This is a genomic window from Caulobacter vibrioides, assembly GCF_002858865.1.
Lineage (GTDB): Bacteria > Pseudomonadota > Alphaproteobacteria > Caulobacterales > Caulobacteraceae > Caulobacter > Caulobacter vibrioides.
This window is the reverse complement of the sequence record NZ_PJRR01000012.1, coordinates 279,481-335,421: the sequence shown is the minus strand read 5'-3', so window position 1 is coordinate 335,421 and position 55,941 is coordinate 279,481. Positions and strand designations below refer to the sequence as shown.

Genomic DNA, 55,941 nt, shown 5'->3' with positions numbered 1-55,941 from the left:
GCTGCTTCTCAAAGCTCAAGCAGTTCCGGCGCGTTGCAACCCGCTTCGAAAAGACCGCTCGCAACTATCTCGCCGTCGTCACCCTCGCCGCTATTGCCTTGTGGCTGCGATAAGTGTCCACACCGCCTAGTGCTCGGGCCGCTCCGGGGCGTTGATGATGGCCTGGATCTCCTGGATCAGCCGCACGGCGCCCGCCGTGTCGCCGCGCTCTTCCAGCGCCGCCAGACGTGGGATCAACAGGCTGAGCACCCGACGGTAGTCCATGTTCACTCCCGCGAGGGCCTGAACGAACATGGCGATATCTTCCTCGTCGCCGAGCGCATCAGCTTCTGCGTCCGGACCCGCTTTCAAGGCCGAATCTCCCGCCGAGAGCCCTGATGGGCGCGAGTCCGTTCTCGCCGTGGCGCGTCCCGCCTGACACAGATCCGCTCGCCCAAAGCAGCACGCTTACGCTCAACCATTTCCGCAGGATGATCGGAGAATTTCTTCCCGTCCAGCGTGTATCGGTCGAACGCCGGTCGATCAGGCCTCGGATCGCACGAAGGGCAGGCGCGACGTGGCGGCTTTGTTCAGGGCGAACAAGGCGTTAGCCACGGCGGGTGCGATGACCGGCGTGCCGGGCTCGCCGACGCCGCTGGGCGGATTGCCGGACGGGACGATATGGGTCTCGACCGACGGCGCCTCGTTGATCCGCAGCACGCGGTAGCCGTCGAAGTTCGTCTGATCCACCTGACCGTCGGTCAGCGTCACCTCGCCGAACAGGGCGGCCGACAGGCCATAGCAGGTGCCGCCTTCCATCTGGGCGGCGATCTGATCGGGCGAGATGGCCACACCGCAATCGATCGCTGTCACGACACGGCCGACGCGCGGCGCGCCGTTCTCAAGCTTGACCTCGGCGATCTGCGCGACGACCGAGCCGAAGCTCTCATGGACGGCGACACCGCGTGTCCAGCCCGCGGTCGCCTTCGGACCCGCCTTCTCCAGCGCGAGGTTGAGGACCGCCAGGTGACGCTCCGCGCCGGCCTTGGTGTAGATCGCACGACGATACGCCACCGGATCCTTGCCGGCCTTGGCGGCCAGCTGGTCGATGGTGTGCTCCATGACGAAGGCGGTATGGGTCGCGCCCACCGAGCGCCACCAGAGCACCGGCACGCCGATGTCCGGGAACGCGACCTGGGCGTCGACCACGGGCGTCGCCTTCAGATAGGGCGAGTCATTGATGCCCTCGAACGCCGAGGAGTCGGGACCCTTGCCCATCGGCATGGGCGCGCCCTTCATGATCGACTGGGTGACGATGCGATGGCGCCAGGCCGCCGGCAGGCCGTCCTTGTCCAGCTTCACCTTCAGCGCATGCAGGACGATAGGCCGGAAGTAACCGGACCGCATGTCGTCCTCGCGCGTCCAGACCAGCTTCACCGGACGGCCCTTGCCGACCTTCTTGGCGATGTGGACGCACTCGACGGCGTAGTCCGACTGGAAGGTGGCGCGGCGACCGAACGAGCCGCCGGCGAACAGGGTTTCGATCTCCACCGAACCTGGCAGGCACCCGACGACCTTGGCCACATTCAGCTGGTCCAGGGTCTGGCCCTGGGATCCGAAGGTCAGCTTGACCTTGTTGCCGTCGACCGCGGCGACGCAGTTCATCGGCTCCATCGTGGCGTGGGCCAGATAGGGGAACTCGTAGTTCAGCTCGACCACGTCGGCGCCCTTGGCCGTTTCCAACGCAGCGGCGTCGCCGCGCTGGTCGAAGGGCTCCCACTTCACCGAGGCGTCCTTGCCCGACAGCACGTCGCGATAGACCTGGATGATCGCCGGGCTGCCGCGCTTCTCGGCCTTCTCCTCGTCCCACTCGATTTTCAGGGCCTCGCGGCCCATGCGGGCGGCATAGGTGTTCTGGGCGACGACGGCGATGCCGGTGGGGATCTCGAACACGTCCACGACGCCGGCCACCTTCTTGGCCTCGGCCGCGTCGAAGCTCTTCACCTTGCCGCCGAACCGGGGCGGGTGGGCGACCATGGCCGTCAGCATGTCGGGCAGACGGACATCCTGGGTATAGAGGGCCGAGCCGTCGCTCTTGGCCTGCGAGTCCTTGCGGCGCACGCGATCGGAACCGATCAGCGTGAAGGCCTTGGGATCTTTCAGCTTGGGATCAGTCGGCGGATTGACCTTGGCCGCGTCGTTGAGCAGTTCGCCGAAGGTGGCGGTCTTGCCCGAGGTATGGGCCAGCACGCTGTCCTTCACCGTGATCTCGCCGACCGGGACGTTCCAGCGGTTGGCGGCCGCCTGGACGAACATCGCCCGGGCGCCGGCGCCGGCCTTGCGCAGCTGGTCCCACGAGTTCGAGATCGCCGACGAGCCGCCGGTCAATTGCGCGCCCATGTTTCCGTTGGCGTAGAGCTTGGCGTTGGCCGGGGCCTGCTCGACCTTCACCTTGCTCCAGTCGGCGTCCAGTTCCTCGGCGACGATGGCCGCCAGGCCTGCGTGATTGCCTTGGCCGAACTCGATGTGCTTGGAGATCACCGTCACCACGCCGTCCGGCGCGATCTTGATGAACGGGCCAAAGGCGCCGACCTCGACCTTGGAGCCGGCGCTCATCAGGTCGGCGGGAGAACACCCGACCAGGAGCGCGCCGCCCACCATCGTAGAGGCGACCACGACATCGCGGCGGCTGGGTTGGATGGCCTTCAGGCCCTTGGGATCGACAGGGGCGTTCATCGGCCGGCTCCCCGGTGCGTCGCGCCCGAGGCGGCGACGATGGCTTCATCGATATCGGCGTGAGCCTCGCCCGTGGGCGGACCGAAGTCGGCCGCATCCTTGATCGCCGCGCGGATACGTTGGTAGGCGCCGCAACGACAGATGTTGCCCGCCATGGCCTCGTCGATGTCCTGATCGCTGGGCTTGGGCTTCTGGGCCAGCAAAGCGCAGGCCGACATAATCTGGCCGGACTGGCAGTAGCCGCACTGGGGCACATCGTGCCGCACCCAGGCCTGTTGAACGGGGTGTTGGCCGCCCAGGCCCTCGATCGTCGTCACCTTGGCCGCGCCGACCGCCTCGATCGGGGTGACGCACGACCGGATCGGCTGCCCGTCCATATGCACCGTGCAGGCGCCGCACTGGGCCAGGCCGCAGCCGAACTTGGTTCCGGTCATGCCCAGTTCGTCGCGCAACACCCAGAGCAAGGGCGTTTCCGGCGCGGCCTGCACGGAGACCGGCTTGCCGTTGATATCGAGGGTCATGGCCATGCGTCTTCGCCTCCCAACGAAAGACGGGACGCACCGCGCCCCAGATGAAACCTAACACTGTTCACACATGGCTTGGCCAGCGGGATTTTCAACGGCGGCGCCGGAACCTCAAGGCGCCGAAAAACGCCATCCGCGATCAGCAGGGCGCGACCCGTGACGAAACGGGCTATGCTTGCGACGCGTTGCAGGGAGTTCGCGTCATGCGTCGTATCGTCATTGTCGTCGCCATCGTATCGGCGGCGCTCGCGGGCTGCGCCACGGTCGCGCCGATGGATGCGACCGACGCGCCCATTCGCTACAGCTGCAAGGGCGGCAAGCGCTTCACCGCCGCCTACGCCTTGCACGGCAAGCGCGTCGTCGTCTCCGCCGGCGGCGTCACCAATACCCTCAAGCTGGCCAGGTCCGCCTCCGGGGCGCGCTATACGGCGGGTCAGGCCGAGATCTGGAGCAAGGGTGACGACGCCGCGCTGACAGGTTTCCCCGGTGGCCCCTATGACGCCTGCCGTTCGCAATAGGTCTTGAGGTTTCGTCTTGGACTCGTTCCCCGCCTTTTTCCCCCTGGCCGGCCGCAAGGTGGTGATCGCCGGGTCCGGCGAAGCCGCCGAGGCCAAGGCCCGGCTGTTCGACGGCTCGCCCGCGACGCTGGTTCGCCTGGATGGTCACGCCGCCTATCTGCCAGGGTCCTATAGTGGCGCCGCCTTCGCCTTCATCGCCAGCTCCGACGAGGTCTTCGTGCAGGCGGCCGCCGGCGCGGCGCGCGCGGCCCGGGTCTTGGTCAATGTCGTGGATCGTCCCGAGCTCTGCGACTTCAATACGCCTGCGGTGATCGACCGGGGCCAGGTGGTCGCGGCGGTGGGCACGGGCGGTGGAGCGCCGGTCCTGGCCACCATGCTGCGCAACGACATCGAGGCCCAGGTGCCGGAGGGCACGGGCCGGGTGGCGGCCTTGCTCGCCAAGTTCCAGACCGAGGTCCGCAAGACCCTGCCGGCTTTGCACGAGCGCCGCGCCTTCCTGCGCGATGCGGTGATGGGCGAGGCCGCCGCCGCCGCCCGCGAGGGCGACATGGATCGTGCGGGCCAGCTCTTCCGCGAGGCCTTGGCCAAGGGCGGCGCGCGCAAGGGCGTCGTGCGCTTCATCGCCGGCAAGGGGCCGGCCGACCTGCTCACCCTGCGCGCGCTCCGCGCCCTCGGCTCCGCCGATGTCCTGGTGCTGGACGGCGACGTCGAGCCCGAGGTGCTGAAGATGGCGCGCCGCGACGCCGAGCGGCTGGATGCGGATGGGGCCGACGCCCCACACCTGATCCAGCTGGCCCGCGAGGGTCGCCAGATCGTCCGGCTGATCACGCATCCGGTGGATCCGGCCCTGGTGCACGCCCTGACCCAGGCCGAGGTCGCGGTCGAGGTTCTCCCCGTCGCGACCTGACCGGGCGCGTTAGTTGAGCGGCCGCTCCTTCGTCTCGGGCAGCAGAAAGAGGGTGGTCAGCACGCTGAGCAGCGTGAAGGCGAACGGGTACCAGAGGCCCGCATAGATGTTGCCGACCGCCGCCACGATGGCGAAGGCGAAGAACGGCACGAAGCCGCCCACCCAGCCGGTGCCGATGTGGTAGGGCAGGGACAGGGCCGTATAGCGCACCCGGGTCGGGAACAGTTCGACCAGGCAAGCGGCCAGCGGCCCGAACAGGGCGGTGGCGGCGATCACGAAGACGAAGAGCACGCCCAGGATCATCGGCATGTTCATCCGCGCGGGATCGGCCTTGGTGGGATAGCCGGCCCCGGCGAGCGCCGCCTTGATCCGCCCCTCGACCTCGGCCTTCGTCGCCTTGACCTCGTCCTTGCCAAGGCCTGCGGCGCTCTTGGAGAGCACTTCGGCGCCGCCGATGCGCATGACCGCGACAGCGCCGGCCGGCGCGGCCTCGTTGGCGTAGGAGACGCCGGCGTTGGCCAGGGTGCTCTTGACGATGTCGCATGAGGTGACGAACGCCGTCTTGCCGACGGGATCGAACTGCAGCGAACAGTCCTTGGGATCGGCGAACACCACGACGGGGGCCTTGGCGCTGGCTTCGGCGAGGGCCGGATTGGCCGCCTTCTCCAGCAGGTGGAAGCCCGGGAAGTAGAACAGCAGCGCCAGGGTCATGCCGCCCAGCATCACCGGCTTGCGGCCCACCTTGTCCGAGAGCCAGCCGAAGACGACGTAGAAGATGGCGCTGACCGCGGTGGCGATCATCATAAGTTCGTTGATCGTCACCGGGTCGACCTTCAGGAACTTCTCCATGAAGGTCTGGACGTAGAAGAAGCTCGTGTACCAGACCGCGCCCTGGGCGCACATCATCGACACGAAGGCCAGGATCACCAGCTTGAGGTTGCTCCACTGACCAAAGGCCTCGGCGTAAGGCGCCTTGGAGGCCTGGCCCTCAGCTTTCATGGCTTCAAAGGTCGGGCTTTCGGTCAGCTTCAGGCGCATCCAGACCGAGATGCCCAGGAGACCGATCGAGACGGCGAACGGAATCCGCCAGCCCCATTCGTCGAAAGCATCCGGTCCGACATACTTGCCCAGCACCCATCGGGTGGCGAGGATGACCAGCAGCGCGCCGAACAGGCCGAAGGCCGCCGAAGTCTGCACCCATGAGGTCGCCCAGCCGCGCTTGTTGGCCGGCGAGTGCTCGGCGACATAGATCGCCGCCCCGCCATACTCGCCGCCCAGGGCGAAGCCTTGCAGACAGCGCAAGATGATCAGCAGGATCGGCGCGATGATCCCGGCCTGCTCGTAGGTGGGCAGGAAGGCGATGGCGAAGGTGGCGCCGCCCATCAGCAGGACCGTGGCCAGGAACGCGCCCTTGCGACCGTCCTGGTCGCCGATCTTGCCGAACACCAGGGCGCCCAGCGGTCGGAACGCGAAACCGACGCCAAACAGAGCCAGGGCGGCGATATAGCCGGCGGTCTCGTTCAACCCTGCGAAGAAGGTCTTCGAGATCACCTGGGTGAGGCTCCCGAAGATGAAGAAGTCGTACCACTCGAACGCGGTGCCGGCCGAAGACGCCGAGACCACGGTGCGCATCGACGCGCGTTTCTGACCTTCTTCAGCCATCTGGATCCCCCTGATTTTGACCCTGCTTAGCGCGGTTCAGGGTTTGGGGGAACGGGGTTAGGCGACGGCGCAGCGGGGGTCCGGCTCGATCCTGGAGAGTCGCAGGATTTCGGCCACCAACGCGGCGGGTGAGATCGGCTTGGCGGTGACCCCGTCCATGCCTGCGGCGCGATAGGCGGCCCGCTGATGGGCCATGACATTGGCGGTCAGGGCGATGATCGGCGCGCGGCCCGCCGGGCCGGGAAGGGCGCGAATCCGTCGTGCGGCTTCAAGCCCATCCATGCCGGGCATCTGCACATCCATCAGGATCAGGTCGAAGCGGCCGCGCTCCGCGGCTTCGACGCCCGCAGCGCCGTCGTCGGCCACACTGACTTCCGCGCCCAGCTGCTCAAGGATGCGACGCGCCACCAGTTGGTTTGTGGGATTGTCCTCCACGACAAGGACTTTCAGGCTGGTCAGCAGCTCCGAGGTCTCGCTGGCCTGGGCGCGTGGCGGGCCGACGGGCGGCGCAGCGATGGTCAGTGAGAATGTCGAGCCTTCGCCGGGAACCGAGCGGAAGGACACCTCACCCCCAAGCATGCGCGCCAGCTTACGCGTGATCGCCAGCCCCAGACCCGAGCCGCCGAAGCGGCGCGTCGTTCCCGCATCGGCTTGTTGGAAACGTTCGAAAAGCCGCTTCTGGGCCTCCAGCGGCACCCCGACCCCGGTATCGATGATGTCGAACACCAGATACGGCCCGGCGTCGGTGATGCGGCGTTGCGCGCGGACGGTCACCGAACCCTTCAAGGTGAACTTCACGGCGTTGCCGATCAGATTGAACAACGCCTGGCGCACGCGCGTGGGATCGGTCTCGATCCAGCCGAGGTCGTCCGGGAGATCCAGTTCTAGACGCAGGCCCTTGTGCGCCGCCTGCGTGGCCAGCAGCCGGGCGACGCCCCGCACGAGGTCACGCGGGTCTACGGGCTCATGGTTCAGGTCCAGGCGCCCCGCCTCGATGCGGGAGATATCGATGACGTCGTCCAGCAGGGTCGACAACATCTGACCGGCGGCGAGCGCCTCGTTCAGAAGGCTCGCGCTGTCTCCCGGCGGCAACTCGCGCTTCAGGACATGCATGACGCCCAGCACCCCGTTCATGGGGGTGCGGATTTCGTGACTCATATTGGCCAGGAACTGGGCCTTGGCCTCGTTGGCGGCCTGGGCCGCGCGCTCGGCTTCGATCAAGGCCAGTTCGGCCTTCTTCTTCTCGTCTATGTCGAGGATCAGGCCCACGGCCTTGAGCGCCTTGCCCTGGCCGTCGCGGCGGACCTCGTGAAAGACCCGCGCCCACCGCGCCTCGCCGCCTGGCGAGAGCAGTCGCACCTCATGCTCTTGGGGCGTACGGCGACCCTCGCGTCGCCAGGTGGCCGCAGTTTCGTAGAGCTGGGTCAGGTCCTCCGGATGCACCATCGGCCAGATCCCCTCACGGACGTCCTGGTACTCGATCCGACGACCCATCATGCGATGGAACTCCGGTGATCCCCAGAAGGCCTGCTTCTCGTGGTCGATCTCGTAGACGCCGGCCCGCGCCGCGCCCAGGGCGACCTTCAGCCGCCGCGCGTTGTTGCGCGCCTCGCGCCGCGCCTCGGTCAGGGCGGTGATCTCGTCCATATAGGTGATGACGCCGACAATCTCGCCGGCGACATCACGCCAGGGCCGCGCCTCCCAGCGAAACGCCCGCTCGACCCCCTCCGCGTCGTACAGGCGGTCTTCTCGACGCGTCACCACCTCGCCCGAAAGCGCGCGGGCGACGCGGTTCACGAAGCGGCGGCGCGTCCCGTTGGTCAGTTCGGTCAGGGTCTTGCCGATGACCTGGGCTTCGGTCGAGCGGAAGATCTCCAGGAAGCGCGGACTGACCATCCGTAGCCGCATGTCGACGTCATAGACCGCCACCGCGAACGGCGCGTCCTCGATCAGGCGGCGCGCGCGGCGCTCGCTCCAGATCGCCTTGTCACGGCTGCGGGCCACGTCGGTGATGTTCTGCGACACCCCCTTCAGCGCGAACCCGGACCCGGGTCTGGCCTCAGTGCGATAGGTCGCGCGCAGCGTGAACCAGCGGCCGTCGTTGGCGCGCAGCCGGTATTCCAGCGCGCCCCCTTCGCCGGTTCGCGCCGCGTGGACGAAGGCCGCTTGGACCTCGGCGCGGTTGTTTTCGGGCAGGCGCGCGAGGAACAGTTCCGGCGTGGCGATGTCCTCGGGCGAAACACCCATGAGGGCGAGGGCGTCGGGGGCCCAATCGATGCGTTGCGTCTCAGGCTCGTAGCTCCAGACGCCGATACCAGCCTTCTCGGCCAGCAAGGCCTGGGTGCGTCGCGCCGCCTCCAGCTCGAGGCGCGCCTCCACCTCGGCGGAGATATCGTGCATCACGCCGACCATCTCGCCGTGCGGACCCAGGCGCGAGCGGCCCTGCAGCCAGATCCAGCGGCCGTCCTTGCAGCGGATCTTGAGTTCATTGATCGCCGAGCCGGTCTGGCGCAATCGTCGACCTGTATCGACCAGCTCGGCCTGGCTGTCAGGGTGGACGAACTTGATCGTCGGCTGGCCAACCAGTTCGTCCCGGGCCCAGCCGGTCAGGTGCGACCAGGCGTCGTTGACGCTGATGAACCGGCCCTCGGCGGAAATGACCGTGAACAGGTCGCTGGCGTTGTCGAAGAACCAGCGCGCAGCCTCCCCCTCGCCGAACGACGAGGCGGGCGCGGGCACGGGGGTCGACGCCTGGGACATCCGATCTCCAAAAAGTTGGGCGGATGTTGGCGTGCAACCGTAAACTTATGGTTCGCGCAACGTAGCAATGTTCGGCGAACGCGATAGGCCGTCTTCGCCTAGACCTCGGCCCATTGCCGCAGGAGGTTGTGATAGACCCCGGTCAACGACAGGATCGCTTCGTCGTCTCGCTCCACCTTGCGCGACAGCTGCTGAATGGCGACGTCCATGTCCAGCAGCAGGGAGCGCTGCGCGTCGTCGCGGATCAGGCTCTGGATCCAGAAGAAGCTGGCGGTGCGCCGGCCACGCGTGACGGTCGTGACGTGATGCAGGCTGGTGCTGGGGTAGAGAATGGCGTCTCCCGCCGCCAGCTTGACGACGTGATCGCCATAGAGGTCGTTCACCACCAGCTCACCGCCGTCATAGTCCTCGGGTTCGGCCAGGAAGAGGGTGCAGGACAGATCGGTGCGCAGGCGCTGGCCCGTGACCGGATCGCGCCGGATGGCGTTGTCGACATGGTCGCGGAACCCCATGCCCTCGCCGTATCGGTTGAACATCGGCGACAGGATGGTGCGCGGCAGGGCGGCCGAGACGAACAGCGGGTTGGCCTCCAGCGCCTGAACAATGATGGCCCCGACTTGGCGGGCTTCGGCGCTGTCTTGGGGAAGCTGCTCGTTGTTCTTGGCCATGGCGGCCTGGAATCCGGAGGTGACATTGCCGTCAACCCAGGGGCCCGCGTCGAGGATTGCGCGGCACTCGGCGACCTGGGCCTTGGTCAGCACCTCGGGAATCTGCAGCATCATGGGCAATGTCCTAGTTGCGAGCCGTTCCTATCTGGATCGGCCGCGTCTTCCTTTGATCCGGATCAGATCATCGTCTGACCAAAAAGGAAAAACGCCCCGACCGACACAGGTCGGACGGGGCGCTGGGTGTGAAGCACCGTAAGGGGGAGGATCAGTACTTCACATTGAGGGTTAGGATCGCTTGGCGACCCGGCGCCGGATCGGCGTGGTGCACGCCGTTGGTGCGGGCGATATAGCGCTCGTCCGTCAGGTTCTGGATGTTGAGCTGAAGATCAACGCCCGTGCTGACCGCCCACGAGGCGAAGGCGTCATAGCGCCAGTACGCCGGGGCGTAGATGCGGCTGGCTCCGCCGCCGGCCCCGCCCTGGTTGCCGCCGAAGCTCTTCGACACATGGTAGGCGCCGCCGCCGAGCGCGATCTTGCGGGTCACCTTGTAGGTCGTGAAGCTGGAGATGCTGTGCTTGGGCGTGTTGGCCAGCGGGTCGCCCTGGTTGACGCCGGTATAGGCGCCGCGAACCAGTTCGCTGTCCATGTAGGTGTAGCCGCCGAACACCTGCCACTTCGGGGTGATGTTGCCCGAGACGCCGAATTCGAAACCCTTGACCTCGACTTCGCCGACCTGGGCGTAGGTGGTGGCGTCGATCTGGATCTGGGCGTTCTTGCGGCTGGTCTGGAACAGCGCCGCCGACAGGGCCAGCGTGTCGTGGAAGACATTGGCCTTGGCGCCGGCCTCGAAGCTCTCGCTGTCTTCCGGTTCCAGCTGCACGGTGGCGAGGTTGCCCGTGCCGGTCGCGGTGTTGCTGTTCTGGTCACCGGCCGCGATGCCGGGCGGCGTCGAGGCGGTGCTGTACGACACATAGAGGCTGGACCCGGGGGTCGGCTTGTAGACGAGGCCGACCTGATAGTTGGTGAACGCCCAGGATCCGCTGCGCGGGGTGTAGGTCACCGAGGTGAAGACCCCGTTGGCTTGCGTGGTCGCGACGTCGACGCCCTTGCTCTCGTAGCGATCGTGACGCAGGCCCAGGTTCAGCAGCACCTTCTCGCCGAACTTCACGGTGTCGAAGCCATAGAGCGCGGTGGTCTTGGCGACGTTGCGTGCGGCCGGAGCCCGATTGATGACGCCGGTCCAGGCGTCCTTGTCGTTGGGCTTGTAGACCAGGGTGCAGTCGCCTGCCCCGAGGCTGGCCAGGGTGGTCGCGGCGATGGTGAAGCCGGTGGGGCAGGCCGCGCCCGAGGTGGTGAAGGTCGAGTAGGTGGCGTTGAGATTTTCCTCGCGGCTCAGTTCCAGGCCGACGTCGAAGCTGTGCTCGAGGCCAAGGAAGGTCTTCTTGCCGTGCAGATCGGTGACGGCGGCCACGGTCTCGGTGGGGTTCCAGCGGGTCTTGGTCCCGCGCTTCATCCACCACTGACCCTGGACGAACTGCGCTGCGCCGCCGTCGCCGGGGTTGGTGACGATGTAGTCGTTCAGCGACTTGGAATAGCGCACGACCTGCCGCAGGTTCAGCGTCTCATCGATGCGGTGATCGATGGCGAAGGTGGCGATGTCCGACTTGGTCTTCTGGTAGTCACGCGAGGCGACGCCGTAGAAGCTGCGACGATCGACATCGAGGATGCCCGAGGCGGTGCGTGGCTGGGTGGTCTTGGTCAGCAGCGGGACGCCATAGTCCGGCGTCTGATCGCCTTCCAGGTGGTAGTAGCTGGCGGTCAGCTGGGTGTCGCCGTCGAGACCGATCGCCAAAGAGGGGGCGACCCCCCAGCGGTCGAAGCTCACGGACTTGCGGCCGGGCGTGTCGCCCTGCGTGGCCAGCAGGTTGAGACGAACCGCGACGCTGTCGTTCAGGGCGTGGTTCAGGTCGGCCGTGGCGCGGACATAGGCGTCGGTACCAACGCCGACCGAGCCGCGGGCGAAGCTGTCGGCCTTGGGGCTCTTGGACGACAGATTGATGCTGCCGCCGCCTGAACCACGACCGCCATAGGCGCTGTCGGGACCCTTTACGACCTCGACCTGCTCGAGGTTGAAGATCTCGCGGACCTGGCCGCCGGAGTCGCGCACGCCGTCTACAAAGACGTTGTTGGCTGAGGCCTGCCCACGGATGAAGGGCCGGTCGGCCAGCGGCTGGCCGCCTTCACCCGCGCCGAAGGTGATGCCTGGCGAGGTCCGCAGGATGTCGGCCAGCGAGGTGGCGGCGGTCTGCTCGATGATCTTGGCCGGGATCACGGTCACGGACTTTGGCGTATCGACCAGCGGCGCGGTGAACTTGCTCGACGAGGGGTCGGCGACCCGCTTGGCGTCGATGGTCACGGACGAGACTGACCGATCGTCGGCGTTGGCCGTGGTGACGGCGGCGTCGGCGCTGTCGGGGCCGGCGACGGCGGCCTGGGCGAGGCCGAGCCCCGCGACGCCGGCGACGGCGGCGATACTCAAGGCGCGACGAGGCCGGCTGACGACGCCGGTGAAGTTCGGGTTACGCATAATGGTCCTATCCCCAGGGGGCGCTGCAAGTCGCCCCCTCCTGAAATTGCGAGGCGTTCTTATCTGTGTTGCGGCGCTGTCGCAATGATAATTATTCGCAATAACAACGATCGCGCTTCCCGATGAGCCCCGCGCCGGATAAGCTACCCGCGTTCGCGCGACTGGCGTTCGGAGGGAAATGACCCTCGGGAAGCGTGGACTTTCAGAGCCGTTCGCCTGGGCGCCTAACTCCAATCTGCCAAAGGAGTCGCGCCTGTGCCCGAGGCCAAGACCTGGATCGCCTTCACCCTTGTCTGTCTGAGCATGGCCCTGACGCCTGGGCCGAACATGCTCTATCTGGTCAGCCGCTCGATCTGTCAGGGCCGGTGGGCCGGGATCGTGTCGCTGATCGGCACGGCGGCGGGTTTCGTCGTCTACCTGCTGTGCGCGGCGCTGGGCATCACCGCCCTCCTGATGGCCGCGCCGATCGCCTACGACCTGCTCCGTTTCGGCGGCGCGTTGTATCTCGCCTGGCTGGCGTGGCAGGCGATCAGACCCGGCGGCGCCTCGCCGTTCCAGGTGCGCGAGCTGCCCAAGGACAGCCCCGCCAAGCTGATCACGATGGGCTTCGTGACCAACATGCTGAACCCAAAGGCGGCGATGTTGTACCTGTCGCTGCTGCCGCAGTTCATCAAGCCCGAGCATGGGGGCGTCTTCACCCAGTCCCTGGCGCTGGGCCTGACCCAGATCTGCGTCAGCCTGACCGTGAACGGCGTCATCTGCCTGGCGGCCGGAACCATCGCCGGCTTCCTGGCCGCCCGCCCCGGTTTCGCGCTTGTCCAGCGCTGGCTGATGGCCACGGTGCTCGGCGGACTGGCGGTGCGGATGGCCACCGAGGCGCGGCGCTGATCGCGGGCTTGACGCCCTGGCGAGCGCGCGGGCCTATCGGTCGGGTTCTTGGAGTCGCCGATGAAGACCGTCCCCGCCGCCATCCTGGCCGCCGCCCTGGCCCTTACGGCCGCCGCCGCGGAGGCCTCCAGCCTGCAGGCCTGCGCCGTGCCCAAGGCGGTCACGCCCGCGCCGACCGAGATCCCGCCGCCCGACGAGGTCCATCCCAACGTGCCGATCGCGGCCTATCTGCTGGCGCTCTACTGGTCGCCCGAGGCCTGCCGCGCCGGCATCCCGGAGTCCGACAAGGCGATCCAGTGCGAGGCCAACCGCTTCGGCTTCACGGTGCACGGCCTGTGGCCCAACGGGCCCGATCGGGTCCACCCGCGCTATTGCCGCTCAAGCCCGCCGATGCGGGTGAAGACGGTGAAGGCCAATCTGTGCATGACCCCGTCGCCCTGGCTGCTGCAGCACGAGTGGCAGGCGCACGGGACCTGCAACTGGAAAACGCCTGAGGCCTATTTCAAGAAGACCCGCCAGATCCGCGAGCGGCTGGACGTTCCCGATCTCGATCCCGGCGCTGACGGGACCATGACCGCCGGCGAGATCCGTCAGGCCTTCATCGCCCGCAATCCGGGCGTGCCCGCCCAGGGCCTGAACGTCCGGATCAAGCAGGGCCGCTTGACCGAGGTCTGGGTGTGCATGGACCTGAAGTTCAAGTGGGCGGCCTGCCGGGGCGGCAATGGACCGGCGGATGCTGTGGTGGCGGCGGTGACGCCGAGGCGATAGGGCTGAGCGGAAGGGGCGCATGCCTAAGCGGGATGGAGTCGTACTCTCCCCCGCTAACGCAACGCCTGACTTGTCCGCCCCTCGCGGGCGGAGCTGTCCTTACATCTCACGGCGAGACGATCGCCGAGGCGTACAGGTCTCTCAAGGACCGGTCTTCGACCGGCCGCGCCGCGGCGGCCCGGAGGGCCGTCCTTGACAGGCCTGTACGCCTCGGCACGCTGCAGCCTCCAAGAGATGCAAGGATCGCACCGACCCTGGAGGTCGGCGGGCGACGCTGGCAGGTGTTGCAAGATTGGTTAGAAGGAAGCTGTGAGCACCGAAAATCGGCAACGCATCGCAGACCTTATCCAGAAGAAGCGCCGAACCGAACGCCTTCCTTCTCTAGTCGCGGCTTGGGCGGCCCTCGGGGCGTCCATATCGCCGCTATCTGATGAGCGACAAAGGGCGCTATCGGGTCGTTTGCGGGCAACTAGGCGCTGGGAGCTTAAACCGGCACCCTCGCTGGAGGGCGCACTTCGAGCTTATTCCGAACCGTTTGAAATGCTGATTGTCGTTGAGTGGGACGTAAACGAACATCCCGCAGTCTTGATCTCAGCGGAAGCGCTACTCCGCTCCTTGCCGAAGCTTCGGGCAACATATCCGAACGGCTTTTGTCTCGCCGATCCGCAGCTCAGCGAAGCTCTCATCGTGAGCTTCGACGATGAACGGGTAGAGGTCGAGATCGACCTATTGGAGCTAGCGCCAGCGCATTGACGTCTCAAGGCTCGCTCTTCAGCGCCGCCTCTGCCCCCAACGACCCTGCGTCCTTCGAGGCGCGCTCAGGAGCGCGCACCTCAGGATGAGGTATTCAGAGCAAAAGAGTTCCTCATCCTGAGGCGCCCGCGCAGCGGGCCTCGAAGGACGCACGGCGCTTCACCCCCCCAAACGCAAAACGGGCGGCCCCTTTCGGAGCCGCCCGCCTGATTGCGTCCGGAATGGAAGCGGAAGTGGCTTACGCCTCTTCGGCCGCCGCTTCCTTCTTGGACAGGTCTTCGCCGGTTTCCTGGTCGACGACCTTCATCGACAGCTTGGTCTTGCCGCGGTCGTCGAAGCCCAGGAGCTTGACCTTGACCATCTGGCCTTCCTTCAGCACGTCCGACGGCTTGGCGACGCGTTCGTTGCTGATCTGGCTGACGTGGACGAGGCCGTCCTTGGCGCCGAAGAAGTTCACGAAGGCGCCGAAATCGACGACCTTCACGACCTTGCCGTCATAGATCTTGCCGACTTCGGCTTCGTCGGTGATCGACTTGATCCAGTCGATCGCGGCCTTGATCTTGGCGCCGTCCGAGGCCGAGACCTTGACCACGCCGTCGTCGTTGATGTCGACCTTGGCGCCGGTGGTGGCGACGATCTCGCGGATCACCTTGCCGCCCGAACCGATCACTTCACGGATCTTGTCGGTCGGGATGTTGATGGTCTCGATCTTCGGCGCGAAGTCGCCCACGTCGGCGCGCGGCGCGTCCATGGCCTTGTTCATTTCGCCCAGGATGTGCGCGCGGCCTTCCTTGGCCTGGGCCAGAGCCTGCTCCATGATCGCGGGCGTGATGCCGGCGATCTTGATGTCCATCTGCAGCGAAGTCAGGCCCTCGCTGGTGCCGGCGACCTTGAAGTCCATGTCGCCGAGGTGATCTTCGTCACCCAGGATGTCCGACAGAACCGCAAAGCCGTCCTGTTCCAGGATCAGGCCCATGGCGATGCCCGAGACCGGACGGACCAGCGGCACGCCGGCGTCCATCATGGCCAGCGACGAACCGCAGACCGTGGCCATCGAGGACGAACCGTTGCTCTCGGTGATCTCCGAGACCAGACGGATCGTGTAGGGGAAGTCTTCCTTGCTCGGCAGCATCGGGCGCAGGGCGCGCCAGGCCAGCTTGCCGTGACCGATTTCGCGACGGCCCGGCGAGCCCATGCGGCCCGTCTCACCGACCGAGTAGGGCGGGAAGTTGTAGTGCAGCAGGAAGGATTCCTTGTAGGTGCCTTCCAGGGCGTCGATGAACTGCTCGTCGTCGCCGGTGCCTAGGGTGGCGACCACGATCGCCTGGGTCTCGCCGCGGGTGAACAGGGCCGAGCCGTGGGTGCGCGGCAGGATGCCGACTTCGCCCAGGATCGGACGGACGGTCTTCACGTCACGGCCGTCGATGCGCAGGCCGGTGTCCAGGATGCCGCGACGCACGACGTCGGCTTCCAGTTCCTTGAAGATCGCGCCCAGCTTCAGCGGGTCATAGCCGGTCGGGTTTTCGTCCGACAGGCCAAGGGCCGCGACGGCCTTCTTCTTGGCGGCGCCGACAGCTTCGTAGCGGTCTTGCTTCTTCTGGATTTTGTAGGCGGCGGCGATGTCAGCGCCCACCAGGTCCTTCATCTTGGCCTTGATCGCGTCGGTGTCTTCCGGCTCGAACGCGAAGGGCTCCTTGGCGGCGTGCTCGGCCAGGTCGATGATCGCGTCGATCACGGCCTGCATCTGCTGGTGGGCGAAGTTGACGCCGCCCAGCACGATCTCTTCCGAGAGCTCCTGGATTTCCGATTCAACCATCATCACGGCGTCGGCGGTGCCGGCCACGACGAGGTCCATCTTGCTTTCCTTCATCTCGTCGAGAGTCGGGTTCAGCACGTAGGCGCCGTCGACCCAGCCCACGCGGGCCGCGCCGATGGGGCCCATGAACGGGGCGCCCGACAGGCACAGGGCGGCCGAGGCGGCGACCATGCCCAGGATGTCGGGATCGTTCTCGAGGTCGTGCTGCAGCACGGTGACGACGACCTGGACTTCGTTCTTGAAGCCCTTGACGAACAGCGGACGGATCGGACGGTCGATCAGGCGGGAGACCAGGGTCTCCTTTTCCGACGGACGGCCTTCACGCTTGAAGAAGCCGCCGGGGATCTTGCCGGCCGCGAAGGTCTTTTCCTGATAGTTGACCGTCAGCGGGAAGAAGTCTTGGCCCGGCTTTTGGCTCTTGGCGAAAACAGCGGTGGCCAGGACAACGGTTTCGCCCATGGTGGCCAGAACGGCGCCGTCGGCCTGACGGGCGATGCGACCGGTTTCGAGGACCAGCGTCTTGCCGCCCCACTCGATCGTCTTGCGTTTGATATCGAACATTTTTCTTCTTTCGGTTCCCGCGGGCGGATTCCCGTCGGGGCGGACAGGGGCGGACGGCTAACGGAAGCCGGCCCGATGATCCTCATCCAGTGTGACAGGCGGGTTTGAGGACGTGAACCCTCGGACAGTCGGATGACCCGGTTGAACGAGCTATCCGCAGGAGGCCTGACGTCCGGCCTGTCTCGGCCGCCGGGCCCCAAATACGCGATCCGCCGCCCTGCCTGAGCGGGGCGGCGGATCTTGATGCCTTAGCGACGCAGGCCCAGCTTTTCGATCAGGGACTGGTAGCGAGCGGCGTCGGACTTCTTCAGGTGGTCGAGAAGCCGGCGACGCTGGGAAACCAGCTTCAGCAGGCCACGACGGCTGTGGTTGTCCTTCTTGTGCGTCTTGAAGTGCTCGGTCAGGTTGGCGATACGCTCGGAGAGGATCGCGACCTGGACTTCGGCGCTGCCGGTGTCACCCGTGCTACGGGCGTGTTCGGCGATAAGAGCGGCCTTGCGCTCGAGAGTGATCGACATCGGGTTGTCTCCGCTCAGGTGAGTTGGAAGACCCGCACGGGATTGAGCTTCCCAGCGCGCATCTCGCACAGGGCCACCAACCTGTCGCCGGACATGGCTGAAACGGTGCGATCGCCGGGCGGAAGCTCGGCTTTCAACGTTTCCACCTGACGCGGAAGCAGGACGATGGCGCGTCCCTGTGCAAGCCGGAAGGCGTCTTCATCGGTCACGGCCAACGCCGGGATGTCGTCCAGCGCGGTCTCGACCGGAAGCAATGCCTCCGACAGCCGGGCCTCATAGCTCAAATTCTCCAGAGTTTCCAGCGCTATCGCCGAGGCCTCGGAGAAGCCGCCCACCCGGGTGCGGCGCAGGTCGGCCACGTGACCGCAGGTTCCCAGCGCCTTGGCCAGGTCCCGGACCACGGCGCGGACATAGGTGCCCTTGCCGCATTCCATCGTGAGCGTCACATGGTCGGCGTCCGGCTGGTCGACCACCTTGAGGTCGAAAATGCTGACCTTGCGGGTCGGCAGCTCGAACTCCACGCCGTCGCGCGCCAGGTCATAGGCCCGCTCGCCGTCGACCTTGATGGCCGAGAAGTTCGGCGGAATCTGATCGACCTCGCCGATGAAGGCGGGCAGCGCCGCCTCGACTTGCTCTCGGGTGGGGCGCACGTCAGAGGTCCCCGTGGTCTCGCCCTCGCGGTCCAGCGTCGTTGTGTCGCGGCCCCAGGCGATGGTGAAGCGATAGGCCTTGTCGGCGTCCATCAGGAACGGAACGGTCTTGGTCGCTTCGCCCAGCGCGATCGGCAGGATGCCGGTGGCCAGCGGGTCCAGCGTGCCGGCGTGGCCGCCCTTCTGGGCGTTGAACGCGCGGCGCACGCGGGAGACGGCCGTGGTCGAGGTCAGGTCATAGGGCTTGTCCAGGCACAGCCAGCCCGAGACGGCGTCGCCCTTCTTGCGGCGGGCCATGCTCAGGCCTCGTCTTCGTCGTCGACCACGTCGGACAGGCGGCGCGTGTCCTGCTGGACGCGCGGATCCAGGAACAGCTTGTCCATATAGGCGGCCGTGCCGAAGCTCTCGTCGTGGATGAACTTCAGGTCCGGCGTGAACTTCATGTCGATGCTGCGGCCCAGCCGCCCGCGCAGGAACTTGGAGACCCGGTTCAGGCCCTTGATGATGTCCGTCGTATCCTGGCCGGTCAGGCCCGCGCCCAGCGGCTCGACAAAGCAGATGGCGTGCTTCAGGTCCGGGCTCATCCGGACCTCGGAGACGGTGACCGAGATGTTGTGCAGCGCCTCGTCCTGCAGCTCCTCCTCGCGGAGGATCTCGACCAGGGCGTGGCGGATCAGTTCGCCGGCGCGGAGCTGGCGTTGCGAGGGGCCCGTCAGGGCGCCCTTCTTGGGGTCAGATTGGCGCTTCATGGCGCGGAGATCCTTGCGGCCCGGCCGGCGGATCGAACGCCGGTGCGCGGGGAAAATCGGAAGGCGCGGTGTCTAGGCGCGTAGCGCCCGAAAGTCCAGCCTAACCCCCCGTCCTCTCCTTGAAGAACGCGATCACCTTGTCGCGCGCCCTCATGCTGCCGCTGGTCGGGACCGAGCGATGCAGGTGCAGAGTCAGCACAGAGTGGGGGGCCATCGGCTGGCCCGGCGCGGCGTCCGCGTCGGCCAGTTCCACCACCTCGACCTTGTCGCCGAACTCGGCCTTCAGGCGGGCGATGCGGGCGTCGGGCACCAGCTTGTCAGAGGTGAAGCGCATGGCGATCAGCGACAGGTTCTCGTCCTGGAACCGCTTCTTGGCGCAGGCGATCTCCGACGCTGAACAGTCCAGGCCGCCCCGGTCCTTGAACGGCAGCGAGGGCTGGGACAGCACCGGCGCCACGACCGAGGGCTCGGTCATCATCGCGAGCGCAAAGCCGCCCGTGAAGCACATGCCGACCGCGCCGACGCCCCTGCCGCCGCATTCGGCGTGGACCTGGCGGGCCAGGGCGCGCAGCCAGTCGACGATCGGGCTTGAGCGGCCGTCCTTCCAGACACTGAATTCGCGGCGCACGCAGATGTTCTTGAGGATCTCGCCGATCGCATAGCCGCGAGAGACCTTCTTGCCCGGCTTGCCGAACAGGCTCGGGCAATAGGCGGTCAGGCCCGCCTGCGCCAGGTCGCGGGCGAAGGCCAGGACACCGGGATGCAGGCCGGGAACTTCGTGGATGACAATGACCGCAGGGCCTGAGCCGATCTTGTAGACCTCGCGGGACCAGCGGCCGTCGTCGAAGTCGAAGCGCTCAAAGCCCACCAGCACCTTGTCATCAGCCATCTCGTCCCCCTCCGCTTTTCCGCCGAGGCTAGACCCTGCCCGCGCGGCTGGCGAGAGATCTAGTTCGAGACGTCCGGACGCTGAGGATTATCGGTCCAGTCCGACATCGGATCGGGGGTGCGGTTGTCCGGCAGCCGCCATTCGCCGCGATAGGAGAAGTCGAGCGTTCCGCACAGGCGCGCCTGACCCGACGCTTTGGGATCATCGCCGAAGGCCTGGATCCGCAGGTCGCGGCGTACGGCGATGGGGCTGAACGACAGCCACAGCCGCGTCGAGCCCGGGCAGAAGGCGCGCAGATAGATCTTGCCCTGCGCCGCCGAGGTGTCGACCGCGTAGAGGGCGGCGTTGGCGTCGACGCCGGTGATCGCCGAGAGGCCCCCGGGGCCAATGTCTTTTGATCGCGCGGGTTTCAGCATCGCCTGGGCTGGCACGCCGGTGGCCAGCACCTTGAGCGGCCGGCTGGCGCCCAGCAGGCCATCCTTGAACAGGATGGTGACGCCCGCGCCGGTCAGCCGCTTGGCGTCGGCCGAGATCGGATCGTACGAGAACATCCGCGTCTCGGCGTGGGCGGTGGAGGACGTGGCGCCGATCATCGCCACCGCGAGGACCGCGCTGCGGACGATCGATCGACGCATCACTTGCCGCGGAGATTGGCCGCCGAGGCGTCGAAGCCCGACAGCCGCCAGCGATCACCCTCGCGGGTGAAAGTCATCAGGCAGGGACCATCCTTGCGCGCGGCGCAGACGCGGCCATCGCCGGTCGGCCGCAAAGCTGCAGCGATCGCCACGCGACCCGGGATCGGGCGATCGGGCGTGTAACCATAGTAGTTGGCCGCCGCGCGGAACGTTTCGGGACGGATCAGCGCCTCGCCGGCCGCGTTGGCCAGCGGACCGGCGGCGATGGCGGCAAGGGCGATGACGCCGTCGTTCTGGCCTGCGCGCTGACGAGCTTCCGCCATCAGTCGCGCCTCGATCTGACCCTTCAGAGCGCGACGATCGACGTGCGCGTCGAACGCGGCACGGTCATTGTCGCGGATGGCGACTAGGAGGTCGTGCACATCGCCGCCGGCGTCGATGCGGTTGACGGTCGCACAGGCGCTCAAGGACGCAGCGACAGCGGTCAGGGCGAGAAGGGCTTTCAGGCGCATCCTCAAGGCGTAGCCAGAGATTGGGGCGATTTCCAGTCTCGGTTTTCAGCAACGAAAAAGGGCGCAGGCCTTTCGACCCGCGCCCTGATTTTCAGATCCTGCGTCGCTCTTAGTCGAGCTGGCGCTTGATCTCTTCGACGGTGAAGCACTCGATCGTGTCGCCGACCTTGATGTCCTGGAAGCCCGCGAACATCATGCCGCACTCCTGACCGACGGGGACTTCGTTGACCTCGTCCTTGAAGCGCTTGAGCGTCTGCAGGGTGCCCAGTTCCAGAACGACGATGTCCTGACGGATGATCCGGACCTTGGCGCCCTTGCGGACCACGCCTTCGGTGACCTTACAGCCGGCGACCTTGCCGATCTTCGAGATGTCGAAGGCCTGCAGGACCTCGGCGTTGCCGAGGAAGGTTTCGCGCTGGATCGGGGCCAGCATGCCCGAGAGCACGCCTTTGATGTCGTCCAGCAGGTCGTAGATGATCGCGTAGTAGCGGATCTCGACCCCTTCGCGTTCGGCCAGGGCCCGCGCCTGCGCCGAGGCGCGGACGTTGAAGCCGATGACCGGCGCGCCGGCGCCCTTGGCCAGCATGACATCGCTTTCGCTGATCGCGCCGGCGCCCGACAGGATGATCCGCGCGCGGACCTCGTCGGTGGCCATCTTGTCCAGCGAACCGATGATCGCTTCGGCCGAACCCTGCACGTCGGCCTTGATGACCAGCGGCAGCTCTTTCAGCTTCTTGTCCTGCAGCTTGGCCATCATGTCGGCCATCGAAGCGCCGGCGCCCACCGGGGCCATCGACTTCTCACGCTTCAGGCGGATGCGGTACTCGGTCAGCTCGCGGGCGCGGGCTTCGTTCTCGACGACGGCGAACGCGTCGCCCGGCGAGGGCACGCCGTCCAGGCCGAGGATCTCGACCGGGGTGGCCGGGCCCGCTTCTTGCAGTTGCTCGTTGCGCTCGTTCAGGAGCGCGCGGACCTTGCCCCACTGGCTGCCGGCCACGACGATGTCGCCGCGCTTCAGCGTGCCGCGGTTGACCAGCACCGTCGAGACGGCGCCGCGACCCTTGTCGAGCTTGGCCTCGATCACCACGCCGTCGGCGCTGCGGTCGGGGTTGGCCTTCAGGTCCAGCACTTCGGCTTGCAGCAGGATGGCTTCCAGCAGGTTGTCCAGGCCCGTGCGGGCCTTGGCCGAAACCTCGATCAGCTGGGTGTCGCCACCCAGGCTTTCGACGACGATCTCGTGCTGCAGCAGCTCGTTGACCACGCGGGTCGGATCCGAGCCGGGCTTATCCATCTTGTTGACGGCGACGATGATCGGCACCTCGGCGGCCTTGGCGTGTTTGATCGCCTCGATCGTCTGGGGCATCACGCCGTCGTCGCCGGCCACGACCAGCACCACGATATCGGTGATGTTGGCGCCGCGGGCGCGCATCGACGAGAACGCGGCGTGGCCGGGCGTGTCGAGGAACGTCACGCGCTGGCCGTCCTTCAGGCGAACCTGATAGGCGCCGATGTGCTGGGTGATGCCGCCGGCTTCGCCCGCCGCCACGTCGGTGGAGCGCAGGGCGTCGAGCAGGCTGGTCTTGCCGTGGTCGACGTGACCCATGATCGTGACGACCGGGGGCCGCAGATCCATGTGCTCGTCGTGATCGTCGGCGCCGATGAAGCCTTCTTCAACGTCGGCTTCCGACACGCGCTTGACGGTGTGACCAAATTCGGTGGCCACCAGTTCGGCGGTGTCGTTGTCGATGACGTCGTTGATCTTCAGCATCACGCCCTGACGCATCAGGAACTTGATGATGTCGACGCCGCGCACGGCCATCCGGTTGGACAGCTCTTGAACAGTGATGACGTCGGGGATGACGACTTCACGGGCCACGCGGGCCTGTTCGACCGCGCCACCGCGACGCTTTTCCTTTTCGCGTTCACGGGCCCGGCGAACCGAGGCGAGCGAGCGCATCCGGTCAGCGGAATCCCCGTCACCGGCCACGGCCTGGATGGTCAGGCGGCCTTCGCGGCGCTGCGGCGCGCCCTTGACACGGGAGACGGCCTTGTTCGGCGCGGCGTTCTTGCGACGATCATCATCCTCGTCCGGACGGCGATCCATGGCGCCGCCGCCGGGGCGGGGCGCGGAACGGGTGGCGCGCTGGATTTCCGGGGTGGCCGGAGCCGCGGCGGGAACGCCGGGACGCGGACCGCGCGGCGGGCCGCCAGGACCACGGGCGCCGGGCGCCGGGCGCGGAGCCAGGGCCGAGTAACGCACGGTCTGTTGCGGGCGGTCGCCTTGCGGACGGTCACCCTGCGGGCGATCGCCACGATAGCCGCCGCGATCGCCTTGCGGACGGTCGCCGTCGGGACGCGGACCGCGCGGACGATCGCCTTCCGGACGGGGAGCCCGTTGACCGAAGTTGGCGTTGGCGTCGGGACGCGGGGCGCGTTGATTGAACGGACGGTCGCCTTGCGGGGCCGGGCGATAGGTCGTCGTGCTCGGACGATCGTCGCGGCGGTCGCGGCTCGGCTCGTAGGTGCGAGTCTGGCCGGGGGCCGCGGCGCGCGTGTCCTGACGGGGGGCGTCCTGGCGCGGCGCAGACGGCGCGACCGGGGCCTGAGCGACGGGACGCGGCGCCTGCGGAGCGGCCGGCGGCGGCGTCACGGGCGCTGCCGGAGCCGGCGCTGCCGGCGCTTGCGCGACGGGTGGCGGCGGCGCGGCGGCGGCGCGTTCGGCTGCGGCCTTGGCCGCGGCTTCACGCTGAGCAGCTTCCTGAGCGGCGCGAGCACGGGCCTCGGCGGCGGCCTGTTCGGCCACCTGGCGGGCTTGAGCTTCACGCGCGGCGTCGACGACGCGCTGACGGGCGCGCAGTTCTTCCTGCGACAGACCGCCGGCCGAACCGCCACCGCCGCCTTGCGGCGGCGCCGGACGCGGCGCAGGGGCTTCGCCATGGCGACGCTCGGCCGAGGACGGCGCGGCAAGATTGCCGGACGCGGGCGCGTGGGTCCGCGTCCGCTTGGTTTCCACCACCACCGTCTTGGTCCGGCCGTGGCTGAAGCTCTGCTTCACGACCCCAGCGCTCACTGAGCCCTGGCGGGGCTTCAGGGTCATCGGGGTGCGTCCGCCGGGTCGGCCGTTTTCGTTCTCGTCGCTCATGCGCTCGCTTGTACTTCCGCCGGGCGGTACCCGGCTAAAAAACCGTTCGTTCCATGTGAGAAAGGGGCCCGGACGTACCTCCATAAGGAAGCCGTTTCCCCGACCCTTCGCTCACGAGCCCGGCCGAACACCTGGGCTCACTCAAAGATTCTAGAGCTTTCCCATCCCACCGGACGGTCCGGTGAGAGGGAAAAGCTCTAGCGCCTGCCAAGGCCGGCGAACCGACCGGGCGGACAGGCCCGCCGTCTGTGCCCAGGAACCGCCAAAGGCGAAAATCCCTAGTCGTCCTCGCGTCCGTTCGCCGACCATTCGGGAGGCAGAAGCGGGCGGAAACCGGACAGACGCTCGACATCCAGTGCCCAGCGATCGATCCCGCGCCCTGCGAGAAGCGCTGTGTGTATCACATTCTCCCCGCCCAAGGCCAAACCCAATTCGTCGGAATTGAAGGCGCCCAGCAGGCGGGGCGTGTTGGCGGCCCTGCGCGCAGCGGAAAGAACCTTTCGGCGACCGTCTTCGGCGCCGTCCGAGGCCTCGATCAGCCAGGCCACCTTGCCCGTCCCCAGGGCGGCGACCACCTTCTCGAAGCCCGAAATAATGCTCCCGGCCTTGCGCGCAAGACCCAGGCCCTCAAGGACCCGGCGGGCCAGCAGCGCCTCGACCTGGTCGGCGAGGTCCGCCGGTGCGGTCAGCTTGGTCTTGGCGGCCCGTGAGAAGAGGCCCTTCTTGGCGGCGGTCGTGATCGAGTCCCGATCCGCTCCCACCCAGATCCCGCGTCCCGGCAGCTTTCGCGCCAGATCCGGAACCACCGTCCCGTCCGGACCCGCCACGAAGCGGATCAGGCGCGCCTCGTCGGTCGCTTCGCCCAGGACGATGTCCTTGCGCAGGCGATTGGCTTCGGCGTGGGTCTTGGGCGCAGCGGTTTCGGTCATGATCCTGTGGGACCTTCTGGGAGCGCGAACGGCCCCGCGGAGGTTTCCGCGAGGCCGTCAAACACCGCTCAGAAGGGCTTAGGCCTCTTCTTCAGCTTCAGCGACGACGTCGCCTTCGGCCGAGGACTCTTCCTCGAACTCCGGCTCCGGCTCGGGCTCCGGCGGCGCCTCGACCCAGCCCATGGCGATACGGGCGCGCATGATCAGCGCCTCGGCGTCCTCGGGCGACAGGTTGAAGCTTTCCAGGATGCCCGGCTCGCGCACGCGCTCACCGCCCTTGTTCTCGAACCAGCCGCGCATGTCGTCAGGCACCAGACCGGCGAGGTCTTCGATCGACTTCACGTCGCCTTCGCCCAGGGCCACGGCCATGGCCAGGGTCACGCCCTCGATGGTCAGCAGCTCGTCTTCGACGCCCAGGGCCTTGCGCTTGGCGTCCAGCTCGGCGGCTTCCTTTTCGAGGAACTCGCGAGCGCGGGTTTGCAGCTCCTCGGCGGTTTCTTCGTCGAAGCCCTCGATCGAGGCGATTTCATGCGGCTCGACATAGGCGACGTCTTCCACCGCGGCGAAGCCTTCGGTGACCAGCAGCTGGGCGATGACCTCGTCGACGTCCAGGGCTTCCTGGAACAGGGCCGTGCGCTCAGCGAACTCGCGCTGACGGCGCTCGCTCTCCTGGCTTTCGGTCATGATGTCGATCTGCCAGCCGGTCAGCTGCGAGGCCAGACGGACGTTCTGGCCGCGGCGGCCGATGGCCAGCGAAAGCTGTTCGTCCGGCACCACCACTTCGACGCGCTCGTCTTCCTCGTCCATGACGACCTTGGAGACTTCAGCCGGGGCCAGGGCGTTGACGATGAAGGTGGCTTCGTCTTCCGACCACTGGATGATGTCGATCTTCTCGCCTTGCAGCTCGGCGACGACCGCCTGCACGCGCGAACCACGCATACCGACGCAGGCGCCGACCGGGTCGATCGAGCCGTCGTTCGAGATGACGGCCATCTTGGCGCGCGAACCGGGGTCACGCGCGACGGCGCGGATCTCGATGACGCCGTCATAGACTTCCGGCACTTCCTGGGCGAACAGCTTGGCCATGAAGCCGCCGTGCGCGCGGCTCAGCATGATCTGCGGGCCCTTGGTCTCGCGACGGACGTCGTAGATGTAGGCGCGGATGCGATCGCCGACATTGAAGTTCTCGCGCGGGATCGACTGGTCGCGGCGCATGATGCCTTCGCCACGGCCCAGATCCACGATCACGTTGCCGTACTCGACGCGCTTGACGCTGCCGTTGACGATCTCGCCGACGCGATCCTTGTACTCGTCGTACTGACGCTCGCGCTCGGCCTCGCGGACCTTATGCATGACGACCTGACGGGCCATCTGGGTCTGGACGCGACCGATCTCGAACGGCGGCAGGACTTCTTCGTAGACCTTGCCGATCTCGGCGTCGCGCCAGGTGCGCTTGGCGATCGAGAAGGGCATCTTGCCGATCTCGCCTTCCAGTTCAGCGTCGTCGGACACGACCTCGATCACGCGCTTCTGGGTCGTCTCGCCCGTCTTGGGGTCGATCTTGACGCGGATGTCGTGCTCGGCGCCGTAGCGGGCGCGGGCGGCTTTCTGCAGGGCGTCCTCGATGGCCTCGATGACGACTTCCTTCTCGATGCCCTTTTCACGGGCGACCGCGTCGGCGATCTGCAGGAGTTCAAGCCGGTTGGCGGCGATGCCGATGGCCATGGTCAGTCCTCTTCACTTTCGGACAGGTCTTCGTTGTCGGATTCGAGGCGGGCGGCCCGTTGCTTGGCCCCCCGCTCCATCAGGGCGTCGGTCATGACGAGCTTGGCGTCGATGACCCACGCGAAGGGGAAGTAGACGGTGACGTCGTCCTCGCCCTCGATGTTCAGGCCCACCTGGTCGTCCTCGACGCCGGCGAGCTCGCCCTTGAAGCGCTTGCGGCCCTCGGCCACGCGATCGAGTTCAATGCGGGCCTCCAGGCCGGCATAGTCGTCGAAATCCTTCAGGCGGGTCAGCGGACGGTCGATGCCGGGGCTGGACACTTCCAGGGTGTACTCGCCGGCGATCGGATCGGCCGCGTCGAGCACTTCGGAAACAGCGCGAGACAGCTTGGCGCAGTCCTCGACATTCATGTCGCCGCCCGAGCCGTCTTCCAGCAGCGGGTGTTCGGCCATGATCTGCAGGCGGCGCTGCTCGGTCCCGCCCATCAGGCGCAGGCGAACAATCTCGTAGCCGAGGCTCTCGGCCACGGGATCGAGCATCTCGATCAGGTCACGGTCTTCCTGCGTCTTCCCGCGCACGGTCTCTCAACTCAACTTCTGGGCCGGCGGCGCTGAGACCGTTCGGCCAAACAAAAAGCGGCAGCCTTTCGGGCCGCCGCTCGAAAGCGCCATCTAGCGCTAACGGACGATGTGGAACGCTTTGTAGGCGAATTGGCGGTCGTTGTCGACTCATGGCGGGGAAATCTCCGGAGTCGTCTTCCGCGCCGCAGCATTTTGGGCCTATAAGCCCAGCCGCGCAGGCCGCTCCCCAAGGGCCGCATCTGATAAAGAGTCAAAATGGACCTGTCCAAGATCGCCGTCGGCGTAAACCCGCCGTACGACCTGAACGCCATCATCGAGATCCCGCAGGGCGGCGAGCCGGTGAAGTACGAGATCGACAAGGAAAGCGGCGCCCTGATGGTCGACCGTTTCCTGCACACGGCGATGTTCTATCCGGCCAACTACGGTTTCATCCCGCACACCCTGGCCGACGACGGCGACCCCGCCGACATCATGGTGGTGGGTCCGACCCCGGTGGTGCCCGGCGCGATCATCCGCTGCCGCCCGATCGGCACCCTGATGATGGTCGACGAAGCCGGCTCGGACGAGAAGATCCTGGCCGTGCCGGTCGACAAGCTACACCCGTTCTATACGGGCGTGACCAGCTGGCGCGACCTGCCCACCATCCTGACCGAGCAGATCGCCCACTTCTTCCAGCACTACAAGGATCTGGAAAAGGGCAAGTCGACGAAGATCAGCGGCTGGGCCGATCCCGACGAAACCGCCGAGATCATCCGCACGGCGATTAAGCGTTACAACGAGAGCTACTGAGTTCGATCAGCTCTGGTGGCCGGCCCAGAGGCCGGTCACCAGCAGCGCGATGACGACCGCGTCGATCAAGATGGCGATGCGTGCGAAGCCCTTCAGGTAGCGACGCCCCTGGGCGATCAGCGATCCGATGAAGAAGGCCTTGCTGATGACGGCGAAGGCGACCGCCAGTGTCCGGGTTTCCGGATGGAAGGCCGCCCAGATGAGACCTCCCCCGATCAGGGCGATCAGCAGCCCCCAGCCGCGAACAATGACGTTCGTCAGCGGACCCTCCAGCGCTTCGCCGAAGGTCGAATGCTGAGACCGGCTGGGCGCCAGCGCAAACTGAAGCATGGTCAGGGTCAGAAGACCGCTGACTACGAGTATGCCGGCGTAATGCTCTCCGACCCAGATCATGGTCGTCCCCCTGAAATCGCGCGTGAAGTCGAGCGCTCGGCGCGGAGCCTAGGGCCACCTGGCCTCCCGGAGAAGGGATCTTAGGGTCGGGGGTAGCGGGATCAGCCCCTGGTGAAGTCCAGAAACACCGGCGCGCAGTCGCCCAGCTTCTTTTCCTCGTAGCGCGTAGTCACGTGGTCGGCCGGGATCGCGTTGCGGTCCGCCGCCTCATCGGCGAAGCGGAAGCTCGGATCGGCCAGAACCCGCTCGGTCGTCCACTCCGCGTAATCCGCCCAATCCGTGGCGAAGCGCAGGGCCGCGCCCGGCTTCATGACGCGAGCCAGCTTGGCCACGAACTCCGGCTGGATCAGGCGGCGCTTGTTGTGCCGCGCCTTGTGCCAGGGGTCGGGGAACATGATGAACACGCGATCCAGGCAGGCGTCCGGCAGCCAGTCGACCACGTCGCGGGCGTCGCCCTCGTGGATGCGGACGTTCTTGAGCGCCTGCTCCTCGACATGACGCACGGCGGAGGCCACCCCGTTCACGAAGGGCTCGGCGCCGATCACCAGGGTCTCGGGATTGCGGCCGGCCTGGCTCGCCATGTGCTCGCCGCCGCCAAAGCCGATCTCCAGCCACACGGCCTTGGCCTCGGGCATCAGGTCCAGTGGCTGAAACGGACCGGTCGGAACGGCGATTTCCGGCAGCAGCGTATCGAGCAGGGCCTGCTGGCGCGGCTTCACCGGGCGCGATTTCAGCCGGCCGAACGAGCGCAGTGGTCCGTGAGGTTGTTGCGGGGTGGTCATGGCGCGCGTCTTAGAGGGTTGAAGCCGAAATGAAAACGGGCTCCGACCCGCTAGGATCGGAGCCCGTCTCGAAGATGGAGGCGGATAGCTTACGCCAGGCCCTTCAGGTCGCCCACCAGATCGGTCTTCTCCCACGAGAAGCCGCCTTCGTTGTCCGGCGTGCGGCCAAAGTGACCGTAGGCGGCGGTGCGGGCGTAGATCGGACGGTTCAGTTGCAGGTGCTCGCGGATCGCGCGCGGGGTGGCGCCGCCGATCAGCTGCGGCAGGGTCTTTTCCAGCACCGCCGGATCCACCTTGCCGGTGCCGTGCAGGTCAACGTGGAATGAGACCGGCTGGGCGACGCCAATGGCGTAGGCGATCTGGATCGTGCAGCGGTCGGCCAGACCCGCCGCAACGACGTTCTTGGCCAGATAGCGGCAGGCATAGGCGGCCGAACGGTCGACCTTGGTCGGGTCCTTGCCCGAGAAGGCGCCGCCGCCGTGCGGGGCCGCGCCGCCGTAGGTGTCGACGATGATCTTGCGGCCGGTCAGGCCGGCGTCGCCGTCCGGACCGCCGATCTCGAAGCGGCCGGTCGGATTGACCAGCCACTGGGTCTTCTTGGTGATCAGGCCGTCGGGGAAGATCGGCAGGATGTGCGGCTTGATCAGCTCCAGCACGCGCTTGGAGGTCGCGGCCTTGCCGTCGATCTTCTTCTTGTGCTGGTGCGACACGACGATCGAGACCACGCGCAGCGGGCGGCCATTGCCATCGTATTCCAACGTCACCTGGCTCTTGGCGTCCGGCTCCAGCTCGGAGAGCGCGCCACTGTGACGCAGCTCGGCCAGGCGCTTCAGGATGTTGTGGCTGTACTGCAGCGTCGCCGGCATCAGCTCCGGGGTCTCGGTGCTGGCGTAGCCGAACATGATGCCCTGGTCGCCGGCGCCCTCTTCCTTCTTGTCGGTGGCGTCCACGCCCTGGGCGATGTGGGCGGACTGGCCGTGCAGGAAGTTGGAGTACTTCGCCTTGTTCCAGTGGAAGCCCTTCTGCTCGTAGCCGATATCCTTGATCGCGGCGCGGACCTTCGGCTCCAGGGAGCCGAGGATGTCCTTGGTCAGCTGCTTGTTGGCCTTCTTGTCGCCGTCCGGCTTGCCGGCGCGAACCTCACCGGCCAGCACGACGCGATTGGTGGTCACCAAGGTCTCGCAGGCGACGCGCGCCTCGGGATCGACCGAGAGGAAGGCGTCGACGACGGTGTCGCTGATGCGATCGGCGACCTTGTCGGGGTGACCTTCGGAAACGCTCTCGCTGGTGAAGATGTAGGACGAACGGCTCAAGAGACAGCTCCGGTCATGAAGACACGCACGGGCGCGCGGCGCCCAGTCGGCGTTCAGTTAGACCAGAATCATATAAAGATATGTTTATGCGAGCAAGGTGAGCTTATCTAACAGCCGCGTCAGTCGTCTAAGCCGCTGGCCGCGTCTTCGGCGGCCATGGATCGCACCAGCTCCAGGATTCGGCGCCGAACCTTCTGTCGACTGACCTTTGGGAACAGCGTCGCCAGTTCCAGGCCCTCGGGGGTCATCAGAAAGTCATGCACGAAGGGCTCGCCCCGTTCGGCCATTCCGCCGCCCGTGGTGTCTTCCAGGCCTTCAAAGAAATAGTCGACCGGCGACTGCAGGCTTCTGGCGATTTCGTAGAGCTTGCTGGCGCTGACGCGATTGGCGCCGCGCTCGTATTTCTGAACCTGCTGGAAGGTCAGACCCAGATCCTCGGCCAGCCGTTCCTGGCTGACACCCAGGATTCGGCGGCGCATGCGAATGCGGGCGCCAACATGCAGGTCGACGGGATTGGGGTGGCGTTCAGTGTCCGACGACTCGCGCATGCCCACGCCAGAAGCTAAAATCCAGGTTTTAGTTCAGCTCAGCTTTCGCTTAGGCGCAATAGAGGAAGAGATTTTTCCTATCCGGACACGCGCCGATACAACCCCCGATATGAGTATAAGCGCCAGAAAGGCCACGTCACCGAAGTTGTCGTAGGGCGTAACCTGACCCATTCCTGGTATTTGCGCGTCAATGACGCCGCTTTCTCCTAGGCCGAGCGACGCTCCTGGCACGATACGACCGCGCGCGTCGACCACCGCGCTGATGCCGGTCGGGGTCGCGCGCAGGATGGGCTTGGCGCTTTCGATCGCGCGGTAGCTCGCCAGGTTCAGATGCTGCGGGGGCCCGGAGGTCACGCCGAACCAGGCGTCGTTCGAGACATTGATCAGGGCGCGGACATTCGGATCGGGCTTGGCCAAGCCCGGAAACAGGCTTTCGTAGCAGATCAGCGGCTGGACCAGCAGCTCCGGAGAAATCCGCAGCGGGGCGGGCGTAGGGCCGGTCGTGAAGTTGTCTGACAGTCGCGCCAGGCTCTTGAAGCCGATCACTGTGAGAAAGCGGTCAGCGGGCAGGTATTCGCCGAACGGCACCAGGCGGTGCTTGTCATAGATCCCGACGAGCTCGAGATCCGTTTCGGTCCTGCGAAGGGCCACCAGGCTGTTGTAGTAGGTCGGATGGGGCCCGGCTCCTTCATAGCGATAGCCGCCGATCAGCAGCAGCTGGCCGGGCGCCAGGCTGTCGACAATGGCTTGTCGCACCCAGGTTCCGGGCGCGAGATAGTCATTGACCGCCGCCGGCAGGGCGCCTTCAGGCCAGATCACGATGTCGACGGGCTTTGCGGCATAGGGCGTCGCGGTCAGCGACACATAGGCTTGAACGATCTGGGCGAAGCGCTCGGCGTCCCATTTGAGGTCCTGCTTGATGTCCGCCTGGACGATGCGCACCGTGGTGGGACCGCTCGGGGACAGAGGGCGAGACAGAGCGATTACGCCATAGCCATAGAGGCCGATCAGGCTGGCGACGGCCAAGCCGGTCGCGGCGCGTCCGCCACGGCCCTGCCGCCACAGGGCTGGCGCGCCGGCGATGGCCAGGGTGATCCAGGTCAGGCCATAGGCGCCCACCAGCGCAGCCAGTTGCGACGGCGCCGATCCGGCCTTCCAGGTTTCGCCGGGAAGATTCCAGGGAAAGCCCGTCAGGATATGGCCGCGCATCCATTCCAGGGCGGCGAAGGCCCCGGCGAAGGTCAGGACGCGCCAGGCGCTCGCGGGCCGTAGCGCCCGATAGAGCAGGGCGGCCAGGCCCCAGAACAGGGCGAGTCCGGCCGCCATGCCGGTCACGGCGAAGGGCGCCATCCAGCCGTGGGTCGCAGCGTCGACCAGAAAGGCCTCGCCAACCCACCAGGTGCCGAGCCCGAAATAGCCAACGCCCGCCAGCCATCCCCGCCAGAACGCCGATCGGAGCGGACGCTGGACGTCGGCGTTGTCCAGCAGATGCAGCAGGCCCGCATAGCCCAGCAGGCCGGGCAGCACGCCGAAGGGCGGGTGGGCCAGCGCCGCCGCCAGACCGGCGATCAGCGCCAGGGCCGGACCGCTCCAGGGCCGTTCACGGAACCGCGTCCAGGCGATCACGAGCGCTCTATGTCCGGCTGGGCGCCGTCCAGCGCGGGCTCCGCCGGTTGGGAAGGACCGCCGCGAACCCGAACGCGTCGAACCCGACGGGGGTCGGCCTCGACGACTTCGAACTCGAAACCGTCGGGATGGGCGATCACCTCGCCCCGCTGGGGCACACGGCCGGCCAGGGCGACGACCAGGCCCGCGACGGTGTCGATATCCTCGTCCATGTCCGGCGGCGCCAGGTCGTGGCTCAGCGCAGCCTCCAGCTCCTCTAGCGGCGCCCGGGCGTCGGCGTCGAAGATCCCGCCCGGACGCGCTACGACCGCAACGGCGGTGGCGTCGTCATGCTCGTCGTCGATCTCGCCGACGACCGCTTCGATCAGGTCTTCCATCGACACCAGACCGTCTGTGCCGCCGAACTCGTCGATGACCAGCGCCATGTGGATGCGGCTGGTGCGCATGCGGAGCAGAAGGTCGGCGGCCTTCATGGAGGCCGGCACGTACAAGGCGTCGCGGCGCAGCTTGTTCAGGATCAGGTCGCTCGGCGCAGGGCGCTTGGCCTCGTCGGCGAGAAGGCGGAACACGTCCTTGACGTGGATGACGCCGACGGGGTCGTCGAGGGTCTCGCGATAGATCGGCATCCGAGAGTGCTCGGCTTCGGCGAACTGGGCGGCCACCGCTTCGAACGGGGTCGAGAGCTCGACGGCGACGATGTCTGCGCGGGGTGTCATAACATCGGCGACCCGCAGGCTCTGAAAAGCTTCGGCCTGATCCACCAGGTCGACCGCAGCGGCGGATGCAGCGGCGGACGCGGCGGTTTCGGGCGGGCGAGGAGGCTCGCCGCCGCCCATCAGTCGCCTGCGCATACGTCGGAAAAACGCCCGCACGCCCCGGCTTCGTCGGGCGGCGGGCTGTTGACTAGGCTCGTCGCTGGGCATGGCCCTGGTCAGCGTCCCTCTTCATCGCTGGCGTAGGGGTCCGGAACGTCCAGACCCGCCAGGATTTCGCGTTCGAGCGCCTCCATGGCTTCCGCCTCGTCGTCGCGCTCGTGATCATATCCTAGGAGATGAAGCACGCCGTGCGCCACCAGATGTTGCAGATGGTGGGCCAGCGGCTTGCCCTGTTCGGCCGCTTCGCGCGCGCAGACCCCATAGGCCAGCGCGATGTCGCCGATCTGACCCTCCGGATTGGGCGGGGAGGGGAAGGACAGCACGTTGGTCGCATAGTCCTTCTGGCGAAACTCGCGGTTCAGGGCCTGGACGCTGTCATCGTCGGTCAGCAGGATCACGATCCCCTGACCTTCGATGTCCTCATGGGCGTCCAGCACGGCCTGGGCGGCGCGCCAGACCAGGGCCTCGGCGTCCTCGGCCGCCTTGGTCCAGGCCTCGTCCTCGATCTCGATATCTACGGTGATGGTCATCTAGCGGGGAGTACTCTGCGCCGCGTCCGCGTCATAGGCCTTGACGATGCGTTCGACGAGCGGGTGGCGCACGACGTCGGAGGCGGTGAAGCGCGACACCGCCACGCCCTCGACGCCTTCCAGGATCGACACGGCGTGGGCCAGGCCGGAGTCACGCGGATTGAGCAGATCCACCTGGGTCGGGTCGCCGGTGACGACCATGCGCGCGCCCTCGCCGATGCGGGTCAGCACCATCTTCATCTGCAGGCGCGAGCAGTTCTGGGCCTCGTCGACGATGACGAAGGCGTGGGCGAGGGTGCGGCCGCGCATGAAGGCGATCGGGGCGACCTCGATCTCCAGCTTCTCGCGGCGACGGCGCAGCTGATCCGCGCCCATGATGTCGGTCAGGGCCTCCCAGACCGGCGCCATATAGGGATCGACCTTCTCGTTCAGGTCGCCCGGCAGAAATCCGAGTTTTTCGCCGGCCTCGACGGCGGGGCGGGTGACGATCAGGCGGTCGACCTCGCCGCGCATCAGCATGCCCGCGCCATGGGCCACGGCCAGGAAGGTCTTGCCGGTGCCGGCGGGACCCAGGCCAAAGACCAGCGGATGGGTCGCCATTCGTTCCAGATACTGGGCCTGGCTCTTGGTCTTGGGCGAGACATTGCCCTTGCGCACGGCGCGGGGCGAGGCCTGGCCGCTGCTCTCGTGCGCGCCGCCGATGGCGATCCGCACATCGGCCTCGACCACCTCGTCGCCGGCGTCGGCGCGGGCCGCCAGGGTCTGCAAGGCGCGCTTGGCGCTGGTGCGGCCGCGCGCGTCGCCGGTGAGAGTGACACCACCGCCCGGCGTCTCGATCAGCACCTTGAAGGCGTCCTCGATCAGGGCCGCGTGGCGGCCGCTGGGGCCAGAGACGGCGTGGACCGCGTCGTCGGACAGCGGCAGGAACTCAGGGGTGCGGCTCAAGCGGTCTCCAGCACGGCTTCGAGCCGGCCTGCCAGGCTCATCTTGGCGGCGCTCTCGATATAGACGGGAACGATCGTCCCGATCAGCTGCTCGCCGCCCTCGGCGTGGACGGCCTGCAGATAGGGGCTGCGGCCGACGACCTGGCCCGGGTGGCGGCCCGCCTTCTCGAACAGCACCGGCAGCACCTTGCCCACCTGGGCGGCGTTGAAGGCGCGCTGCTGTTCGTCGAGAAGCTGGTTCAGGCGCTCCAGGCGCTCGGCCTTGACCGCTTCGTCCACCTGACCGGGCATGGCCGAGGCCGGCGTGCCCGGACGGCGCGAATACTTGAACGAGAAGGCGCTGGCGAAGCCGACCTCGCGCACCAGCTCCAGCGTCTTCTCGAAGTCGCCGTCGCGCTCGCCGGGGAAGCCGACGATGAAGTCGCCGCTCATCGCGATGTCGGGCCGCGCGGCGCGGATCTTCTCGATCAGCTTCACATAGCTCTCAGCCGTGTGGTCGCGGTTCATGGCTTTCAGGATCTTGTCGCTGCCCGCCTGCACCGGCAGGTGCAGATAGGGCATCAGCTCGGGCAGCTCGCCGTGGGCCTCGATCAGATCATCGCCCATGTCGCGCGGGTGGCTGGTCGTATAGCGGATGCGGTCCAGACCATCGATCTTGGCCAGCTGACGGACCAGCTTGGCGAGGGTCGAACCATCGCCGTCATAGGCGTTGACGTTCTGGCCCAAGAGGGTGACCTCGCGCACGCCTTGGTCGGCCAGACGCTTGGCCTCCTCGACGATGTCGTTCACCGGCCGCGACCATTCGCCGCCGCGCGTATAGGGCACCACGCAGAAGGTGCAGAACTTGTCGCAGCCCTCCTGCACCGTCAGGAACGCGGTTACGCCGGTCACGTGGCGCTCGGCCGGCAGGGCGTCGAACTTTTCGTCGGCGGCGAAGTCGGCGGCCAGGCGTTCGCCGGTCGCGCGGTGGGCGCGGGCGATCAACTCGGGCAGCTGGTGATAGGCCTGGGGACCGACGACCAGATCGACCGCCTTCTGGCGGTTCATGATCTCCTTGCCCTCGGCCTGGGCGACGCACCCGGCCACGGCGATGGTCATGCGACCGCCAGCCTCGGCCTTCCGGTCCTTCATCTGCTTGATGTAGCCGAGCTCTGAATAGACCTTCTCGGTGGCCTTCTCGCGGATATGGCAGGTGTTCAGCACCACCAGGTCCGCGCCCTCAGGCTCGTCGACGACGCCATAGCCCAGCGGACGCAGGACATCGGCCATGCGCTCGCTGTCATAGACGTTCATCTGACAGCCATAGGTCTTGATGAAGAGGCGCTTTTGCGGGGTCTCGCTCATGCGGCGAGGTTATGGGGGCGAGAGGCCCGGTGTGCAAGGGTGGCGGGGTCGCAGCGCGTTTCCTTCTCCCCTTGCGGGAGAAGGTGGGCCGCGTCAGCGGCTCAGATGAGGGGTTTCTCGGCATGGCCCGCTCGACCCCTCATCCGTCGCTTCGCGACACCTTCTCCCGCTAGGGGAGAAGGGCTGGACTTACTCCTCCAGCGGCATCCCGTAGAGCTCGAGGCGGTGGTCGATCAGCTTGTAGCCGAGCTTCTTGGCGATCGCGTGCTGCAGGGCCTCGATCTCCTCGTCCACGAACTCGACGACCTTGCCGGTCTTCATGTCGATCAGGTGGTCATGGTGATGGTCCGGGCTCTGCTCATAGCGCGAGCGGCCGTCGCGGAAGTCGTGACGCTCGATGATGCCGCTTTCCTCGAACAGGCGCACGGTGCGGTAGACCGTGGCGATCGAGATGTGCGGATCGATGGCGTGGGCGCGGCGGTGCAGCTCCTCGACGTCCGGATGGTCCTCGGCCGACGACAGCACGCGCGCGATGACCCGACGCTGGTCGGTCATGCGCATGCCTTTTTCGATACAGGCCTTTTCGAGTCGATCCACGGCGGAGCCTCCGTCTGAGTCGCCGGCAAGATAGGGGCAAGACCCTTAAGTGTTAAGCGCCCGTCGCATCACCAGCGCGTCCTTGGCGCCATCGGGATGGGGATAATAGCCCTTGCGCAAACCCACCTTGAGGAAGCCGGTGGTCTGGTACAGCGCGATGGCGGCGAGGTTGTCGGCGGCGACCTCCAGAAACATCGCCTCGGCCTTGGTCTCGGCGGCGATCCCGGCGGCCACCTCGACCAGGGCCGCGCCCCAGCCGCGCCGGCGGGCGGCGGGATCGACCGCTACGGTCAGGATTTCGGCCTCGCCGGCGATTGAGCGGCACAGGATGAAGCCCTTGGCCTCCGCCGGCTCGCCCGCCTCGCCAAGGATCGCGAACGCGCCCGGGGACTTCAGCAGGTCGTCGAACTCCAGCGCCGTCCAGGGGCGGTCGAAGGCCTTGTCGTGCAGGTCGGCGAGATCGAAGGCGGCTTCTGAGCCGACGGGACGCAGGTTCATGCTGAAGTCTAGGTCGTAGGCAGGGTTGCGTAAGGCGCGCGCAGATACAGCGGCCGGGGCGCGTGGGTCGGAGCGGGTCGGCCGGCGGCCAGGCGCGCCACGGCCACGGGATCGGGCGCGGCGGGGGTCAGGATCACCGCCCCCCTCATGGTGTCGGCCAGCAGCGGTGCGCCCGAGCCGATCAGGGTCGCCGGGCCGCCTCGATACAGCTCAACAAGGCGCGCTGAGGCCTCGCCAAGGCCCAGGGCGTCGGGGGCCATCACGGCTGCGCCGTCGACGAAGGCCTGCATATAGACCTGATCCATGCGCGCATCGATCAGGGCGACGGCGAAGCCCTTGGTCCCGAAGGCCAGGCTCTCCAGCGTATTGACCCCCACGCACGGGATGGAGAGCGCGGTGGCCAGACCCTTGGCGAAGGCCAGGCCCACGCGCAGGCCGGTGAAGGAGCCGGGTCCCACCGTCACGGCGATCCGCGTCAGGTCCTCGAACGCGACGCCCGCCTCCGCGGCGGCCTCGCGGGCCAAGATCCCGATGCGCTCCTGGTGGCCCCGGGTCATCGGTTCGGCGCGCGTGGCCAGCACGCGGTCGCCGTCGAGGATGGCGACCGAGCTGGCGCCCAGGCAGGTGTCGATCGACAGGATCATGGCTCAGGCCGCGCCGACGACGGCGCCCTCGGCGGGGCGCCAGATCAAGGCGTTGAGCTGACCCCTGGCCTTTAACGTCGCCTCCGGCGGCAGCTCAGGCTTGGTCCAACCGGGAACGCCGAAGACATACGCGACCTGCGGGGCGTCGAGGCGCACGCAGATCGTCATGTTGACCTCGCGGCCTTCGCCCGCCCGACACTGGTTGGCGGTGAAGCCAAGAACGCCCCACTTGGCCAGGAGCTGTTCGTCCCCGGGGCCGCGCGCGTCGCCCGCCTCGACGCGGACATAGGCGATGTCGCCCTCGTCGCGCTTGCCGATCTCGGCCAGCGGTGTGTTGTCCTGTTCGACGGTGATGATCGGCAGGGTCGGGCCCTCGCCTGACTGCAGGAAGGCCTGCTCGACCTTGGCCTTGGGGAATAGCACCTTCAGGGTGGCGAGGTCGAAGGCCACCGCGCTGGTGATCGGGCCGACGCCGTCGTTGCTGATTTTCAGGGGGCCGCCCGCGTAGGGCGCAATGGCCACGGTGACCGGGGCCTTGGCGGGACCGCAGGCGGCCAGAAGCAGCAGTGGCAGGGCGAGGTAGCTGTGGCGGGGGGTCATGACCCCCTTCTAGCCAATGTGCATGACATGCACAAAATCCTTGTCATCCCGGCCACAGCGCAGCGAAGAGCCGGGACCGCAACAGGCTCGGCGCTTCCGGCGATCCCGGCTCGGCGCGCCAAGGCGCTGGGCCGAGATGACCGGTTTTTACAGGATCTTGGCGGCCTCGTCGAAGTCCAGGCGCGGGTTGCGCGGGAACAGGCCCTCGTCCGTCCCGTGGCCGATCGAGACGATGAAGTTGCTCTTGATGTTCGTGCCCGCGAAGAACTCGGCGTCGACGGCGGCGTTGTCGAAGCCCGACATCGGACCGACATCCAGGCCCAGCGCCCGCGCGGCGATCATGAAATAGCCGCCCTGAAGCGAGCTGTTGCGCAGCGCGCCCCACTCCTTGGCGACGGGGTCGTTGAACCAGTCCTTGGCGCCCGGCGCGTGCGGGAACAGCTTGGGCAGGGTTTGCGGGAAATCCAGGTCATAGCCGATGATGACCGTGCAAGGCGCCTGCAGAATTTTGGGCCCGTTCGAACCGGACGACAGCTTGGCCAGGCGTTCCTTGGCTTCCGCCGAGGTCACGAAATAAAAGCGGGCGGGGCTCCCGTTGGCCGCGGTTGGACCAAACTTGGTCAGCGCATAGAGCTCGCGCAGCACGCTTTCGGGCAGGGGCTCGGGCTTCCAGCCGTTGTAGCTGCGGGCCTGCGTGAACAACTGGTCGAGCGTGGCGTCTTCAAGCTTGGCCATGGGAAGTCCTTTCCGTAACTGCTGAAGTTACGATATAGCGACCCGAAAACGCGGATCAACCAGCAACGATCAGAGCGTCTGCTCGACCCGCGTCACTTCGGGCACGTAGTGCTTGAGCATGTTCTCGACGCCGGACTTGAGGGTCGCGGACGATGACGGGCAGCCCGAGCAGGCGCCGCGCATGTGCAGCCAAACTACGCCCGTTTGAGGTTCAAAGCGCGAGAACACGATGTCGCCGCCGTCCTGGGCCACGGCCGGGCGGATGCGGGTGTCCAGCAGTTCCTTGATCTCGGCGACGATCTGCGAGGTCTCCTCGTCATAGTCGCCCTCGTCATGGCCGCCGCTTTCGGCGGTCTGGTCCAGCAGCAGCGGGCGACCGCTGGTGAAGTGATCCATGATCGCCGCTAGGATCGGCGCCTTCAGGTGCGGCCACTGAGCGTCCTCGCCCTTGGTCACCGTGAGAAAGTCGGGGCCGAAAAACACCCGCGACACATCGCCAAGCTCGAACAGCGCCTTGGCCAGCGGCGAGGCGTCGCCCTCCTCCGGCGTGCGAAACTCGCGCGCGCCGTCCCCCAGCACTTCACGGCCGGGAAGGAACTTCAGGACCTCAGGATTGGGGGTGGTTTCGGTCTGGATAAACATGCGCCTGAAATGGACCTCGCGACGTCGTGACGCAAGGGCGCCGAAAGCGCGCATTTTAAAAGTGACACAGGCGTCATTTTCTGGCGTGATGTCGCAAAACACCGATCCGCGGGAGGATCTCATGAGCGACGGTTCGATCGACCTTAAGGCTGACGCGCGGGCGCGGGCCTATTCCATTCCCCTTGAGGACTATCACGTCGCCGATCCGGCCCTGTTTCAGGCCGACGCGATGTGGCCCTATTTCGAGCGCCTTCGGAAGGAAGCGCCGGTCCACTACTCCAAGGGCGACGAAGAGGTCGGGCCGTACTGGTCGGTCACCCGCTATAACGACATCATGACCGTGGACACGACCCACCAGGTCTTCTCGTCGGACGCGCACCTGGGCGGCATCACCATTCGGAACTTCGACGAGGACTTTGTCCTGCCGATGTTCATCGCCATGGACCAGCCCAAGCACGACATCCAGCGCAAGACGGTCAGCCCGATCGTCTCGCCGCAGAACCTGGGTCGTCTGGAAGGCATCATCCGCGAGCGGGTCTGCGGGATTCTCGACACCCTGCCGATCAACGAGCCGTTCGACTGGGTCGACAAGGTCTCGATCGAGCTGACCACCCAGATGCTGGCCACCCTGTTCGACTTCCCCTGGGAAGAACGCCGCAAGCTGACCCGCTGGTCTGACATCGCCACCGCCTCGCCCGAGAGCGGCCTGATCGAGAGCGAGGAGGCCCGCCGCGCCGAGCTGCTGGAGTGCCTGGCCTATTTCACCAATCTCTGGAACGAGCGGGTGAACCTCACCGAGCCGGGCAACGACCTGATTTCGATGCTGGCCCACGGCGAAGCCACCCGCGACATGCCGCCGATGGAGTATCTGGGCAATGTCATCCTGCTGATCGTCGGCGGCAATGACACCACCCGCAACTCGTTGACCGGCGGCCTCTACGCCCTGTCCAAGAACCCGCAGGAAGAAGCCAAGCTGCGCGCCGATCCCAGCCTGATCCCGAACATGGTGTCCGAGATCATCCGCTGGCAGACGCCGCTGGCCCACATGCGCCGCACGGCGCTGGAAGACTACGAACTGGCCGGGCAGACTATCAAGAAGGGCGACAAGGTCGTCATGTGGTACGTCTCGGGCAACCGCGACGACACGGTGATCGAGAACGCCGACCAGTTCATCGTCGATCGCCCCAACGCCCGCCGCCACCTGTCGTTCGGCTTCGGCATCCACCGCTGCGTGGGCAACCGCCTGGCCGAGATGCAGCTCAAGATCGTCTGGGAAGAGATCCTCAAGCGCTTCCCCAAGATCGAGGTGCTGGAAGAGCCCAAGCGGGTCTACTCGACCTTCGTGAAGGGCTACGAGCGCATGATGGTTCGGATCCCCGAGCGGATCTGATCCCCCTCTCCCCTTGCGGGAGAGGGTGGCCCGCGCAGCAGGCGGGTGAGGGGTTGAAGAAAGAAGCCACCGCGACTGGCTTGCCGCCGTCGCGGTGGTTTTTCGTTTGTACGACCCCTCATCCGGCCCTTCGGGCCACCTTCTCCCGCAAGGGGAGAAGGAAATCTCTCAACCTACGCCCCCCAGAAGCCGACCAGCTTCTTGACCTCGGCCAGGGTCGGGGCGGCGGCTTCGCGGGCCTTTTCCGCGCCCTTGGCCAGGATGGCGTCCAGCACCGCCGGATCGCCCAGCAGGCCACGCATCCGCTCGCCGACCGGCGCCAGGCTCTCGACCGCCAGCTCGGCCAGGGCCGGCTTGAAGGTTCCGAAGCCCTTGCCGGCATAGTCGGCCAGCACCTCGGCCTTGGTCTTGCCGGCCAGGGCCGCGAAGATGCCCACCAGGTTGTCAGCCTCGGCGCGGGTCGCCAGTTCCTCGATCGTCTCCGGAAGCGGTTCCGGATCGGTGCGGGCCTTCTTGACCTTAGCGGCGATGTCGTCGGCGGTGTCGGTCAGGTTGATGCGCGAATAGTCCGACGGATCGGACTTGCTCATCTTGGCCGAGCCGTCGCGCAAGGACATGACCCGCGCGCCCGGGCCCTGGATCAACGGATCAGGCAGGGGGAAGAAGCCGGGCGCATTGAAGTCGTGATTGAACTTCTGGGCGATGTCGCGGGTCAGTTCCAGGTGCTGCTTCTGGTCTTCGCCGACCGGCACGTGGGTGGCCTTGTAGATCAGAATGTCGGCCGCCTGCAGCACCGGATAGGTGTAGAGGCCCACCGAGCTGCGCTCCTTGTGCTTGCCGCTCTTCTCCTTGAACTGGGTCATGCGGTCCAGCCAGCCGAGGCGCGCGACGCAGTTGAAGATCCAGGAGAGCTCGGCGTGCTCGCGCACGGCCGACTGCGGGAAGATCGTCGCCTTGTCCGGGTCCAGGCCCGAGGCGATATAGGCGGCCGCGATCTCGCGGGTCTGCTGGGCCAGGGCCGCCGGGTCCTGCCAGACGGTGATGGCGTGCAGGTCGGCCACGAAGATGAAGGTGTCGATCTCGTGCTGCAGGCGGGTGAACTTCACCAGCGCGCCCAGATAGTTGCCCAGGTGCAGGGCGCCCGAGGGCTGGACGCCCGAAAGCACGCGGGGCGGACCCGCATAGGTGACGGGAGCTTGGTCGGTCATGGCTTCAGCCTTGGATCTTGAAACTTGGAACGGCGAGCGCGGCGGCGCGAACCGCATCCGGAGATACGGCGATCAGGGTCAGGGTGAGCCGCGCCATCGCGGCGCGTACAATCCGATCACGGCCATGGACGCTGGTTACCGCTCTGCGCTGCGCAGGGCAAGCCGGCTCAGCGGCCGGCGCCCCGTCGCAGCACGGTCCTGGCCTCGGCCAGGGTGACCCCGCCTGACAGCAGCAGCAGCACGGGGTAGAGCCCCGCCGCCAGGGCGCAGGTGGCCAGGATGGCCAACTCCTTGGCCGAGCCGATACCCACGGCCAGGATCGGGGCCTCTAGGGCGGCGCGCCCGTGCGAGATCGCCGCCAGGATCAGGCCCAGGGCCACGCTGGCCGCCAGCACCCGAATGATCTTGCCCCAGGCGGCGGCGCTGGGCGCGTAGTCGCCGCGCTTGCGCAGGGTCAGGGCCATCTGCAGCACATTGATCCACGAGGCGGCGCTGGTCGCCGCCGCCAGGCCGGGCACGCCCATGACCGGGAACAGGGCAAGGCCCAAGCCGATGTTCACCGCCACCGAGATCAGGGCGAACCGCATCGGACCCTTGGTGTCGCCCCGGGCGAAGAAGGCCGGCGACAGGATGCGGGCCAGCACGAAGGCCGGGGTGCCCCAGCCGTAGTGCAGCAGGGCGTTGGCCGTCTGGCGGGCGTCGAACACCGTGAACTCGCCCCGGGTGAACAGGCCGTCGATCAGGAAGAACGGAATGCTGAACAGGGCCACGGCGGCCGGCAGGGTCAGGGCCAGGGCGAAGACGATGGCCTGGTCCATGGCCCCTTGCGCCTCGGCGCGATCCTCGGCGGCCACGGCCCGCGACAGGCGCGGCAGCAAGGCCACGCCGATGGCCACGCCCACCAGGCCCAGCGGCAGTTGGTACAGGCGGTCAGCATAGGCCAGCCAGGTCCGCGCGCCGTTCACATGGCTGGCCAGCACGCCCGAGATGGTGATGTTGATCTGGCTGGCGCTGGCGGCGATGGCGCCCGGTATGGCCAGGGCAATCAGGCCCCTGATCTCCGGCGTCAGGCGCGGAAGCCGCCAGCGGATGGTGGCTCCGGCCTTGCGCACCGCCCAGACCAGCAGCGCCACCTGGGCGAGCCCGGCTGCGAAGATGCCCCATGAGGCCGCCACGGCCGCGTCATGGGCGTTGCGGGTCGGGATCACAGCGATCAGGGTCACAAGGTTCAGCAGGATCGGGGCTGCGGCCGAGACGATGAACTTGCCCCGGGCGTTCAGCACGCCTGACAGCAGGGCCACGATCGCCATGCAGGGCAGATAGGGCATGGTGATCTGGGTCAGGATCACGGCCAGCTTGTACTTGTCGGTGCCAAAGCCGAAGCCCGGGCTGATCACCATCATCAGCCAAGGCATGGTCGCCTGGGCGATCAGGGTCAGGCCCACCGTGAAGGCGGCGATGGTGGCCATGGCGTCGGCGGCCAGCTTGTCGGCCACCTCGGCCCCGTCGCGGTCCAGGGTCTTGGAATAGGCCGGCACGAAGGCCGCCGCGAAGGCCCCCTCGGCGAAGATCCGCCGGAACAGGTTGGGGAACATCTGGGCGGTGTTGAAGGCGTCGGCCGCGAAATTGGCGCTGGCCCCCAGGAAGTACGAGATCACCAGATCGCGCACGAAGCCCATCAGTCGGCTGACCAGGGTCAGGCCCGAATAGATCGCCGAGGACCGGATCATGCCGGGGGCTTTTTTCGGGGCGGATGCGGGCGGCGCGGTATCAGTCACGCTCGGCTTCTGGGCGTTCGATGAGAGGGCGTCAAGGCCCACTCTAGACCCCGCGACCGGCCCGTTCCTCGACCGCCGGCGGCGTGTGATCTAGAGCATTTTCCGACGAAGTGGATCCGGTTCGTCGTCAGAAAATGCGTTAATACAAAGGCCTAGAGCGTTTCTCCGATCCAAACAGATCGGAAAACGCTCTAGGCCGCCGCCTGCATTCCGGCGCGCATGATCCGCAGTTCGCCCATGCGCTGCGCCAGTCGTGTGGCTTCCTGCGCCAGGGTATGGCTGGCGGCGGTGGTCTCCTCGACCATGGCTGCGTTCCGCTGTGTCACCTGATCCATCTGGTTCATGGTCGTATTGACCTCGGAAAGACCCCGCGCCTGCTGCTGGGTGGACGCGGCCATGGCGGTGACGAGATCGTCGATCTCGTCGACCTCGTGGGCGATGGCGCGCAGGGCCTCGCCGGCCTTGCCGACATACTCCACGCCCTGTCCCACCTCGGCGGTGCTCGTGCTGATGAGGGTCTTGATCTCCTTGGCGGCGTCGGCTGAGCGCTGGGCCAGGGCCCGAACTTCCTGGGCGACCACCGCAAAGCCGCGTCCCGCTTCGCCCGCACGAGCGGCTTCGACGCCAGCGTTCAGGGCGAGGAGGTTGGTCTGGAAGGCGATCTCGTCGATCACGCCGATGATCTGGCCGATCTGGCTGGACGACTTCTCGATGGCGCCCATGGCTTCGACCGCCTGGCTGACGATCGAGCCGGAGGCGTCGGCGGCGGATCGCGCGCGCTCCACCACCTTGCGGGCGCGCGACGCTCCGTCGGCCGTCTGGCGCACCGTGCTGGTGATCTCGTCCAGCGCCGCCACGGCTTCTTCCAGGCTGGCCGCCTGCCGTTCGGTGCGGGTGGCCAGCTCATCGGCCGCCTCGGAGATTTCGGCCGTGCCGCCGTGGATCGCCCGCGTCGCGTCGAGCGAGGCCGCGATGACGCCCGACAGCTTCTCGATGGCGGTGTTGAAATCGACGCGAAGGGCTTCGTAGCCAGAGGGGAAGGCGCGATCGATGCGGCAGGTCAGGTCGCCTTGGGACATGCGGCCCAGCGCGAGCGCCAGGCTTTCGACGACGGCCTTCTGCGTGGCGTCAGCCTCCGCGCGACGCTGATCGGCCGCGCGCCGTTCGATTTCCAGCGCCTCGCGCACATCGGCCGCTTCGAGCTCCTTGCGGCGCGCCTCGACGGTCTCATGGAAGCTGCGCAGCGCGTCGGTGATCTGGCCGATCTCGTCCTGGCTCTTCTTCCTCGGCAGGATGACGTCCAGATCCCCGGCGGCCAGGCGGCGCAGGCAACGGGTGATCTCGGTGAGCGGCGCGACCAGGCCCCGGCGGGCGGCGAACATCAGCACCGCCGCGAGGGCCACCGCCAGCAGCAGAAGCCCCGCCATGATCGCTTGGCCCAGCAGACCGAGCGACTTGGCCGCGTTCGTGTCGTGCGAAGCCGCCGCCTCGATCTCGGTCGAGGCGGCCTCCATCTTGTCCTCAAGCGTCGAGAACTGCTGGCCAAAGTCCGTCAGCTTGGCGTGTGCGGCGGCGGGGTCGACATCGGCGGTTCCGACGATGTCCTCGGCTGCGGCGATGTAGGCGTTGAGCGGAGTCTCGACCGCCAGGAGGGCGGCCTTGGTCCTGGGATTGTGGGCGAGTTCGCCGCTCTGGGCGATGTCGTCCCGGAAGGCCTGGGTGTGTTCGGCCAGATCCGCCCGCACGACCTTGAGGTCGACTCCAAGCGTCGGGTCGCTGGACATGATCGCGCCCAGAACATCGGCGCGCAAGGCGTCGTGCATCATGTCGGCATGCATATGCAGGCGCAGGATCCTGGCCGAGGCTTCGGCGCGGCTGAGGGCGGAATCCAGGCTCCAGGCCACCCACAGGCCGGCGCCGGCCGTGGCTGCGCAGAGAAGCGCCGCGCCGCCGGCGGCCCCCATGACCTTCTGACCCAACGACGCCATATCGCGACCTCTCCGCAGATCCGAATGGGCGGAGCATGCGGCCCAACCAGTCTAGCGGGCCTTAACCATGACATTCTCGCATGGGTGGCATGATGTCGCAGACCTATGGTCGGCGAAATACCTAAAATATTGTATTTAAATGAATTTCTAGAGAACCGTCGCTAGCGCGGGATTTCGGCGGTCTTCACCAGCGCCACCTGACGGTAAACGGCGGCGATCTCGAAATAGCGGCCGAAGGCGGCGTGGAACTGGTCGACGGCCTGCTTCACGCCCGGCCCGCCGATCTCGCTGATGTCGTGCCAATAGTCGTCCAGCACCATCATGCCGCCCACGCTGAGCAGGCTGGCGCAGAAGCACAGGTCGATCAGCACCGCCAGCGCCGTATGGCTGCCATCGACATAGATCAGGTCGAACTGCTCGCCCCGTTCCAGCATCTGGGGCAGGACGTAGGTCGAAAAGCCCTTGTGGGTCGAAAGGCTCTTGAAGCCGCACTTGTCCATGTTGCGACGGAAGCGCGGCTCGACGGCGTGGTACTTCTCTTCCGGGTTCAGCGCCTCGTCGAACCACGGATCGATGACCGTGACCGCCAGGCGGTCGGGCAGAAGCCAGTCCATGAAGGCCAGGTTCCGGCCCTCATAGGCGCCGATCTCCATGTAGCGGATCGCCTCGCCCGCCGGCCGCTTGGCCGCGAAGTCGCGCAGCAGCGGCGTGACGAAGGGGATGTTGTTGCTGGCCCAGGTCGAGGTGAACTCGAAGCCCTTGTCGGCGGCGTGGCTGTTGAAGGCCTCGACCACGGCGTGGTCGCGCGGACCGCCCAGCATGGTCTTGGCCAGGTTCGGCGCCAGGCGCGGATTGACCTTGGTCAGCGAGCGCAGCTTCGAGAGGCCGCCGCGATGGGTGACCGTCTCGGCGTCGAAGTGCATGTCGGCGGTCATGGTCCCGGCTCCTCCATCGGTTGCGGGGGAGACTAGGACCAAGGTCTTAAGGAAGGGTCAGGCCGTGACGATCTGTCCGTCGCACACGGCGACGGGCCAAGGCGTCAGGCGGGCGCTGGTCGGGCAGGGCCCCGCCACGCAGCCGCCGTCCTCGATGCGGAAGAGGGCCGCGTGGCCGGAACACAGGATCAGGTCATTGTCGCGGGTCAGGTAGCGGCCGGCGAAACCGGCCAGGGGCCAGCCGGCGTGCGGGCAGCTGTCGACATAGCCGACCAGGGCCTCGCCCTTGCGGACCACGAAGCCGGCGAACATCGCGTCGCCCTCGCGCCAGCGAAAGCCCTTCGACCCGGGCGAGGCGATCTCGTCCAGGCCGCACAGCACGGTCCCCGCCGGGGGACGGGCGGGATTGTCGTCGGCGTCCCGCAACGGCTCAGAGCGCGCCGATCGCCACGCGCCAGGGCCGCACCTCGACGCTTTCGAACACCCCGGCGGTGGTGAACGGGTCGTTGTCGGCCTGGGCCTGGGCGGCGGCCAGATCCTCGGCCTCGACGATCAGCAGCGAGCCGATCGGATTGCCGTCATCGCCCAGCAGCGCGCCGGCCAGCTTCAGGCCCGTCGACTGGTTCAGGTAGTCGAGATGGGTGGGGCGGGTGGCCAGGCGGGTGTCCAGCGCGCCGGGCTTGTCCTTGCAGAGGATGGCGAAGAGGGCCATGCGGGCGGTCCTTGTTTGATCAGGCTTCGGGTTTCAGGGGGCGCGAGAGCAGACCGGCGATCGCGGCGTCGACCGCGACCTCGCCCGCCAGGATGGCGGCGACGGCCTCGCAGATCGGGGCCTCGACGCCGACCTTGCGGGCCAGGGCGCGCACGGCGGGGGCCGAGGCCACGCCTTCAGCGACCGAGACCTTGCCGGCCAGCGCCTGCTCCAGGGTCAGGCCCTGGCCGAGCGCCAGACCCACGCTCATGTTGCGCGATTGGGGGCTGGAGCAGGTCAGCACCAGATCGCCCAAGCCACAAAGGCCGGCGACGGTCTCCGGACGCGCGCCCAGGGCGACGGCCAGGCGGGTCAGCTCGGCGAAGCCGCGGGTGATCACCGTGGCGTGGGCGTTGCGGCCCAGGCCCTTGCCCTCGACGATGCCGCAGGCGATGGCCAGCACGTTCTTCACCGCCCCGCCGGCCTCGGCGCCGATCAGGTCGTTGGCGGTGTAGGGGCGGAAGGTCGGGATGGCGATGGCCTCAGCGATGGCGCGACCCAGGGCCTCGTCCTCGCAGGCCAGGGTGACGGCGGCGGGCAGGTTGCGGGCGACCTCGCCGGCGAAGCTGGGGCCCGACAGCACCGCGATCGGCGCGCCCGGCAGGGCTTCGGCCGCCACCTCGGTCATCAGCTTCAGAGAGCCCTGCTCGACGCCCTTGGAGCACAACACCACAGGCGCGCCGGCCTTGCGATGCGGGGCGAAGGCGGTCAGGGCCGCGCGCAGGTGCTGGGCGGGGGCGACGGCCAGGATCAGGTCGCAGTCGGCCAGGTCCGCCAGGTCGGCGACGGCCTTGATCCCCGGCTCCAGCGCTATGCCCGGCAGGAAGACCGCATTCTCGTGCGTGTCATTGATCGCGGCCACGACCTCGGGCTCGCGCGCCTGCAGCGTCACCGCAAGGCCCGCCCGCGCCGCCACCTGCGCCAGGGCCGTGCCCCAGGCGCCGGCGCCGATCACGCCAACCTTCTCAAAGGTCATGGGCTGCAACGTCATGCCTTGGCTCCCTTGCGTCCGTAGGCGTTGGCGGGATTGGCCAGCGCCGCGGCCTCGTCCAGCGGCCAGCGCGGACGAGCGATGGCGTCGAGGTCATCGAAGATCCCGAGCGCTAGCCGCTCGGCTCCGGCGAGGGCGATCATAGCGGCGTTGTCGGTGCAATAGGCCAGGGGCGGCGCGGCGAACGAAAAGCCGTTCTTCTCGCAGTCGGCCAGCAGGGCCGCCCGCACCGCGCCATTGGCCGCCACGCCGCCGGCGACCACGAAGCGCAGGTCCTCCGGGTCATGGCCGTCCTTGTAAAGCTTCATCGCCCGATCGACCCGCTCCGACAGCTGGCGGGCGATGGCGGCCTGGACCCCGGCGGCCAGATCGCGGCGCGCGTCGTCGGTGGTCAGGGTCTCGGCGATCCGCGCGGCGGCGGTCTTCAGGCCCGAGAACGAGAAGTCGCAATCCTTGCGGCCCAAGAGCGCGCGGGGCAGGGCGTAGCGGGCCGGATCGCCGCCCACGGCCAGCTTCTCCAGCGCCGGGCCGCCGGGATAGGGCAGGCCCAGACTCTTGGCGATCTTGTCGAAGGCCTCGCCGGCGGCGTCGTCGATCGTGGTGCCCAGGCGCTTGCAGGCCCCGACGCCCGACACCTCCAGCAGCTGACAATGCCCGCCGGACACCAGCAGCAGCAGGAACGGATAGGCGATGTCGGCGCCCAGGCGGGCCGAGACGGCGTGACCCTCCAGGTGGTTGACGGCCACCAGCGGCACGCCCCGCGCCAAGGCTACGGCCTTGCCGAACGCCAGCCCCACCATGACCCCGCCCACAAGGCCTGGCCCCGCCGTGGCGGCGACCCCGTCCAGATCTCCGAACCCGACGCCCGCCGCGCGAACAGCCTCGGCGGCGATGGCGTCGATCGACTCGACGTGGGCCCGGGCGGCGATCTCGGGCACGACGCCGCCAAACGGGGCGTGCTTCTCGAACTGGGTGCCGATCACCGACGACAGCACCGTCACCGTCCCGTCCGCAGCGCGGCGCACGACCGAGGCCGCGGTTTCATCGCAGCTGGTCTCAAGGCCGAGGATGAGAAGGTCGGATTGCTTAGGGGATGTCATCAGGTTGCGGGCTTTCCGCCGCTCCTGTAGCAGCGAAGACGAGTTTTCGTCTCCGCAGGTAACGTTCAGACCGTGTCCCGGCAACCTCCCATCCGCATCGGCGCGCGCGGCTCCAAGCTGTCCCTGGCGCAATCGGGCCTCATGCAGGCGCGGATCGCCCACGCATTGGGGGTTCCGGCCGGAGCGTCCAAGGACGAGATCGAGGCGGCCGCCCCGCTGATCCCGATCGTCACCAGCGGTGACCGCATCCAGGATCGCCGCCTGATGGAGATCGGCGGCAAGGGCCTCTTCACCAAGGAGATCGAGGAGGCCCTGCTGGACGGTCGCATCGACTGCGCCGTCCATTCGCTGAAGGACATGCCGGCCGAGCTGCCGCCAGGGCTTGTCCTGGCCGCCACGCCCGAGCGCGAGGATCCGCGCGACGCCTTCATCAGCCATGTCTGCGAGCGACTGGAAGACCTGCCCAAGGGCGCGCGCCTTGGGACCGCGTCCTTGCGCCGCCAGGCCCAGGCCCTGCACGTGCGGCCCGATCTTGAGATCGTCATGCTGCGCGGCAATGTCGACACGCGCCTGGCCAAGCTGGAGCGCGGCGAGGCCGACGCGATCCTGCTGGCCCAGTCGGGCCTCAATCGCCTGGGCCTTGGCCATCTGACCAGGAGCTGGCTCGATCCCGACGCCTGTCCGCCGGCGCCGGGCCAGGGCGCCCTGGTCATCGAGACCCGCGCCGAGGATATCGGCGCGCCGTGGCTCGAGGCTGTCCGCTGCCGGGAGACAACGATCGCTGTGGCCGCCGAGCGCGGCGCCCTCCTGGCGCTGGAAGGCTCCTGCCGCACCGCCATCGGGGCGCGTGCGATCCTGGACGGTGCGCGGCTTTCGATGATCGTCGAGGCCCTGACCCCCGACGGCGCTCAGCGTTTCCGCCGCGAAGGCGACATCACCCTGACCGGCGCCGACGATATCGCCGAGGCGCGCGCGTTCGGCCTGACGCTGGGCGCCGAGGTCCGGGCGGCCGGCGGCGACGCCATCGTCCTGCCGGAATAGAGCCTTGAGCTCTGGCGCGCCGGTCTGGATCACCCGCGCCCAGCCTGGCGCTGCGGCGACGGCGCAGAGGGTGGCCGCGCTCGGCTTTAGGCCGGTTGTCGACCCACTCCTGGCCATAGAGCCGATCCTTGCGAAGATTGATCTCTCCGGTATCGCCGCCCTGGCCTTCACCAGCGTCAACGGCGTCGAGGGGTTTGCGCGCTGCAGCGCCCGTCGTGATCTTCCGGTCTTCACGGTGGGCGCGGCGACGGCCAAGGCCGCCAAGGATGCGGGCTTCGCCCACGCGTTCAGCGCCGAAGGTGATGTCGAGGCCCTGGAGCGGCTGATCATCGACGCGCGCCCCGGTCCTGTGCTGTGGGCGGGCGCCCAGGCGCCGGCGGGCGATCTCGTCGCCGCCTTGCGCGCCCAGGGTCTGGAAGCGCGCGGCGTGGCGGTCTACGCCACCGTGGAGCGCGCGCCGTCCCCCGCCACCCTGGCCCTGCTCGACGCGCCGCTGAGTGTGCTGGTTCATTCCCCACGCGCGGCCCGCGCCCTGGGACGGATCCTGGCGGGCCGCGACCATGGCGATCTGCGCCTCCTCTGCCTGTCCCCCGCCGTCGCCGCGCCGTTGGACAAGATCGCTGAACCGCGTTTTGTGGCGTCCGCGCCGCGCCCGGACGAATCTGCGCTGCTCCAGCTGCTCGACGCTTGAGCACGACGTTGCACGATGCGTCGGCGTGGGGCACGAATGGGTCATGAACGCCGATGCCGATCCCGCTGAAATCGCCGCGCCCAGCGATCCGGCGCTCTACGCCCGTCGCCGGGTGATGGGGCCGGGCGTGTGGGCCTGGCTCTTGCTCTGTCTTGTCTGCGTCGCCCTGGGCGCCGGCGTCGCCTGGTTTGGGCCGTCCTGGTTCTCGGCCAAGCCCGTCACGCCCGAGCCCGCCGTCTCGGCCACGCCCAACCCGCGCCCGGTCGCCGAGCGGGTGGCGGCGAGCGCGGCGCTGCCGCTGGAGAGCAACCTGCCGGCCGCGGCCGAGACCGCGCTGGCTGACGTCGAACGACTCAATGGCCGAATCACCGCTCTGGAAGCCAGCCAGAAGACCGTGGCCGACGCCGCCGTCGCCGCCCTCGCGGTCGCCACCCTGGCCGAGGCGGCGGGGACCTCGCGGCCGTTCGGCCCGGAACTTCTGGGTCTTGAGCGGGTTCTGCCCGGCTCGCCGGACCTGCGGGCCCTTGAGCCCCTCTCGCGCACGGGCGCGCCGACCCGCGCGGGCCTCGCCACCCAGTTCGGCAATCTGGCCGGCCGCGCCGCCAGCGCCTCGCGTAATCCCGGCATGGACGCGGACCTGTTCTCGCGGATCCGCTACGCCCTCTCCAGTATCGTCTCGATCCGCCACGTCGGCTCGACCAAGGGCTCGACGCCCGACGCCATGCTGGCGCGCGCCCAGGCCCTGCTGGACGAAGGTGACGTCGAGGGCGCGGTCGCCGCGCTCGACCCGCTCAACGACTCCTCGCGCGAGGTGCTCGCGCCCTGGTTCGTCGCCGCCAACCGGCGCATCGAGATCGACCGCCATGTGTCGGCCGTCCGCGCCGACGCTCTGGCCGAACTGGCGCGGGTCTCGCGCGCCACCGCCCCGGTCGCGCCATGACCCGGGTCGCCTTCGCGCTCTTTCTGGTCGCCGTCGTCGCCGTCAGCGTCCTGGCCCTGACCGGCGAGCCGGGTCGCGCCTCGATGGAATGGATGGGTTGGCGGGTCGAGATGACGGCCGCCGCCGCCGCGCTGCTGACCCTGTTCTCGGCGTTGATGTTCACCCTGCTTTGGCGCGGCGTCATCTGGATCGTCGAGGCCCCCCGCCGCGCGGCGCGGGCTCGGGCGGAGGCCAAGCGCAAGCAGGCCATCGAGGCCCTTTCGCGCGGCTTCCTCGCCGTCGCCGCCGGCGATGGCTCCGAGGCCCGCCGTCTGGCGCAGAAGTCGTCCGAGCTGGCCGAGGACGCGCCGGGCCTGGTGCGCGTCCTGGCCGCCCAGGCCGCCGAGGCCGCCGGCGACCGCGGCGCCGCCAAGAGCGCCTACAACGCCATGCTCGGCTTCCCCGAGATGCGCCTGGCCGGTTTGCGCGGCCTGATGCTGGCGGCTCAGGCCGAGGGCGACCGGCAGACCGCGATCCGTCACGCCGAAACCGCCTATGGCCTGGCGCGCACCGCCCGCTGGGCGTGGCGCGCGCTCCTGGAGGCCCGCCTCGAAGCCGGCGACTGGGCCGCGGCCCTGCAACTTGTTCAGGGCGCCCTTGAGCGCAAGATCGTTTCGCCGGTCGTCGCCGAGCGCAGCCGCGCGGCCCTGCTGGCCGCCTCGGCCGCCAGCCTCGTCAACGCCGATGACCCCAAGACCCGCGCCCAGGCGCTGGACTTCGCGACCCAGTCGGTGAAGCTCAAGCCCGACTTCGCGCCCGGCGTAGTGATGGCTGCGCGGTTGCTGGCGGAAGACGGCAAGACCGCCAAGGCCGGCGGCCTGATCGAGACCGCCTGGAAGGCCGAGCCCCACCCGGCGCTCTGGCTGGCCTATCGCGACCTGAAGACCAACGAGACACCCAAGGCCCGCGCCCAGCGCCTGGCCGCCCTGGCCGCCATGAAGCCCGAGGCGCGGGAGAGCCGCCTTCTGCGCGTCGAAAGCGCCCTGATCGGCGGTGATCCGGTCGCCGCCCGCGCCGCCGCCCGGCTGCTGGACGACGAGGCTCCGACCGCGCGCTTCGCCGGCCTGATGGCGCGCGTCGCCGCCGCCAATGGCGACGCGGACGAGGCCCGCGCCTGGATCGCCCGCGGTGTTGCGGCGCCGCAGGAGCCTGACTGGTCGGATCTGGACCCCGAAGGCCTCGCCTTCGCCTATCAGCGCGACGACTGGGCGCGCCTGGCGGTCAGCTACGCCGAGACGGGCCAGCTGATCCATCCTCGCCACGAGCGGCGCGAGCGGACCATGAACGATCTGCCTGAACTGCCGTCGGCCTATGCGGAGTCGACGCCGTTCATCCGCGCGGCCGAAACCGGCGGGGCCCTGATGCCGATCCCGGACGACCCTGGCGTATACGACGCGCCGCTCGTCACGGACCCGCCGGAAGGCGGTCCGGCGCCCCGTCGCAATTCTGGTGCAAGACGGCGCTTGCCGAGCGGCTCGCGCGCCGCTAAATAGGCGCTCCCTTCGCTCTGGAGCGCCCGCTTCGGAGCCCGTGGGCCGCCTTAGCTCAGCCGGTAGAGCGGCGCATTCGTAATGCGTAGGTCAGGTGTTCGAGTCACCTAGGCGGCACCACTTCCTTTATCTGACATTGTCAGCCGATCGCCCCTCCCCCCGGGGGCGGTGATCGCGTTTGCGCGCCTTATCCTGTCGCGCCGCAGCTCCGCTTAAGCGCCCAACGAAAAGGCCCGGTGTTTCCACCGGGCCTTCCGTTGTTCTGAGCTAAGGCTGGGCTTACGCCGCCGCCTTGGCCTTGGCGCCGAAGCGGCCGTAGAAGGTTTCGCCCTTCTCGGCCATCTCGCGCAGCAGCGCGGGCGGCGCGAAGCGCTTGCCGTACTTCTGGGCCAGGGCGTCGCAGGTCTCGACGAAGGCCTTGGCGCCGACGCCGTCGATCAGGCTGATCGGACCGCCGGTCCAGGGCGCGAAGCCCCAGCCCAGGATCGCGCCGACATCGGCTTCGCGCGGATCGGTGATCACGCCTTCCTCGAAGCAGCGCGCGGCCTCGACGGCCTGGCGGTACAGGAGGCGGGTGCGGATCTCCTGGATCAGCGCCTGGTCGGCCTCGGCGATCGTCACCGGCGCCAGCTCCGAGAGGCCCTTCCACAGGGTCTTGGGACCGTTCTCCGGATAGTCGTAGAAGCCCTTGCCGTTCTTGCGGCCAAAGCGCTGCAGCTCGACCACCATCTTTTCGATGATCGGGGCGAACGGACGGTCCTCGAACTTGTCGCCGAGGTCCTTCTTGGTCTGCTGGGTGACCTTGTAGCCAAGGTCCAGAGCGACGTCGTCGTTCATCTCCAGCGGACCGCGCGGCATGCCCGTGGCGCGGCCGACATTGTCGATGATGGCCGGGGCGATGCCGTCGGCCAGCATTTCCAGGCCTTCCTGAACGAAGGTGCCGAAGCAGCGCGAGGTGTAGAAACCGCGGCTATCGTTGACGACGATCGGGGTCTTCTTGATCTTCAGGACGTAGTCGATCGACTTGGCCAGGGCCTCGTCCGACGTTTCCTCGCCCATGATGATCTCAACCAGGCCCATCTTGTCGACCGGCGAGAAGAAGTGGATGCCGATGAAGTTCTTCGGAAGCACAGACGCCTTGGCCAGGCCGGTGATCGGCAGGGTCGAGGTGTTGGAGCCGAAGATGGCGTCCTCGGCCAGCTGGGCCTCGGCCTTCTGGGTGACGTCGGCCTTGATCTCGCGGCTCTCGAACACCGCCTCGATGACCAGGTCGCTACCCTTG

The 55,941-nt window shown here is 67.6% G+C and carries 55 protein-coding genes, 1 tRNA gene, 2 pseudogenes and 1 riboswitch (1 of these 59 only partly in view); of the genes and pseudogenes, 14 read left to right on the top strand and 44 right to left on the bottom strand.

Going from position 1 to position 55,941, the window contains the following annotated elements; genetic code table 11:
* Nucleotides 1-113 (top strand): annotated as a pseudogene (locus tag CVUC_RS08165) (IS5/IS1182 family transposase); the annotation flags it as partial.
* A gap of 13 nt (nt 114-126) precedes the next feature.
* Here the strand turns inward: CVUC_RS08165 and CVUC_RS08160 are convergent.
* The 4 genes from CVUC_RS08160 to CVUC_RS08145 all read right to left on the bottom strand — a co-directional run bounded on the left by CVUC_RS08160 (nt 127) and on the right by CVUC_RS08145 (nt 3,242).
* Entirely contained in the window at nt 127-351 is a 225-nt protein-coding gene (locus tag CVUC_RS08160) for a hypothetical protein (RefSeq protein WP_010917910.1), read from the bottom strand.
* Complete coding sequence (locus CVUC_RS08155; protein ID WP_101685804.1) at nt 348-461, bottom strand: hypothetical protein; 114 nt, start codon at nt 459-461, stop codon at nt 348-350. Before CVUC_RS08155 ends, CVUC_RS08160 begins: the two co-directional genes overlap by 4 nt.
* 61 nt (nt 462-522) lie before the next feature.
* Nucleotides 523-2,715, bottom strand: coding sequence for a xanthine dehydrogenase family protein molybdopterin-binding subunit (locus tag CVUC_RS08150; RefSeq protein ID WP_096032101.1), 2,193 nt, complete (start codon nt 2,713-2,715; stop codon nt 523-525).
* Nucleotides 2,712-3,242 (bottom strand): (2Fe-2S)-binding protein, encoded by a 531-nt coding sequence (locus tag CVUC_RS08145; protein ID WP_012639856.1) that lies wholly within the window; start codon nt 3,240-3,242, stop codon nt 2,712-2,714. The genes CVUC_RS08150 and CVUC_RS08145 overlap by 4 nt, the downstream gene beginning before the upstream one ends.
* 182 nt (nt 3,243-3,424) lie before the next feature.
* Here CVUC_RS08145 and CVUC_RS08140 point away from each other — a divergent pair, with 182 nt between their 5' ends.
* A complete protein-coding gene (locus CVUC_RS08140) occupies nt 3,425-3,757 on the top strand; it encodes an MliC family protein (RefSeq protein ID WP_096032102.1) in 333 nt (110 codons plus the stop codon).
* Between the two features lie 16 nt (nt 3,758-3,773).
* A complete protein-coding gene (locus tag CVUC_RS08135; RefSeq protein WP_012639858.1) occupies nt 3,774-4,664 on the top strand; it encodes an NAD(P)-dependent oxidoreductase in 891 nt (296 codons plus the stop codon).
* Nucleotides 4,665-4,673: 9 nt separating this feature from the next.
* Here the strand turns inward: CVUC_RS08135 and CVUC_RS08130 are convergent, their stop codons facing one another.
* The 4 genes from CVUC_RS08130 to CVUC_RS08115 form a co-directional block, all read right to left on the bottom strand.
* Nucleotides 4,674-6,326, bottom strand: a complete 1,653-nt coding sequence (locus CVUC_RS08130; protein ID WP_096032103.1) for an MFS transporter — start codon at nt 6,324-6,326, stop codon at nt 4,674-4,676.
* 57 nt (nt 6,327-6,383) lie between these two features.
* Complete coding sequence (locus CVUC_RS08125) at nt 6,384-9,086, bottom strand: PAS domain-containing sensor histidine kinase (RefSeq protein ID WP_096032104.1); 2,703 nt, start codon at nt 9,084-9,086, stop codon at nt 6,384-6,386.
* 98 nt (nt 9,087-9,184) lie between these two features.
* Entirely contained in the window at nt 9,185-9,868 is a 684-nt protein-coding gene (locus tag CVUC_RS08120; RefSeq protein WP_096032105.1) for a Fe2+-dependent dioxygenase, read from the bottom strand.
* A 151-nt stretch (nt 9,869-10,019) separates the two neighbouring features.
* A complete protein-coding gene (locus CVUC_RS08115; protein ID WP_164468030.1) occupies nt 10,020-12,341 on the bottom strand; it encodes a TonB-dependent receptor in 2,322 nt (773 codons plus the stop codon).
* A gap of 147 nt (nt 12,342-12,488) precedes the next feature.
* A riboswitch (ZMP/ZTP riboswitch) is annotated at nt 12,489-12,570 on the top strand.
* Between the two features lie 26 nt (nt 12,571-12,596).
* On the opposite strand from CVUC_RS08115, the gene CVUC_RS08110 reads away from it, so the two are divergent.
* The 4 genes and pseudogenes from CVUC_RS08110 to CVUC_RS20810 form a co-directional block, all read left to right on the top strand.
* Complete coding sequence (locus CVUC_RS08110) at nt 12,597-13,229, top strand: LysE family translocator (protein ID WP_010917919.1); 633 nt, start codon at nt 12,597-12,599, stop codon at nt 13,227-13,229.
* Nucleotides 13,230-13,277: 48 nt separating this feature from the next.
* Nucleotides 13,278-13,997, top strand: coding sequence for a ribonuclease T2 (locus CVUC_RS08105; RefSeq protein ID WP_096032107.1), 720 nt, complete (start codon nt 13,278-13,280; stop codon nt 13,995-13,997).
* 309 nt (nt 13,998-14,306) lie between these two features.
* The gene (locus CVUC_RS19705; RefSeq protein ID WP_125469907.1) at nt 14,307-14,750 is read left to right on the top strand and encodes a hypothetical protein; all 444 of its coding nucleotides are present in this window, start codon (nt 14,307-14,309) and stop codon (nt 14,748-14,750) included.
* 44 nt (nt 14,751-14,794) lie between these two features.
* A pseudogene (locus CVUC_RS20810) lies at nt 14,795-14,908 on the top strand (hypothetical protein); the annotation flags it as partial.
* An 80-nt stretch (nt 14,909-14,988) separates the two neighbouring features.
* On the opposite strand, the gene pnp reads toward CVUC_RS20810, so the two are convergent.
* The 11 genes from pnp to rimP all read right to left on the bottom strand — a co-directional run bounded on the left by pnp (nt 14,989) and on the right by rimP (nt 27,454).
* A complete protein-coding gene (gene pnp, locus CVUC_RS08095; RefSeq protein ID WP_096032109.1) occupies nt 14,989-17,127 on the bottom strand; it encodes a polyribonucleotide nucleotidyltransferase in 2,139 nt (712 codons plus the stop codon).
* 248 nt (nt 17,128-17,375) lie between these two features.
* On the bottom strand, nt 17,376-17,645 hold the full coding sequence (gene rpsO / locus CVUC_RS08090) for a 30S ribosomal protein S15 (RefSeq protein WP_010917925.1): 270 nt from the start codon (nt 17,643-17,645) through the stop codon (nt 17,376-17,378).
* 14 nt (nt 17,646-17,659) lie between these two features.
* Entirely contained in the window at nt 17,660-18,592 is a 933-nt protein-coding gene (truB, locus tag CVUC_RS08085; RefSeq protein ID WP_010917926.1) for a tRNA pseudouridine(55) synthase TruB, read from the bottom strand.
* Nucleotides 18,593-18,594: 2 nt separating this feature from the next.
* Nucleotides 18,595-19,044, bottom strand: a complete 450-nt coding sequence (gene rbfA, locus CVUC_RS08080) for a 30S ribosome-binding factor RbfA (RefSeq protein ID WP_096032110.1) — start codon at nt 19,042-19,044, stop codon at nt 18,595-18,597.
* Nucleotides 19,045-19,144: 100 nt separating this feature from the next.
* The gene (locus CVUC_RS08075; RefSeq protein ID WP_096032111.1) at nt 19,145-19,933 is read right to left on the bottom strand and encodes a dienelactone hydrolase family protein; all 789 of its coding nucleotides are present in this window, start codon (nt 19,931-19,933) and stop codon (nt 19,145-19,147) included.
* Nucleotides 19,934-19,992: 59 nt separating this feature from the next.
* Complete coding sequence (locus CVUC_RS08070; RefSeq protein ID WP_096032112.1) at nt 19,993-20,568, bottom strand: hypothetical protein; 576 nt, start codon at nt 20,566-20,568, stop codon at nt 19,993-19,995.
* Nucleotides 20,568-21,086, bottom strand: coding sequence for a DUF2939 domain-containing protein (locus CVUC_RS08065; RefSeq protein WP_096032113.1), 519 nt, complete (start codon nt 21,084-21,086; stop codon nt 20,568-20,570). Before CVUC_RS08065 ends, CVUC_RS08070 begins: the two co-directional genes overlap by 1 nt.
* Nucleotides 21,087-21,189: 103 nt before the next feature.
* A complete protein-coding gene (infB, locus tag CVUC_RS08060; protein WP_164468031.1) occupies nt 21,190-24,222 on the bottom strand; it encodes a translation initiation factor IF-2 in 3,033 nt (1,010 codons plus the stop codon).
* A 278-nt stretch (nt 24,223-24,500) separates the two neighbouring features.
* Nucleotides 24,501-25,151: an RNA-binding protein gene (locus CVUC_RS08055; RefSeq protein ID WP_096032115.1), complete on the bottom strand. Its 651-nt coding sequence runs from the start codon at nt 25,149-25,151 to the stop codon at nt 24,501-24,503.
* Nucleotides 25,152-25,229: 78 nt separating this feature from the next.
* Nucleotides 25,230-26,876 carry a transcription termination factor NusA gene (nusA, locus tag CVUC_RS08050; protein ID WP_010917934.1) on the bottom strand — a complete coding sequence of 549 codons (1,647 nt, stop codon included), beginning with the start codon at nt 26,874-26,876 and terminating at the stop codon, nt 25,230-25,232.
* A gap of 2 nt (nt 26,877-26,878) precedes the next feature.
* A complete protein-coding gene (gene rimP / locus CVUC_RS08045) occupies nt 26,879-27,454 on the bottom strand; it encodes a ribosome maturation factor RimP (protein ID WP_012639861.1) in 576 nt (191 codons plus the stop codon).
* Nucleotides 27,455-27,712: 258 nt separating this feature from the next.
* Here rimP and ppa point away from each other — a divergent pair, with 258 nt between their 5' ends.
* Nucleotides 27,713-28,246, top strand: a complete 534-nt coding sequence (gene ppa, locus CVUC_RS08040) for an inorganic diphosphatase (protein WP_010917937.1) — start codon at nt 27,713-27,715, stop codon at nt 28,244-28,246.
* A 6-nt stretch (nt 28,247-28,252) separates the two neighbouring features.
* Here the strand turns inward: ppa and CVUC_RS08035 are convergent, their stop codons facing one another.
* The 15 genes from CVUC_RS08035 to CVUC_RS07965 form a co-directional block, all read right to left on the bottom strand.
* Nucleotides 28,253-28,639, bottom strand: coding sequence for a hypothetical protein (locus CVUC_RS08035; RefSeq protein ID WP_096032116.1), 387 nt, complete (start codon nt 28,637-28,639; stop codon nt 28,253-28,255).
* Nucleotides 28,640-28,740: 101 nt separating this feature from the next.
* Entirely contained in the window at nt 28,741-29,421 is a 681-nt protein-coding gene (gene trmB / locus CVUC_RS08030; RefSeq protein WP_012639863.1) for a tRNA (guanosine(46)-N7)-methyltransferase TrmB, read from the bottom strand.
* 89 nt (nt 29,422-29,510) lie between these two features.
* Nucleotides 29,511-30,734 carry a methionine adenosyltransferase gene (gene metK / locus CVUC_RS08025; RefSeq protein WP_010917940.1) on the bottom strand — a complete coding sequence of 408 codons (1,224 nt, stop codon included), beginning with the start codon at nt 30,732-30,734 and terminating at the stop codon, nt 29,511-29,513.
* Between the two features lie 119 nt (nt 30,735-30,853).
* Nucleotides 30,854-31,288 carry a helix-turn-helix domain-containing protein gene (locus CVUC_RS08020; RefSeq protein WP_012639864.1) on the bottom strand — a complete coding sequence of 145 codons (435 nt, stop codon included), beginning with the start codon at nt 31,286-31,288 and terminating at the stop codon, nt 30,854-30,856.
* A gap of 27 nt (nt 31,289-31,315) precedes the next feature.
* Entirely contained in the window at nt 31,316-32,908 is a 1,593-nt protein-coding gene (lnt, locus tag CVUC_RS08015) for an apolipoprotein N-acyltransferase (protein ID WP_101685803.1), read from the bottom strand.
* A complete protein-coding gene (locus CVUC_RS08010) occupies nt 32,905-33,831 on the bottom strand; it encodes a hemolysin family protein (RefSeq protein ID WP_096032117.1) in 927 nt (308 codons plus the stop codon). The genes lnt and CVUC_RS08010 overlap by 4 nt, the downstream gene beginning before the upstream one ends.
* A gap of 8 nt (nt 33,832-33,839) precedes the next feature.
* Nucleotides 33,840-34,295 carry an rRNA maturation RNase YbeY gene (ybeY, locus tag CVUC_RS08005; protein WP_164468261.1) on the bottom strand — a complete coding sequence of 152 codons (456 nt, stop codon included), beginning with the start codon at nt 34,293-34,295 and terminating at the stop codon, nt 33,840-33,842.
* Nucleotides 34,296-34,313: 18 nt separating this feature from the next.
* A complete protein-coding gene (locus CVUC_RS08000) occupies nt 34,314-35,258 on the bottom strand; it encodes a PhoH family protein (protein WP_096032119.1) in 945 nt (314 codons plus the stop codon).
* Nucleotides 35,255-36,601, bottom strand: a complete 1,347-nt coding sequence (gene miaB / locus CVUC_RS07995) for a tRNA (N6-isopentenyl adenosine(37)-C2)-methylthiotransferase MiaB (RefSeq protein WP_096032120.1) — start codon at nt 36,599-36,601, stop codon at nt 35,255-35,257. The genes CVUC_RS08000 and miaB overlap by 4 nt, the downstream gene beginning before the upstream one ends.
* 189 nt (nt 36,602-36,790) lie before the next feature.
* Complete coding sequence (locus CVUC_RS07990; RefSeq protein WP_010917946.1) at nt 36,791-37,198, bottom strand: Fur family transcriptional regulator; 408 nt, start codon at nt 37,196-37,198, stop codon at nt 36,791-36,793.
* Nucleotides 37,199-37,243: 45 nt separating this feature from the next.
* Entirely contained in the window at nt 37,244-37,696 is a 453-nt protein-coding gene (locus tag CVUC_RS07985) for a GNAT family N-acetyltransferase (RefSeq protein WP_010917947.1), read from the bottom strand.
* 8 nt (nt 37,697-37,704) lie between these two features.
* A complete protein-coding gene (gene tsaB, locus CVUC_RS07980; protein ID WP_096032121.1) occupies nt 37,705-38,340 on the bottom strand; it encodes a tRNA (adenosine(37)-N6)-threonylcarbamoyltransferase complex dimerization subunit type 1 TsaB in 636 nt (211 codons plus the stop codon).
* 3 nt (nt 38,341-38,343) lie between these two features.
* Nucleotides 38,344-38,940: a DUF1131 family protein gene (locus tag CVUC_RS07975; RefSeq protein ID WP_096032122.1), complete on the bottom strand. Its 597-nt coding sequence runs from the start codon at nt 38,938-38,940 to the stop codon at nt 38,344-38,346.
* A 147-nt stretch (nt 38,941-39,087) separates the two neighbouring features.
* Nucleotides 39,088-39,675 carry a malonic semialdehyde reductase gene (locus CVUC_RS07970; RefSeq protein WP_096032123.1) on the bottom strand — a complete coding sequence of 196 codons (588 nt, stop codon included), beginning with the start codon at nt 39,673-39,675 and terminating at the stop codon, nt 39,088-39,090.
* Nucleotides 39,676-39,744: 69 nt separating this feature from the next.
* The gene (locus CVUC_RS07965; protein WP_012639868.1) at nt 39,745-40,317 is read right to left on the bottom strand and encodes a NifU family protein; all 573 of its coding nucleotides are present in this window, start codon (nt 40,315-40,317) and stop codon (nt 39,745-39,747) included.
* A gap of 121 nt (nt 40,318-40,438) precedes the next feature.
* Between CVUC_RS07965 and CVUC_RS07960 the strand changes: the two genes are divergently transcribed.
* Nucleotides 40,439-41,707, top strand: coding sequence for a cytochrome P450 (locus CVUC_RS07960; RefSeq protein ID WP_096034706.1), 1,269 nt, complete (start codon nt 40,439-40,441; stop codon nt 41,705-41,707).
* 173 nt (nt 41,708-41,880) lie between these two features.
* Here the strand turns inward: CVUC_RS07960 and trpS are convergent, their stop codons facing one another.
* From trpS to tsaD, 9 genes are all read right to left on the bottom strand, one after another.
* Complete coding sequence (trpS, locus tag CVUC_RS07955) at nt 41,881-42,915, bottom strand: tryptophan--tRNA ligase (RefSeq protein ID WP_010917953.1); 1,035 nt, start codon at nt 42,913-42,915, stop codon at nt 41,881-41,883.
* Nucleotides 42,916-42,993: 78 nt separating this feature from the next.
* On the bottom strand, nt 42,994-43,041 hold the full coding sequence (locus CVUC_RS07950) for a hypothetical protein (protein WP_101685807.1): 48 nt from the start codon (nt 43,039-43,041) through the stop codon (nt 42,994-42,996).
* A gap of 41 nt (nt 43,042-43,082) precedes the next feature.
* Nucleotides 43,083-44,645, bottom strand: coding sequence for a murein biosynthesis integral membrane protein MurJ (gene murJ / locus CVUC_RS07945; RefSeq protein WP_164468032.1), 1,563 nt, complete (start codon nt 44,643-44,645; stop codon nt 43,083-43,085).
* A gap of 239 nt (nt 44,646-44,884) precedes the next feature.
* Nucleotides 44,885-46,681 carry a methyl-accepting chemotaxis protein gene (locus tag CVUC_RS07940; protein ID WP_010917955.1) on the bottom strand — a complete coding sequence of 599 codons (1,797 nt, stop codon included), beginning with the start codon at nt 46,679-46,681 and terminating at the stop codon, nt 44,885-44,887.
* A gap of 161 nt (nt 46,682-46,842) precedes the next feature.
* Nucleotides 46,843-47,616, bottom strand: a complete 774-nt coding sequence (locus CVUC_RS07935; RefSeq protein WP_096032125.1) for a class I SAM-dependent methyltransferase — start codon at nt 47,614-47,616, stop codon at nt 46,843-46,845.
* 57 nt (nt 47,617-47,673) lie between these two features.
* On the bottom strand, nt 47,674-48,042 hold the full coding sequence (locus tag CVUC_RS07930; RefSeq protein ID WP_096032126.1) for a Rieske (2Fe-2S) protein: 369 nt from the start codon (nt 48,040-48,042) through the stop codon (nt 47,674-47,676).
* A 4-nt stretch (nt 48,043-48,046) separates the two neighbouring features.
* Nucleotides 48,047-48,328, bottom strand: a complete 282-nt coding sequence (locus tag CVUC_RS07925; protein ID WP_010917958.1) for a YciI family protein — start codon at nt 48,326-48,328, stop codon at nt 48,047-48,049.
* A gap of 19 nt (nt 48,329-48,347) precedes the next feature.
* On the bottom strand, nt 48,348-49,358 hold the full coding sequence (locus CVUC_RS07920; protein ID WP_096032127.1) for an NAD(P)H-dependent glycerol-3-phosphate dehydrogenase: 1,011 nt from the start codon (nt 49,356-49,358) through the stop codon (nt 48,348-48,350).
* Nucleotides 49,355-50,458, bottom strand: a complete 1,104-nt coding sequence (tsaD, locus tag CVUC_RS07915) for a tRNA (adenosine(37)-N6)-threonylcarbamoyltransferase complex transferase subunit TsaD (protein WP_096032128.1) — start codon at nt 50,456-50,458, stop codon at nt 49,355-49,357. The genes CVUC_RS07920 and tsaD overlap by 4 nt, the downstream gene beginning before the upstream one ends.
* Before the next feature lie 72 nt (nt 50,459-50,530).
* Here tsaD and hemC point away from each other — a divergent pair, with 72 nt between their 5' ends.
* The 5 genes from hemC (at nt 50,531) to CVUC_RS07890 (ending at nt 54,779) form a co-directional block, all read left to right on the top strand.
* Nucleotides 50,531-51,499 carry a hydroxymethylbilane synthase gene (gene hemC, locus CVUC_RS07910; protein WP_096032129.1) on the top strand — a complete coding sequence of 323 codons (969 nt, stop codon included), beginning with the start codon at nt 50,531-50,533 and terminating at the stop codon, nt 51,497-51,499.
* Between the two features lie 4 nt (nt 51,500-51,503).
* Entirely contained in the window at nt 51,504-52,190 is a 687-nt protein-coding gene (locus CVUC_RS07905) for a uroporphyrinogen-III synthase (protein ID WP_096032130.1), read from the top strand.
* A 43-nt stretch (nt 52,191-52,233) separates the two neighbouring features.
* Nucleotides 52,234-53,130: a COG4223 family protein gene (locus CVUC_RS07900; RefSeq protein WP_096032131.1), complete on the top strand. Its 897-nt coding sequence runs from the start codon at nt 52,234-52,236 to the stop codon at nt 53,128-53,130.
* Complete coding sequence (locus tag CVUC_RS07895; RefSeq protein WP_096032132.1) at nt 53,127-54,662, top strand: heme biosynthesis protein HemY; 1,536 nt, start codon at nt 53,127-53,129, stop codon at nt 54,660-54,662. Before CVUC_RS07900 ends, CVUC_RS07895 begins: the two co-directional genes overlap by 4 nt.
* 41 nt (nt 54,663-54,703) lie before the next feature.
* Nucleotides 54,704-54,779: transfer RNA gene (locus CVUC_RS07890), tRNA-Thr, on the top strand.
* A 159-nt stretch (nt 54,780-54,938) separates the two neighbouring features.
* On the opposite strand, the gene CVUC_RS07885 is transcribed toward CVUC_RS07890, so the two are convergent.
* Nucleotides 54,939-55,941 carry the end of a 3-hydroxyacyl-CoA dehydrogenase NAD-binding domain-containing protein gene (locus CVUC_RS07885; RefSeq protein ID WP_096032133.1) on the bottom strand. The gene runs 1,199 nt beyond the window's last position, so the window shows 1,003 of its 2,202 coding nt (coding positions 1,200-2,202); its start codon lies off the right edge, out of view; the stop codon is at nt 54,939-54,941.

What these genes read in the sequence shown, in the direction of transcription:
- CVUC_RS08155 (WP_101685804.1), bottom strand. Translation starts at nt 461, where the DNA reads ATGGTTGAGCGTAAGCGTGCTGCTTTGGGCGAGCGGATCTGTGTCAGG.
- CVUC_RS08150 (WP_096032101.1), bottom strand. Translation starts at nt 2,715, where the DNA reads ATGAACGCCCCTGTCGATCCCAAGGGCCTGAAGGCCATCCAACCCAGC.
- CVUC_RS08145 (WP_012639856.1), bottom strand. Translation starts at nt 3,242, where the DNA reads ATGGCCATGACCCTCGATATCAACGGCAAGCCGGTCTCCGTGCAGGCC.
- CVUC_RS08130 (WP_096032103.1), bottom strand. Translation starts at nt 6,326, where the DNA reads ATGGCTGAAGAAGGTCAGAAACGCGCGTCGATGCGCACCGTGGTCTCG.
- CVUC_RS08125 (WP_096032104.1), bottom strand. Translation starts at nt 9,086, where the DNA reads ATGTCCCAGGCGTCGACCCCCGTGCCCGCGCCCGCCTCGTCGTTCGGC.
- CVUC_RS08120 (WP_096032105.1), bottom strand. Translation starts at nt 9,868, where the DNA reads ATGATGCTGCAGATTCCCGAGGTGCTGACCAAGGCCCAGGTCGCCGAG.
- CVUC_RS08115 (WP_164468030.1), bottom strand. Translation starts at nt 12,341, where the DNA reads ATGCGTAACCCGAACTTCACCGGCGTCGTCAGCCGGCCTCGTCGCGCC.
- pnp (WP_096032109.1), bottom strand. Translation starts at nt 17,127, where the DNA reads ATGTTCGATATCAAACGCAAGACGATCGAGTGGGGCGGCAAGACGCTG.
- rpsO (WP_010917925.1), bottom strand. Translation starts at nt 17,645, where the DNA reads ATGTCGATCACTCTCGAGCGCAAGGCCGCTCTTATCGCCGAACACGCC.
- truB (WP_010917926.1), bottom strand. Translation starts at nt 18,592, where the DNA reads ATGGCCCGCCGCAAGAAGGGCGACGCCGTCTCGGGCTGGCTGTGCCTG.
- rbfA (WP_096032110.1), bottom strand. Translation starts at nt 19,044, where the DNA reads ATGAAGCGCCAATCTGACCCCAAGAAGGGCGCCCTGACGGGCCCCTCG.
- CVUC_RS08075 (WP_096032111.1), bottom strand. Translation starts at nt 19,933, where the DNA reads ATGGCTGATGACAAGGTGCTGGTGGGCTTTGAGCGCTTCGACTTCGAC.
- CVUC_RS08070 (WP_096032112.1), bottom strand. Translation starts at nt 20,568, where the DNA reads ATGCGTCGATCGATCGTCCGCAGCGCGGTCCTCGCGGTGGCGATGATC.
- infB (WP_164468031.1), bottom strand. Translation starts at nt 24,222, where the DNA reads ATGAGCGACGAGAACGAAAACGGCCGACCCGGCGGACGCACCCCGATG.
- CVUC_RS08055 (WP_096032115.1), bottom strand. Translation starts at nt 25,151, where the DNA reads ATGACCGAAACCGCTGCGCCCAAGACCCACGCCGAAGCCAATCGCCTG.
- nusA (WP_010917934.1), bottom strand. Translation starts at nt 26,876, where the DNA reads ATGGCCATCGGCATCGCCGCCAACCGGCTTGAACTCCTGCAGATCGCC.
- ppa (WP_010917937.1), top strand. Translation starts at nt 27,713, where the DNA reads ATGGACCTGTCCAAGATCGCCGTCGGCGTAAACCCGCCGTACGACCTG.
- CVUC_RS08035 (WP_096032116.1), bottom strand. Translation starts at nt 28,639, where the DNA reads ATGATCTGGGTCGGAGAGCATTACGCCGGCATACTCGTAGTCAGCGGT.
- trmB (WP_012639863.1), bottom strand. Translation starts at nt 29,421, where the DNA reads ATGACCACCCCGCAACAACCTCACGGACCACTGCGCTCGTTCGGCCGG.
- CVUC_RS08010 (WP_096032117.1), bottom strand. Translation starts at nt 33,831, where the DNA reads ATGCCCAGCGACGAGCCTAGTCAACAGCCCGCCGCCCGACGAAGCCGG.
- miaB (WP_096032120.1), bottom strand. Translation starts at nt 36,601, where the DNA reads ATGAGCGAGACCCCGCAAAAGCGCCTCTTCATCAAGACCTATGGCTGT.
- CVUC_RS07985 (WP_010917947.1), bottom strand. Translation starts at nt 37,696, where the DNA reads ATGAACCTGCGTCCCGTCGGCTCAGAAGCCGCCTTCGATCTCGCCGAC.
- tsaB (WP_096032121.1), bottom strand. Translation starts at nt 38,340, where the DNA reads ATGATCCTGTCGATCGACACCTGCCTGGGCGCCAGCTCGGTCGCCATC.
- CVUC_RS07975 (WP_096032122.1), bottom strand. Translation starts at nt 38,940, where the DNA reads ATGACCCCCCGCCACAGCTACCTCGCCCTGCCACTGCTGCTTCTGGCC.
- CVUC_RS07970 (WP_096032123.1), bottom strand. Translation starts at nt 39,675, where the DNA reads ATGGCCAAGCTTGAAGACGCCACGCTCGACCAGTTGTTCACGCAGGCC.
- CVUC_RS07965 (WP_012639868.1), bottom strand. Translation starts at nt 40,317, where the DNA reads ATGTTTATCCAGACCGAAACCACCCCCAATCCTGAGGTCCTGAAGTTC.
- CVUC_RS07960 (WP_096034706.1), top strand. Translation starts at nt 40,439, where the DNA reads ATGAGCGACGGTTCGATCGACCTTAAGGCTGACGCGCGGGCGCGGGCC.
- trpS (WP_010917953.1), bottom strand. Translation starts at nt 42,915, where the DNA reads ATGACCGACCAAGCTCCCGTCACCTATGCGGGTCCGCCCCGCGTGCTT.
- murJ (WP_164468032.1), bottom strand. Translation starts at nt 44,645, where the DNA reads ATGATCCGGTCCTCGGCGATCTATTCGGGCCTGACCCTGGTCAGCCGA.
- CVUC_RS07940 (WP_010917955.1), bottom strand. Translation starts at nt 46,681, where the DNA reads ATGGCGTCGTTGGGTCAGAAGGTCATGGGGGCCGCCGGCGGCGCGGCG.
- CVUC_RS07935 (WP_096032125.1), bottom strand. Translation starts at nt 47,616, where the DNA reads ATGACCGCCGACATGCACTTCGACGCCGAGACGGTCACCCATCGCGGC.
- CVUC_RS07925 (WP_010917958.1), bottom strand. Translation starts at nt 48,328, where the DNA reads ATGGCCCTCTTCGCCATCCTCTGCAAGGACAAGCCCGGCGCGCTGGAC.
- CVUC_RS07920 (WP_096032127.1), bottom strand. Translation starts at nt 49,358, where the DNA reads ATGACGTTGCAGCCCATGACCTTTGAGAAGGTTGGCGTGATCGGCGCC.
- tsaD (WP_096032128.1), bottom strand. Translation starts at nt 50,458, where the DNA reads ATGACATCCCCTAAGCAATCCGACCTTCTCATCCTCGGCCTTGAGACC.
- CVUC_RS07900 (WP_096032131.1), top strand. Translation starts at nt 52,234, where the DNA reads ATGAACGCCGATGCCGATCCCGCTGAAATCGCCGCGCCCAGCGATCCG.
- CVUC_RS07895 (WP_096032132.1), top strand. Translation starts at nt 53,127, where the DNA reads ATGACCCGGGTCGCCTTCGCGCTCTTTCTGGTCGCCGTCGTCGCCGTC.